This window comes from Rothia sp. P6271, from assembly GCF_048512995.1.
In the GTDB taxonomy this organism is placed as follows: domain Bacteria; phylum Actinomycetota; class Actinomycetes; order Actinomycetales; family Micrococcaceae; genus Rothia.
The window spans coordinates 1-57,671 of record NZ_JBLXXV010000002.1 but is presented as its reverse complement, the minus strand read 5'-3'; the positions used below and the strand labels follow the sequence as shown (position 1 = coordinate 57,671).

The 57,671-nt window shown below is 48.7% G+C and carries 51 protein-coding genes and 3 tRNA genes (1 of these 54 running past the window's edge); 5 read left to right on the top strand and 49 right to left on the bottom strand.

What is annotated here, in order from left to right:
• The 24 genes from ACN08X_RS02620 to smc form a co-directional block, all read right to left on the bottom strand.
• Nucleotides 1–307 carry the 5' portion of a DUF3145 family protein gene (locus tag ACN08X_RS02620; RefSeq protein ID WP_419105925.1) on the bottom strand. It extends 197 nt beyond the left edge of the window, so only the first 307 of its 504 coding nucleotides appear in the window; the start codon lies at nt 305–307; the stop codon falls past the left edge of the window.
• A 56-nt stretch (nt 308–363) separates the two neighbouring features.
• Nucleotides 364–1,353 (bottom strand): tyrosine recombinase XerC, encoded by a 990-nt coding sequence (locus tag ACN08X_RS02615; RefSeq protein WP_419107814.1) that lies wholly within the window; start codon nt 1,351–1,353, stop codon nt 364–366.
• Between the two features lie 41 nt (nt 1,354–1,394).
• A complete protein-coding gene (gene dprA, locus ACN08X_RS02610) occupies nt 1,395–2,603 on the bottom strand; it encodes a DNA-processing protein DprA (RefSeq protein WP_419107813.1) in 1,209 nt (402 codons plus the stop codon).
• A 28-nt stretch (nt 2,604–2,631) separates the two neighbouring features.
• On the bottom strand, nt 2,632–4,179 hold the full coding sequence (locus ACN08X_RS02605) for a YifB family Mg chelatase-like AAA ATPase (RefSeq protein ID WP_419101381.1): 1,548 nt from the start codon (nt 4,177–4,179) through the stop codon (nt 2,632–2,634).
• A complete protein-coding gene (locus tag ACN08X_RS02600) occupies nt 4,179–4,562 on the bottom strand; it encodes a YraN family protein (protein ID WP_419107812.1) in 384 nt (127 codons plus the stop codon). Before ACN08X_RS02600 ends, ACN08X_RS02605 begins: the two co-directional genes overlap by 1 nt.
• Before the next feature lie 189 nt (nt 4,563–4,751).
• Entirely contained in the window at nt 4,752–5,081 is a 330-nt protein-coding gene (locus tag ACN08X_RS02595) for a DUF2469 family protein (RefSeq protein WP_419101383.1), read from the bottom strand.
• On the bottom strand, nt 5,078–5,878 hold the full coding sequence (locus tag ACN08X_RS02590; RefSeq protein WP_419107811.1) for a ribonuclease HII: 801 nt from the start codon (nt 5,876–5,878) through the stop codon (nt 5,078–5,080). Before ACN08X_RS02590 ends, ACN08X_RS02595 begins: the two co-directional genes overlap by 4 nt.
• The gene (lepB, locus tag ACN08X_RS02585) at nt 5,875–6,642 is read right to left on the bottom strand and encodes a signal peptidase I (protein WP_419105932.1); all 768 of its coding nucleotides are present in this window, start codon (nt 6,640–6,642) and stop codon (nt 5,875–5,877) included. Before lepB (ACN08X_RS02585) ends, ACN08X_RS02590 begins: the two co-directional genes overlap by 4 nt.
• Nucleotides 6,643–6,755: 113 nt before the next feature.
• Nucleotides 6,756–7,346 (bottom strand): signal peptidase I, encoded by a 591-nt coding sequence (gene lepB, locus ACN08X_RS02580; RefSeq protein WP_419107926.1) that lies wholly within the window; start codon nt 7,344–7,346, stop codon nt 6,756–6,758.
• 85 nt (nt 7,347–7,431) lie between these two features.
• On the bottom strand, nt 7,432–7,785 hold the full coding sequence (rplS, locus tag ACN08X_RS02575) for a 50S ribosomal protein L19 (RefSeq protein ID WP_419101386.1): 354 nt from the start codon (nt 7,783–7,785) through the stop codon (nt 7,432–7,434).
• A 251-nt stretch (nt 7,786–8,036) separates the two neighbouring features.
• Nucleotides 8,037–8,795: a tRNA (guanosine(37)-N1)-methyltransferase TrmD gene (gene trmD, locus ACN08X_RS02570; RefSeq protein WP_419107810.1), complete on the bottom strand. Its 759-nt coding sequence runs from the start codon at nt 8,793–8,795 to the stop codon at nt 8,037–8,039.
• 1 nt (nt 8,796) lies between these two features.
• On the bottom strand, nt 8,797–9,378 hold the full coding sequence (gene rimM / locus ACN08X_RS02565) for a ribosome maturation factor RimM (protein ID WP_419101388.1): 582 nt from the start codon (nt 9,376–9,378) through the stop codon (nt 8,797–8,799).
• Nucleotides 9,379–9,545: 167 nt separating this feature from the next.
• Entirely contained in the window at nt 9,546–9,788 is a 243-nt protein-coding gene (locus ACN08X_RS02560; protein ID WP_419101389.1) for an RNA-binding protein, read from the bottom strand.
• A gap of 2 nt (nt 9,789–9,790) precedes the next feature.
• Nucleotides 9,791–10,207: a 30S ribosomal protein S16 gene (rpsP, locus tag ACN08X_RS02555; protein ID WP_419101390.1), complete on the bottom strand. Its 417-nt coding sequence runs from the start codon at nt 10,205–10,207 to the stop codon at nt 9,791–9,793.
• 208 nt (nt 10,208–10,415) lie between these two features.
• Complete coding sequence (locus ACN08X_RS02550; RefSeq protein WP_419101391.1) at nt 10,416–11,600, bottom strand: ABC transporter permease; 1,185 nt, start codon at nt 11,598–11,600, stop codon at nt 10,416–10,418.
• The gene (locus ACN08X_RS02545) at nt 11,597–12,523 is read right to left on the bottom strand and encodes an ABC transporter ATP-binding protein (RefSeq protein WP_419107809.1); all 927 of its coding nucleotides are present in this window, start codon (nt 12,521–12,523) and stop codon (nt 11,597–11,599) included. The genes ACN08X_RS02550 and ACN08X_RS02545 overlap by 4 nt, the downstream gene beginning before the upstream one ends.
• Before the next feature lie 135 nt (nt 12,524–12,658).
• Nucleotides 12,659–13,375: a response regulator gene (locus ACN08X_RS02540; RefSeq protein ID WP_419101393.1), complete on the bottom strand. Its 717-nt coding sequence runs from the start codon at nt 13,373–13,375 to the stop codon at nt 12,659–12,661.
• Nucleotides 13,372–14,733: a sensor histidine kinase gene (locus ACN08X_RS02535; protein ID WP_419107808.1), complete on the bottom strand. Its 1,362-nt coding sequence runs from the start codon at nt 14,731–14,733 to the stop codon at nt 13,372–13,374. Before ACN08X_RS02535 ends, ACN08X_RS02540 begins: the two co-directional genes overlap by 4 nt.
• The gene (locus ACN08X_RS02530) at nt 14,733–16,592 is read right to left on the bottom strand and encodes a hypothetical protein (protein WP_419107807.1); all 1,860 of its coding nucleotides are present in this window, start codon (nt 16,590–16,592) and stop codon (nt 14,733–14,735) included. The genes ACN08X_RS02535 and ACN08X_RS02530 overlap by 1 nt, the downstream gene beginning before the upstream one ends.
• Nucleotides 16,593–16,663: 71 nt before the next feature.
• Nucleotides 16,664–17,152 carry an NUDIX domain-containing protein gene (locus ACN08X_RS02525; protein ID WP_419107806.1) on the bottom strand — a complete coding sequence of 163 codons (489 nt, stop codon included), beginning with the start codon at nt 17,150–17,152 and terminating at the stop codon, nt 16,664–16,666.
• Between the two features lie 301 nt (nt 17,153–17,453).
• Complete coding sequence (gene ffh, locus ACN08X_RS02520; RefSeq protein ID WP_419101397.1) at nt 17,454–19,040, bottom strand: signal recognition particle protein; 1,587 nt, start codon at nt 19,038–19,040, stop codon at nt 17,454–17,456.
• A 200-nt stretch (nt 19,041–19,240) separates the two neighbouring features.
• A complete protein-coding gene (ftsY, locus tag ACN08X_RS02515) occupies nt 19,241–20,341 on the bottom strand; it encodes a signal recognition particle-docking protein FtsY (RefSeq protein ID WP_419107805.1) in 1,101 nt (366 codons plus the stop codon).
• 104 nt (nt 20,342–20,445) lie between these two features.
• Nucleotides 20,446–21,810 carry an MFS transporter gene (locus ACN08X_RS02510; protein ID WP_419107804.1) on the bottom strand — a complete coding sequence of 455 codons (1,365 nt, stop codon included), beginning with the start codon at nt 21,808–21,810 and terminating at the stop codon, nt 20,446–20,448.
• A gap of 70 nt (nt 21,811–21,880) precedes the next feature.
• On the bottom strand, nt 21,881–25,336 hold the full coding sequence (gene smc / locus ACN08X_RS02505; protein ID WP_419107803.1) for a chromosome segregation protein SMC: 3,456 nt from the start codon (nt 25,334–25,336) through the stop codon (nt 21,881–21,883).
• A 248-nt stretch (nt 25,337–25,584) separates the two neighbouring features.
• On the opposite strand from smc, the gene ACN08X_RS02500 reads away from it, so the two are divergent.
• From ACN08X_RS02500 to ACN08X_RS02490, 3 genes are all read left to right on the top strand, one after another.
• Entirely contained in the window at nt 25,585–26,616 is a 1,032-nt protein-coding gene (locus tag ACN08X_RS02500; RefSeq protein WP_419107802.1) for a 3-oxoacyl-ACP synthase III, read from the top strand.
• Between the two features lie 121 nt (nt 26,617–26,737).
• The gene (locus tag ACN08X_RS02495; protein WP_419107801.1) at nt 26,738–29,422 is read left to right on the top strand and encodes an alpha/beta fold hydrolase; all 2,685 of its coding nucleotides are present in this window, start codon (nt 26,738–26,740) and stop codon (nt 29,420–29,422) included.
• Nucleotides 29,416–30,486, top strand: a complete 1,071-nt coding sequence (locus ACN08X_RS02490; RefSeq protein WP_419107800.1) for an NAD-dependent epimerase/dehydratase family protein — start codon at nt 29,416–29,418, stop codon at nt 30,484–30,486. The genes ACN08X_RS02495 and ACN08X_RS02490 overlap by 7 nt, the downstream gene beginning before the upstream one ends.
• Before the next feature lie 37 nt (nt 30,487–30,523).
• On the opposite strand, the gene mutM is transcribed toward ACN08X_RS02490, so the two are convergent.
• The 10 genes from mutM to ACN08X_RS02440 all read right to left on the bottom strand — a co-directional run bounded on the left by mutM (nt 30,524) and on the right by ACN08X_RS02440 (nt 40,005).
• Nucleotides 30,524–31,504, bottom strand: a complete 981-nt coding sequence (mutM, locus tag ACN08X_RS02485) for a bifunctional DNA-formamidopyrimidine glycosylase/DNA-(apurinic or apyrimidinic site) lyase (RefSeq protein ID WP_419107799.1) — start codon at nt 31,502–31,504, stop codon at nt 30,524–30,526.
• The gene (gene rnc, locus ACN08X_RS02480; RefSeq protein ID WP_419101405.1) at nt 31,497–32,195 is read right to left on the bottom strand and encodes a ribonuclease III; all 699 of its coding nucleotides are present in this window, start codon (nt 32,193–32,195) and stop codon (nt 31,497–31,499) included. Before rnc ends, mutM begins: the two co-directional genes overlap by 8 nt.
• Before the next feature lie 7 nt (nt 32,196–32,202).
• Nucleotides 32,203–32,406 carry a 50S ribosomal protein L32 gene (gene rpmF, locus ACN08X_RS02475; protein ID WP_419101406.1) on the bottom strand — a complete coding sequence of 68 codons (204 nt, stop codon included), beginning with the start codon at nt 32,404–32,406 and terminating at the stop codon, nt 32,203–32,205.
• A gap of 37 nt (nt 32,407–32,443) precedes the next feature.
• A complete protein-coding gene (locus ACN08X_RS02470; RefSeq protein ID WP_419101407.1) occupies nt 32,444–32,923 on the bottom strand; it encodes a YceD family protein in 480 nt (159 codons plus the stop codon).
• A 183-nt stretch (nt 32,924–33,106) separates the two neighbouring features.
• The gene (gene coaD / locus ACN08X_RS02465; protein WP_419101408.1) at nt 33,107–33,592 is read right to left on the bottom strand and encodes a pantetheine-phosphate adenylyltransferase; all 486 of its coding nucleotides are present in this window, start codon (nt 33,590–33,592) and stop codon (nt 33,107–33,109) included.
• Between the two features lie 50 nt (nt 33,593–33,642).
• Complete coding sequence (gene rsmD, locus ACN08X_RS02460; protein WP_419107798.1) at nt 33,643–34,212, bottom strand: 16S rRNA (guanine(966)-N(2))-methyltransferase RsmD; 570 nt, start codon at nt 34,210–34,212, stop codon at nt 33,643–33,645.
• Nucleotides 34,213–34,277: 65 nt separating this feature from the next.
• Nucleotides 34,278–36,890 (bottom strand): ATP-dependent DNA helicase RecG, encoded by a 2,613-nt coding sequence (locus tag ACN08X_RS02455; protein WP_419107797.1) that lies wholly within the window; start codon nt 36,888–36,890, stop codon nt 34,278–34,280.
• Nucleotides 36,887–37,768: a DAK2 domain-containing protein gene (locus ACN08X_RS02450; RefSeq protein ID WP_419107796.1), complete on the bottom strand. Its 882-nt coding sequence runs from the start codon at nt 37,766–37,768 to the stop codon at nt 36,887–36,889. Before ACN08X_RS02450 ends, ACN08X_RS02455 begins: the two co-directional genes overlap by 4 nt.
• A 96-nt stretch (nt 37,769–37,864) precedes the next feature.
• Nucleotides 37,865–38,935: a thiamine-phosphate kinase gene (locus ACN08X_RS02445; protein WP_419107795.1), complete on the bottom strand. Its 1,071-nt coding sequence runs from the start codon at nt 38,933–38,935 to the stop codon at nt 37,865–37,867.
• Complete coding sequence (locus ACN08X_RS02440; RefSeq protein ID WP_419107794.1) at nt 38,932–40,005, bottom strand: hypothetical protein; 1,074 nt, start codon at nt 40,003–40,005, stop codon at nt 38,932–38,934. Before ACN08X_RS02440 ends, ACN08X_RS02445 begins: the two co-directional genes overlap by 4 nt.
• Nucleotides 40,006–40,125: 120 nt before the next feature.
• Between ACN08X_RS02440 and ACN08X_RS02435 the strand changes: the two genes are divergently transcribed.
• Complete coding sequence (locus ACN08X_RS02435; RefSeq protein ID WP_419107793.1) at nt 40,126–40,653, top strand: DUF3515 domain-containing protein; 528 nt, start codon at nt 40,126–40,128, stop codon at nt 40,651–40,653.
• 87 nt (nt 40,654–40,740) lie between these two features.
• Here the strand turns inward: ACN08X_RS02435 and ACN08X_RS02430 are convergent, their stop codons facing one another.
• From ACN08X_RS02430 to leuC, 6 genes are all read right to left on the bottom strand, one after another.
• The gene (locus ACN08X_RS02430; protein WP_419107792.1) at nt 40,741–41,889 is read right to left on the bottom strand and encodes a D-alanine--D-alanine ligase family protein; all 1,149 of its coding nucleotides are present in this window, start codon (nt 41,887–41,889) and stop codon (nt 40,741–40,743) included.
• 49 nt (nt 41,890–41,938) lie between these two features.
• Complete coding sequence (locus ACN08X_RS02425; protein ID WP_419107791.1) at nt 41,939–43,018, bottom strand: NAD(P)H-dependent glycerol-3-phosphate dehydrogenase; 1,080 nt, start codon at nt 43,016–43,018, stop codon at nt 41,939–41,941.
• Between the two features lie 7 nt (nt 43,019–43,025).
• Nucleotides 43,026–43,805: a lysophospholipid acyltransferase family protein gene (locus ACN08X_RS02420; protein WP_419105950.1), complete on the bottom strand. Its 780-nt coding sequence runs from the start codon at nt 43,803–43,805 to the stop codon at nt 43,026–43,028.
• Nucleotide 43,806: 1 nt separating this feature from the next.
• Entirely contained in the window at nt 43,807–45,129 is a 1,323-nt protein-coding gene (murA, locus tag ACN08X_RS02415) for a UDP-N-acetylglucosamine 1-carboxyvinyltransferase (RefSeq protein ID WP_419107790.1), read from the bottom strand.
• 316 nt (nt 45,130–45,445) lie between these two features.
• Nucleotides 45,446–46,033: a 3-isopropylmalate dehydratase small subunit gene (gene leuD, locus ACN08X_RS02410; RefSeq protein WP_419101419.1), complete on the bottom strand. Its 588-nt coding sequence runs from the start codon at nt 46,031–46,033 to the stop codon at nt 45,446–45,448.
• Nucleotides 46,034–46,083: 50 nt separating this feature from the next.
• Nucleotides 46,084–47,517 (bottom strand): 3-isopropylmalate dehydratase large subunit, encoded by a 1,434-nt coding sequence (gene leuC / locus ACN08X_RS02405; RefSeq protein ID WP_419107789.1) that lies wholly within the window; start codon nt 47,515–47,517, stop codon nt 46,084–46,086.
• A 205-nt stretch (nt 47,518–47,722) separates the two neighbouring features.
• Between leuC and ACN08X_RS02400 the strand changes: the two genes are divergently transcribed.
• Nucleotides 47,723–48,460 carry an IclR family transcriptional regulator gene (locus tag ACN08X_RS02400; RefSeq protein WP_419103718.1) on the top strand — a complete coding sequence of 246 codons (738 nt, stop codon included), beginning with the start codon at nt 47,723–47,725 and terminating at the stop codon, nt 48,458–48,460.
• A 120-nt stretch (nt 48,461–48,580) separates the two neighbouring features.
• Here ACN08X_RS02400 and ACN08X_RS02395 read toward each other — a convergent pair whose 3' ends face one another.
• From ACN08X_RS02395 to ACN08X_RS02355, 9 genes are all read right to left on the bottom strand, one after another.
• Nucleotides 48,581–49,243: a GNAT family N-acetyltransferase gene (locus ACN08X_RS02395; RefSeq protein WP_419107788.1), complete on the bottom strand. Its 663-nt coding sequence runs from the start codon at nt 49,241–49,243 to the stop codon at nt 48,581–48,583.
• Between the two features lie 19 nt (nt 49,244–49,262).
• Complete coding sequence (locus ACN08X_RS02390) at nt 49,263–50,954, bottom strand: dynamin family protein (protein ID WP_419107787.1); 1,692 nt, start codon at nt 50,952–50,954, stop codon at nt 49,263–49,265.
• A gap of 27 nt (nt 50,955–50,981) precedes the next feature.
• Nucleotides 50,982–52,739, bottom strand: a complete 1,758-nt coding sequence (locus ACN08X_RS02385; RefSeq protein ID WP_419107786.1) for a dynamin family protein — start codon at nt 52,737–52,739, stop codon at nt 50,982–50,984.
• Nucleotides 52,740–52,854: 115 nt separating this feature from the next.
• Nucleotides 52,855–52,927, bottom strand: a tRNA-Glu gene (locus ACN08X_RS02380).
• Nucleotides 52,928–53,087: 160 nt separating this feature from the next.
• Nucleotides 53,088–53,160 (bottom strand) — tRNA-Glu (locus ACN08X_RS02375).
• 35 nt (nt 53,161–53,195) lie between these two features.
• Nucleotides 53,196–53,267 (bottom strand) — tRNA-Gln (locus ACN08X_RS02370).
• Nucleotides 53,268–53,491: 224 nt separating this feature from the next.
• Nucleotides 53,492–55,009 carry a glutamate--tRNA ligase gene (gene gltX / locus ACN08X_RS02365; protein WP_419107785.1) on the bottom strand — a complete coding sequence of 506 codons (1,518 nt, stop codon included), beginning with the start codon at nt 55,007–55,009 and terminating at the stop codon, nt 53,492–53,494.
• Between the two features lie 64 nt (nt 55,010–55,073).
• Nucleotides 55,074–55,847, bottom strand: coding sequence for a fumarylacetoacetate hydrolase family protein (locus ACN08X_RS02360; RefSeq protein WP_419105958.1), 774 nt, complete (start codon nt 55,845–55,847; stop codon nt 55,074–55,076).
• A gap of 59 nt (nt 55,848–55,906) precedes the next feature.
• A partial coding sequence (locus ACN08X_RS02355; protein WP_419107784.1) for a pentapeptide repeat-containing protein occupies nt 55,907–57,671 on the bottom strand: 1,765 nt, incomplete at its 5' end.

Genomic DNA, 57,671 nt, shown 5'->3' with positions numbered 1-57,671 from the left:
CGGTAGGGGCATAGAACGTTCCAAGTTCAGGAGTGTACATCCACCAGCTTGGCAGTTCTTGTTCGTCACCGTAGAAGCTCACTTCAAACCAAATTTTTTTGAGTGGTATCAGAGCTGAGGTGATTTGCGCAGCTCGTTCTTCGGATCCGCTCCATTCCAAGGCGGCACAGTAATATTCAGGTTTTTGGGTTTGTTGTTCCCAGGTGATAGAAGATAAACCGTCGATAAGGTTTTCTAAAGACCATTTTAGGTGTGGTATAGCCGCAGCAGGTACTGCATGGATATAGAGTATTCCCCCACTTGTCATAGGACACTTCCCGTAGACGGCATTTCATTTGGTTACTAGTAGTAGAGTACCTCAGTTTATGAGCGCGGATGCGCTTTTTCATAGATTGCAGTGAGTCTTTCCATCGAGACATGCGTATAAATTTGTGTTGTGGCAAGAGAGCTATGGCCTAGAAGTTCTTGTACTGTGCGAATGTCAGCGCCAGCATCAACCATATGGGTTGCTGCACTATGGCGAAAGACGTGTGCACCACGAGCATTGGTGTTTTCTAAAAGAGCTAAAAGCTGGTTAATACATTCACGTAGTTGTCGAGGATTTGCGCGAGCACCTTGCGGCCCGATAAAAAGGGCTTCTTCGATGGGTGCTTTTGAATTTTTGAGCCATTGTGGACGCCCGTAACGTATCCATTGTTCGATGGCCTCTAGTGCGGGTTTCCCGAAGGGGACAATTCGTTCTTTGTTGCCTTTACCGATGACTCTTAGGGTGCGTTGTGTTCTATCGATACTCGAGAGGTTGATGCTGCATAGTTCGAAAATTCGCAGTCCGCTAGCGTAGAGGAGTTCAATAACAGCGCAGGTTCTTAGCGCGTGTGGGTCGTGTGGGTTTTGGGTAAGTCGTTCTTCCAGCTCTCTAAAGAGCGTTTGAAGGTGTTCTTTGGTGAGGACGGTAGGTAGTCGGTGTTCTTTTTTGGCGGTTGCTATTGCTAGCGTCGGGTTTTGGTGGATGTAGTTTTCTTCTTTAGCCCATGAGAAGAAAACTCTTAGGGTGGAGAGCCTTCGTGCGGTAGAGTTGCGGGACTGGCTGCGTTCGTGTTGGTGAGAGAGCCACGCACGTAGGAAGCTGAGGTCAACGTCGTTAATGTTGTGTAGGCGTTGTTCTTGGGCGTAGGTGAAGAATGCTTTGAGGTCGCTACGGTAGGAGTTGATGGTGTTTTCGGAACGAAATTTTTCGTAGCGTAAGTATCGTGTGAAGTTCTCGATCAGTTGTGAGAAGATTTGTTCTTCTAAATGTGTGGATGGTTCCAGGCGTAGGGTATCTTCCGTTTCTATGGGTTTGGTGTTCTCCATGTACGGTGTTTTCCTTTTCTGTTGGCTCTCTTCTGTTGATTCTACCGTTTCTTTTTATGCCAGAGATGATTGGTGTTTTCGACGAGTTGGTGGTGGCTAAGGTATCCGAGCGCACTCATAATATTTCGTGGGTTAGTTCCAATGAGCATACTAATTTTTTCGATGCTTATGCCTTGTTGTAATGGTAGTACGTCCCAGATGCGTTGGTGTAATTCTGTTAGTAGAGGTTCTTTTGCTAGGTGTTGTATGTTTTCGGTGTTTGATGTGGCGGAGAAATTTTCTAGGTGTAAGTCTTCGATAACTTCTTGGGCGCAGGTGATAGGTTGTGCGAGTCCCTCACGTAGTAGTTTGTGGCATCCTTGTGAGGTCGGACTAAAGATTGATCCGGGTACGGCTCGCAGTTCTCGGCCTAGTTCGAGGGCGTGGTGTGCGGTGTTTAGCGCGCCTGAACGCCAGCGTGCTTCGATGATGATGGTGAGTTCGCTGAGGGCAGCGATGATGCGGTTTCTTTGGAGAAACCGCCATCGTGTTGGTGGCGTTCCCAAAGATACTTCGCTCAGGAGTAGCCCTCGGTTAATGATGTGTTCGTGTAGTTGTTGATGTTGTTTCGGGTAGGGTCGGTCTACTCCGCAGGCCATCAGCGCAATGGTTGGCAGGTTACTGAGCGAAGCTTCTAACGCTTTGTTGTGTGCGATAGCGTCTATTCCTAAGGCTCCCCCAGAGATAATGGGTGTTTTTGTTGCTACGAGGTCTTGAACGATATGGTTAGTTGCGCTGTGCCCGTATTGGGTCGGTTCGCGGGAACCAACAACAGAGATGGCGGGTATATGCCGTAGTTCTTGTAGGCGTTTTCGTTCGCCTCGTCCCCATATAGCGTAGGGTCGTGAGCTGCCGAGGTCGTTGAGCGTTTCAGGCCAGTCCTCGTCTTCAGGTGTACAAATCCAGCTGTTGAGGCTTTGTGCTGAACGGTGTTCTTGTTCGGGGCTAAGAGTTTCGGCTCGTTGAGACCAGCGCTGAATTCTTTCTTGTAATGCTAGGTATGTTTCTTCGGAGCTTTTGTGGAGTGTTTCGCTCATCGATGAGTGGCTTTGGGACAGAGCTTTTTGCCATTCTTTAAACTTTAGTGGTGTTTTACGGCTGAGAATGCATGCGGTTTGAGGTGCTCCTAGAATCTCGATGGCGTGGTGAATATATGGGTCTTGTGGCTCTGCGATACGTAAAATTTGGGCGTAAGCGTGGTGATGTTCCATGGATATTTTTCTTGGTTGAGTGTTTTTCTTAGGTGGTGAAGGGTTCTTGGCTGAGGTGTCGGAAATATAGTGCGGTATCGATGTGCTCTGTTGTGGGACTGGTGGCTCCGTCGAGATCTGCTAAGGTCCATGCTGTTCTAAGGATTCGGTCGTATCCGCGAGCGCTGAGGTTTCCTTGATCCATGGCGTGGTTGAGTCCGGTAGTGAGTCGGGTGTCGAGTTTGAAAGTGTCGCGGAGCAGTTGTCCGTTCATGTCGGCGTTGGTGAGTAGCCCATAAGGTGATAGGCGTTCTTTTTGGAGGTTGCGTGCTTGCTGGACTCGTTGGGAGATAGTTGCACTATTTTCAGGTTTTTGGTGGTGTACTAGTTCCCGAGAGAGGATTTTAGGGATGGTGATGTGTATGTCGATGCGGTCAAGTAGTGGCCCAGAGAGTTTTCCGAAGTAATTTCTGCGTTCTTTAGAGGTGCATCTGCAGTCTAGACCTTGTCCAATGTTGTTTCCGCAAGGGCAAGGGTTTGCGGCGAGGATGAGTTGGAAACGTGCAGGGTAGGTTGCGGTTGCGGTTGCTCGGTGGAGGGTGATGTGTCCGGATTCTAGTGGTTGTCGAAGTGAGTCGAGTACCGTTCTTTTAAATTCTGGTGTTTCGTCAAGAAAGAGCACTCCCCTGTGTGCTTTAGAGATGCTTCCGGGGCGTGGTATTCCTGAGCCTCCGCCGAGTATGGATGCGGTGGAGGCGCTGTGGTGTGGGGCTTGGAAAGGTGGTGTTCGGATGAGTTCTTGGCAGGGTTTTTCTCCCATGTCTAAGGAGTGTATGGCGGTTACTTCCATAGCGCTGACATCATCTAGTGGCGGTAAAATGCTCGTTATCCGTTCAGCAAGCATTGTTTTGCCGGAGCCTGGCGGTCCTTTGAGCAGTAGGTGATGTCCACCTGCAGCTGCGATTTCTAAGGCAAGGCGGCCTTCTGTTTGTCCTGCGATATCTGCCATATCTGCGGTGAGTTGAGGTGTTGCGGTTGTGTTGTGGTGTTCTTTAGGTGGCGTTTGTGCCGATTCTTTGAGTGTTGTGGGGTCTGCCCCGAGGAAAGTAAGAACTTGGGCGAGGGAACGGCATGCTGTGATGTGAGCGCCGGGGATTAGCTGAGCTTCTTGGGCGTTTTCTTCGGGGACTACGATATGAGAGAATCCTGCTTCTATTGCGGCTTTAACAGATGGGAGTACCCCCGGTATCCTTCGTACGCTACCGTCGAGTCCGAGTTCCCCGAGGAATACGGTATTGGAGCTGCTACGTATTTTTTGGTCTGCGGTTAAGGCTGCTACTGCCATAGCTAGGTCGAAGGCTGATCCGCGTTTAGGTAAAGTTGCGGGGCTAAGATTTACTGTGATTTTTCGTTGGGCTAGTGACATCCCAGAGTTTTTGACGGCGGAGCGTATTCTGTCTTTAGCTTCGCTCAAAGAGGTGTCAGGTAAGCCTAAAAGGATGAAAGATGGTAGTGCTTGAGAGATATCAGCTTCAACTTCGATGATATGTCCGTTGATTCCTACTAATGCTACAGAATAGGTTTTTGCGTATGCCATTAGCTCACCTTTTTGAGGTGCTCAAAGGTGAAATGTTCTGGTGTGCCGGTAATAGCGATAGCGTCTAATTGGATATGTGTGAAGTCGTGTACGTCGTGTGTAGCGCACCAATAATAGGCTAGTTGTTTGAGCTTTTTTGTTTTGCCGTGGTGAATCGCGGTGAAGGGGTGTCCGTAGTTTTCTGTGCTGCGGGTTTTTACTTCGAGAAAGATAAGGTTTGCGTCGGTGTCGAGTAAAACAGCGTCGATTTCTCCACGTAGTTTAGGTTCTCCGGGGAGGGGCTGTGGTCGCCAGTTTTGTTCAAGGATGGTGTAGCCTTGGCTGGTGAGTATCTCAACGGCGAGATGCTCGCCCCATCTTCCAGTTTCGAGGTGCTGTGCCATAAAGAATCTGGTGTCCGTTCATTGCCAGTAACATTTTCTTGGTTACTAGCATGCGACAGTAGATACTTTTGGAGTATGGAGAAAAAGATTCTGGGGATAAAAGTGGACGTTGAGAAGAATAGAGGATGTTCTCCACAGTCATATGGTGGGTGGGTTTATTGTCCGCAGTTTTAAACCAGGTTCGAGGGACTATCCTTCACCAAATCCAGGAATTTGCGGAACAACAAGTTCGGCGTCGGCAAGACGCTCTTCAACATTCACATCTTTAAAAGAATAGACGTGTACGTTTTTGACAAAACGTGAAGCACGAAAGAAATCCCATACCCATACGTCGTTCATCATCACCTCAAAGTAGACGCTTCCCTGTTGTATATGTGGGGTAACTTCCACACTATTAGCTAGATAGAAACGCCGATCGGTCTCTACCACATAGCGGAAAAGTTCATAAACCTTCTGGTATTCCTCATATAAGGCCAGTTGTGCCTGAGTTTCGTATTTTTCAAGATCTTCTGCACTCATGATGTTTCTACCATTCGTTGAATATATGCGTCTTTGAGTTGTTGCGGTTCAAGACCCAAATTCCAGCTAAGCCGGTGATGGGCGCTTGCCCCATACATTGCTAATGCTTCGCGGTGAGCTTTTGAACCATACCCTTTGTTTTTCTCCCAACCATAGGAGGGATTCTCTGCCGCTAAATTTTCCATCAGACGGTCACGATGGACTTTAGCTACGACCGATGCAGCTGCAATACACGCGCAACGGTAGTCACCTTTTACAATCGTTGTGACCGGTATGTCCCACGGTTGGTGTCGAGGATATTTTGAAGAGGCTTGTTCTTTCCACGTCTCATGAGCAAGCTCTTGGTATAGTTTTTGCGCTTCATCTAATTCGCTCAGCAAATCGGGAGTATTCGGGCTGAACCAGTTATGAGAACCATCTAAGAGAATCCTCTCAGGAAAAGAGGTAATACGCTGGTCTAGAAGAGCTTGAGATAAAGCTCGTTGACCAGCTAAACGTAAGGCCAACGTCATACCCAGTGCATCAATCTCTTGAGCTGAAGAATATCCAAGACCAGTAGCACACCAATCTTTGATGAGAGGGACGAGAGCTTCTCTCCTTTTGGCGCTGAGCGCTTTGGAGTCGGTGAGCCCTTCTACCATATGTTGCTGTTGGGCGGTAAGAATTGAGACTCCAACACCTATAGGCCCAGCTAAAGAGCCTCTGCCGACTTCATCCATGCCTACGATGAGTTGAACACCTTGAGAGAAATATTCTTGTTCAATCTCGAGTGAGGCAGTATGCGAGATAGCGTTCACTTCTCTGAAGCTTTATTTCTGGGAACGTCTGCGAAGACATCATGCGCTCCACCAATAAATTGGAAACGGTTAAGCGGCCATGCACGTACAAAGACTTTACCTTCAACATCGCTATCACTAATAAATTCGTGCCCGTCTTCGATATGGTATCGAGAATCGGCTGAATTATTACGGTGGTCTCCTAACACAAAATAGGAGTTTTCAGGGACGATTACGTCAAAAGGAATCTCAGAGGGCTTCGCACCTGGGTAGAGGTATGTTTCGTCAATAGCTACACCGTTGACCATGATTCGGCCGTTTGCAGAACAACAGACAACGTGGTCTCCTCCAACACCAATGACACGTTTAACAAGGTACTTATCAGAGCTGTCGGGGAGGATACCGACGAAGGCTAGAGCAGAAGCGACGGGGTTAGAACGGTGAGGAGAAGAATCAATCCAACCTTGAGTATCTTTAAAGACGATAATGTCTCCACGTTCAGCTTGGCTAAACATTGAACCAGCAACATTAACAAAGACACGATCGTTAACTTCGAGGGTGTTTTCCATCGAACCAGAAGGAATGTAGAACCCACGAATAACGAAGGTTTTGAGGATGAACGCAATGACCAACGCATAGAGTATGACGATACCAAATTCTTTAACTTGCCCAAGGAATCCGGTCTGCTCTGCAGGCGGGACGTCTTGATGTAAGAACGTTGCGTCTACAACATCCTCTGCGGTGTTTAGTGTTTGAGGTTCTTCATGTTCTGGAGACTGAGACATACCGTTCTTTCTGCCTTCTATAAGATTATTAAAATTAAGGATACGGGAAAACACTTGAGCAATAGGCCCATATTGAGAAGGATATTTACTGAAAATCCGCTGTATATATTGGGTTAATGAGTTGCTATGTGTTCAAGAGCTCCAAAATGTTGTAGGGGAAGAATACGGTAAATGGGTTTACCGATAATTTTTTCTTCACGAATCATCCCCCCGCCCGGTGCAGCTAACAAAGCACGAGAATCTTCTGATACTGAACGGTGATCTCCCATCACCCAGATACGCCCTGGCGGCACAATAACATCAAAGTTGACGGTGGAAGGGTCATCTCCGGGAAAAAGATAGGGTTCTTCAAGTTCTTGACCGTTAAGCAACAAAGTACCCGTATCTGAACAACAAGTTATTCTATCTCCGGCAACGCCGATAACACGTTTAACATAAATCGTTTGAGAACTTTTCAGCCCCACCCATTGCCCTAAAGTTCCTAGCGGGTCATGTAGCCAGGGGTTGGTACTTCGATAGGGGTCAAAAGAGCCTGTTCCGTCAAAGACAACAAGGTCTCCTCGTTGTGCTTGGGTATCTAATCTGCTGACAAGGATACGGTCACCGGTATTTAGTGTTGGTTCCATCGACGCTGAAGGTATATAAAAAACATCAACGAGGAAGCTCCTTATCAGGATGACGCACAGAAGAGCTAACGAAAAAATAACAGCGAACAGGCGCCTCCACCCGTAGCGGATGGGGCGCCTGTTCGTTGGTTGTGACCTTAAAATGTGGTCCATCCGTGAAAGATTACGCGGTCTTCTCGCGCTTTTCGCGGATACGTGCAGCTTTACCGTGGCGATCACGCATGTAGTAGAGCTTTGCACGGCGAACGTCACCGCGGGTAACAACCTCAATTTTGTCAATAACCGGGGAGTGTACTGGGAAGGTACGCTCAACACCAACACCGAAGGATACTTTACGGACGGTGAAGGTTTCGCGAACGCCAGCACCCTGACGGCCTACAACGAATCCCTTGAAAACCTGAACACGAGAACGGTTACCTTCAACGATGTTAACGTGAACGTTGAGGGTATCGCCAGGACCGAATTCGGGGATGTCGTTACGAAGTGACTTGTTGTCAATGAAGTCAAGAGTCTGCATTGAGTTCTCCATGAGCTACCAGCCGTAGGTCTAATAGTCTCGTGATACTTCTGCCTACTATCTCTATGTGGCAGAATTCCAAAATACGTAGACCCCGCTGGGTGGTGTCTACGGTTCATTTTGTTATGGTCGCTCATCCCCCTACGGCAGGGGCGTACCCAAAATGAACACAAGAAATAATTATGACATAAATACGGCTCTGCGACCAGAACTTTAGAGGATTAACATATCAAGAGCTCATAAAAGATTTTTTAGTTTTGCTCTCGTAACTCTTGGAGTAAGGATAAATCCTGTGTATCTAATTGTTCTTCGGACAACGACTCAATCATGTCATATCGGCGGGTAAATGTCCGTCGAAGCTGTTCATCACGACGCCATCGGGCGATAGCAGCATGGTTGCCAGATAATAAGATGTCTGGAATATGATGCCCACGCCATTGAGACGGTTTCGTGTAGACGGGGTATTCTAACAATCCTCCCGTATGTGATTCTTCTTCTAAGGATTGGGGGTTTCCCATCGCGCCAGGAAGTAAACGCGTAATCGCTTCAATCATCGTAAGGACGGCAACTTCTCCCCCGTAAAGAACGTAGTCTCCTAACGATACAGGCATCACCTCAAAAGAGATTTCTGCCCATTCAAAGACTCTCTCGTCGATACCCTCATATCGAGCTGGCGCGAAGACAAGGTGTTCGCGTTCTGAAAGTTCTTCAGCTAAACGCTGGTTAAAAACTACTCCAGCTGGGGAGGGCACTAACAGCAGAGGACGTTCTTGAGAAGTTTTTGTCGTCAAAACTTCTTCTAGGGCTAAAGCCCACGGTTCTGCTTTCATCACCATTCCTGCGCCACCACCATAGGGGGTGTCATCTACCGTTTTATGACGGTCAAACGCATAGTCGCGAAGGTGATGAATGCGGATATCGACAATTCCTTGTTCTTGAGCTTTACCTAGCAGCGATAGCCGTAGAGGTTCAAGATATTCAGGGAAAATAGTGACAACATCATAGCGCATTCTATTGTTCCTCTGATTCTTCGCTACCTAGAGTTAAAAGCCCCTCTGGCGGGTCAATGAGGACGAAGCCTTCTTGTGTATCTACTTCAGGAACAATTTGTTCCACAAAAGGAATCATGGCTTCTTCCCCATGATGCAAACGAACTAAGAGTAAATCTTGAGCAGGCATTGTTTGTAATCCAATAACTGTACCGATTCCTTCACCTTCGGGAAGTTCTCCTTCGGGAACATCATGGTACAAATAGACCGGAAGATCTACTAAATCGTGTTCGTAGTATCCTTCAGAAGACTCTGCTTCAGAAGCGTCGAACGTCAATCGTGTGTTTCGTAGAGTTTCAGCCTGGTTACGTGATGTGACTTCTTCAAACCGAACCACCAGAATTTTTTTGTTCCATCGGCTGTGAGCTACGGTTAAAACACCGTTGGGGGCAATAGCACCAACGGGAGTTTCAGGCTGATAATTTTCAATGTTTAGCTGTTCTCCGCAGGCAAAACGTTCTTGAGGAGAATCAGTAAAAAGTTCGACGGTCACTTCTCCACGAATACCGTGTGGTTTACCGATACGCGCAACTAAAATCTGCATGAGGTTCTCCTCGCATTATCTTTCAATAGCAGTAAAAATATTAGGTGTTAGTTCTTCTGTGGGTTCTAGTTTATCGTGTTTGGGTAATAACGGGATAAGGCAAAGGAGTCCCAAGCCTGATTCAGGCTTGGGACTCCCCCGATAAACATGCTTTGTTTATAAAATTTTTAGCGTTGGCGATCAGTATCGACGACGTCTACACGAATGTGGTCGCCGTCGTTGATTGCGTCAATAACGGTGCGAATATTATTCGCGGTGCGTCCTTGACGCCCAATCACACGACCTAAATCTTCAGGGTTAACCCGAACTTCTAGGAAGTCACCACGACGACCGCTACGAGAACGAACTTGAACGTCGTCGGGGTTGCTGACTATTCCTCGAACGAGGTGCTCAAGGGCATCGGCCAACATAATTACTCAGCTGCTTCCTCAGTAGCTTCTTCAGCTACCTGAGCTTCTTCTTCCTTAGCTTCAGCCTTAGGGGTGATAGCTTCAGGAAGAATAACGGAGCCCTTTTCAGGGACAACGAACTCAGGCTTAGCTTCTACAGGCTTTACAGCAGATTCTGCTTTTTCACCCTTGAATGCTGCCAAGTCACCGGTGAGTTTGAGCAATGCGCGTACCTGCTCGGTTGGCTGTGCGCCAACAGATAGCCAGTACTGAGCACGCTCAGAGTCAATCTGGATAAGGGAAGGGGTCTCGGTCGGATGGTATAGACCGATTTCTTCAATCGCACGACCGTCACGTTTAGTGCGTGAGTCCATAACGACAACACGGTAACGAGGATCGCGGATTTTACCCATACGCTTCAGACGAATTTTAACAGCCACTGTAGTGGACTCTCCTGTTTCTTTGTTTCAGGCGAAATCGTATTTCTGCTCCGGTGGGGCCGGCCATCCATACAATCTCTAAAATGAACACAATATGATGCGGTGAGAGGCCCGCACCTATCGGGTACCTGTGCAAGTATGCCAGAGCTGTGAACGTTAATCCAGAACTTCGCAGGTATTTTCACGATGTTATTGATAAAGTCACAGACTATTTCTGTTCTTTTTTCAAAAGAACTTGCTTCCACGTAGCGGCACTACCCGAACGCATCACCTGATGACGATAAATCTTGGCACCCCATAAGGTCATGCCCCACGTCGCTATCAGAGCAAATACCAGAGACAGCACTGGTTCCCAGAAAAAGACATCTTCTCGCAACATCCTCATGGGCATTGCAATAGAAGACGCAATAGGAATATATGAGACAACGGTTAGGACAGCCCCCGAAGAGTAAATACCAGCAAAAAACGCAGCCATCAGAACAATGGTCAAAGGGGAAGCTAAGGAACCGATATCTTCAACGCGTGAAGACATGGCACCAACAGCAGCCCAGATAGTTGCAACTGCCGCAAAACCAACCACATAGAACACCGCGAACCAACCGGCAGACGGAAGAATCCACGCATATTCTTGGGCAAGGTTAAAGACATTCAGACCCGTTAGAGCAACAACTCCGTAGAGCAGCATTTGCCCAATTGCGAGAATCACGTTACCAAGAACTTTTCCTGCCAAAAGTTGAGAAATCGGAATAGCGGTAGCAATAATCTCAACAATACGATTTTGTTTTTCCTCAACCACGCTCATAGCAATCAGCTGACCAAAAATGAGCGATGACATGTAGAAAATCAGGGCAAAAATAACACCAACCAACAAGGCAATACCACGATTATCAGAGTCCTTAAGCATGGAGACTTTCAGCGATGTCCCCTGCTGCAACTCTTGCCAAGAGACACCGGCTTGAGCAGCATTCTGTTCTATTTGTTGCGTGAAGATAGTATCTTCAAGAACACGTGTCAACGTATTCTGTGAAGAATCCTTATAAACCAATTCCCAGCCCTGTTCGGAAGAGAGTTCTTTAAGGTATGCATCTACATCATCTTCTTCTAGCGCATGCTGAGCTGACTGTTCAGAGTCAAATAGCTGAACGTCTAAAGAATCATCAGGGTCTTGGTCCTGAAGAATTTTCGTAGAACTTTCCACTAAATGTTGAGCTTTTTGGTTAGTCACAGCAACGGTATAGTGAGTATTTTTCTGCCCTAACCATATGTTAAACCCCATGCTGAGGACAATAATTACGACAGAAAAAAGCGTGCTGAAGATAAAAGTTTTATCTCGAAGCTTTGTGTTGATTTCACGTACCATGACGATACGCCAAGGTGCAGGTGCTTGATTCATTGTGCTGTCACTCCTCGATAGATATCTCCTAATGTTGGTAGTACGCGCGAGAACTCCGTCATCCCCTGATCAACGGCATAGCGAAGCAGTTCAGGTCGAACCTGTTCGATAGGGTGTACGAATTCTAAAAGCGCCTGAGTTCCTTGGAAGTCAAGCACACGTATCCCCTCATAGCTTCGAAGCCAGCCCAAATCTGTTGTTGACTGCATCCTAAAGTGTTGAGGCGACTCCTCACGAAGTTGCTGAGCATTCCCCGCCGCACAAATAATGCCTTGGTGCAAAATCACAACTTCTTCACATAACCGGTCGATCAAATCCAACTGATGTGATGAGAACATCACAGGAACACCAGAGCGAGCAATCTTGTATAACAGTTGAACCATGTTCTCAATACCTTGGGGGTCAAGACCAGAAAACGGCTCATCGAGAATTAAAGCCTTCGGTCGATGCAAAATAGATGCAATAATCTGAACGCGCTGTTGATTACCTAAAGACAAAGATTCTAATTTGCTGTTCAGGTGTTCACCTAAACCCATGAACTCAAGGTAATCGGTAGCTTCACTTTTTGCGGTACTAACATCCATTCCATGCAACTGCCCCAAATACACTAGCTGAGACAGAAGAGGCTGTTTAGGGTATAGGCCTCGTTCTTCTGGCATGTAACCAAACGTTTTACGATGTTGGCTGGTAATCTTCTCACCGCAATACAGAATTTCACCCTGACAAGGCTCTAAAAGCCCCATGATGATACGCATTGTTGTTGTTTTACCAGAGCCATTTGCTCCCAAGAACCCCGTAAGAACACCAGCATTAACGGTGAAGTTAATGTCCTCTAGAATTTTTTTCTCTCCAAAGCTTTTACTTACATGAGAAATTTCAAGAGAACCATGAGGCGGTTTATGAGTGTCTACATGTTCGACCATAGTGACCCTTTCGTTGTGTCACCCCTACCGGTGGTCAGGGATGGCACCGTTATTATTACTCACTACGAGTCTAAAAAATTTCAGAAAAGCAGAACTCCCCCATAGGACTGATTTCTAGAAGGTTTCCCCCTCATATCAGTGAACAAGACCTGTACGATACGCAAAAATTACCGCGTTCACTCGGTCTCGAGAATGAGTTTTTGCCAAAACATTAGATACGTGAGTTTTCACGGTAGATGAACCTAAAAACATCTGCTCCGCAATTTCGGCGTTGGTGAGGCCTTTCGCCAAGTAGCTAAGAGTCTCCCGTTCACGAGCGGTCAAAGACTCCACACGCAGACGATCTTCGGCAGAACATCCTGATACGTTTGAGGAGGCACCAGAACTCATAGCTGAAGAAGTATTCAATGATGAAAAGTCAGAGGCGACAGTAATCTTTTGAATAACAGGTAAAGTCACCTCCGGGCTGAGCAAAGCTAAACCTCCATGCACTTGTTCAATGGCTTCTACAAGTTTTTCGGCAGTGCAAGTTTTCAACAAAAAACCACTCGCGCCAGCGTTAAGCGCACCAAAAAGATAATCATCACGGTCAAAGGTGGTCAGCACCAGAACCTTTGACTCCGTCTGTTGAACAATCTGTAATGTCGCGTTAATGCCATCAAGAACAGGCATCTGCACATCCATTAACACGACGTCAGGCTTGAGTTGAAGGCACAAATCTACAGCTTCTTGGCCGTTATGGGCCTCTCCTACGACGTGGATGTTCTCTTCGACAGAAAGAATCATCGAGAACCCGTTACGGACAAGGTCTTGATCATCGGCTAAAAGCACGCGAATAGTCTCTGCACTCATGTATTTTCACTATGTCTTTCTGGTATACGAATATAAACGAACCACCCTTGAGCATTCGCGCGGTGTCCGTAAGTTGCTGAACCTCCTAAAGCCTCAGCGCGCTCTTTAATACCGCATAAACCGTAGTTTGAGGAAGACTTATCTGCAGGTTTCTTCTGAGAGCAACCATCATCAATGACTTCTATTTCAATCCATACTCGCTGGTTGACCTCTACAGAACGAAGAATCACGTGCACCGTACGTGCCAAAGAGTGACGACGCACATTATTCAAAGATTCTTGAATCATCCGATAAATAGAATTCTGCGTCCCCTGCGGGATTTTTGCCAAAAACTTTTCTTCATGTTCAGATTTCAGATACTCTACCTGAAACCCAGAAGCTTCTACTTCAATAAAAAGTTGTTGTAGTTGTTCTAAGGTCGGTTCACTATAGCTGATATTTCCCTGAGCTTTTGACGGCTCTCTATCCTGACGTAGAAGACGTACGATAGAGCGCATCTCTGTAATAGCTGTACTCGCGCTTTGTTCAACGTTTTGTAACGCGTCAACAGCTTTATCGGGGTAACGGTTGAGAAGACGCCGAGCAGCACCAGACTGGACAGAAATAACAGAGATATGGTGACCTACCGAGTCATGAAGTTCGCGTGCTACACGTAAACGTTCGCGCACCACCCTATCTTGTGCAATCTGTTCACTTTGTTGTTCTAGCTCATGACGCTGATTTTCTAATATCTCACTTTGGTAGGCTCGAATCCACGAGATACGGCCCAATGCGATACCTGAGCCAAAATACATCCCATTATTTATGCATAAGGTCAGCAACGTGGCAAGTGAACTATCGATAGGCCCGTTCTGCGCCAACTCGTTGACGTTAAAAAGTGCAACACCGTGAAGAGTCCACGCAATAATAATCCACACAATCGTCAAAAAAATCACGATGTAAACAGACATCCAAACAAGTTTTCGGTCTTGTCCCCAAGCAATCACCGTATACAGCAAAAATAAGTACGTCACTTGAAAAATTAACGTGAAATATATCGGTGGTGAAACCGTTAACGACGGTGGAACAAAGAATATCAACGTTGCAACAGCAAAGGCCGTCAAAGGGTAGCGTCGTCGAACGGTCAAGGGTAGCACCATCAGCTGAGCCAAGATATAAGACCACAAAATTTCTTGATGGTCATCACCAAAAAGACCTAAGCTCTGGTAGCTGGCCGAAGAGATTAAGGCCAATAATGAAGCAACCAGAGACAACCAAAGGTCGTAGCGAAAAGACTGTTCAGAAGGAACAGGACGTTGCCAGTCAGGATCAATATCAACGCTCTTTCGCAGGTATTGAGCGATACCATGATGCTCCATCAGCCCTCCGAAAACCGTGAACGCAAAGAACGAAATAACCTTTTAACATGCTTCTTTGCACCTTGATGTTGCTGTTGTTTTTTCTCCTGTTGCTGTTTCTCTACCTCAAGGGCATATTCTCGCAGTTCTTCAAGAACAGATTTCTGAGGTTTAAAAGGTTCAGCAGTTGGCTCTAGCTTCTCCTGTTCTATTTTTTTCTGGTGAAGGTATTTCTGCCCCCAAAGAAACTCTGCGGTTCCCATTCCAGCACATGCCAAAGAAGCTAATGCTTTCAGAGGTGAAGAAACACCAGAACTTTTATCACGATAAGCTAGAACTCCTAGAACCGCTGAAATGCTCAAGGTCAGGGCAGCATCTGCCCGCAATATCCAAGGGTTCTTCTGAAGAATCTCAAACGCATCTTCTTCTATATTTTCTTCAGGTTCTGAAGAAGAGGAAGGCTCAGCAAGTGAGCTTTGAACCAGCAGAGAAAGAGACTCAACTATTTTTTGGGTTTCGACCTCGTTCATCGGTTCAGTGGTAACAAAAATTGCTCGTTGAAGGTCATCTTTTAGAGGTTCTATCTCTTGTTGATGTTCGTGAGCTCTGAAAAATGTTGCATCACATATTTCACGGAAGAATTCTTGTAGCTCCGCAGGCGCACACAAAAGTTGTATCACGGATTCGGCGCTTAGTAAGGACCCATAATCTTGTAAATATAGGTGAAGCCGGTGCATAAAGTTCTCATCGACGTTATACGCCCACATGAATTGTTCAAGTTGTTCTAAGATACGCTGTTTTTGAAAAGGTTCAGGAAGAATACCAGAAAGCTGTTGCATCATTTCTGAAAGGAACGTACCTTTTGCGTATAAGGATTCAGGCAGATGAGGGTTAATATTTTTTGATGCCCCCCAGAAAAAATCGATAAGATACCCTTCATGTACGTCAAACAACGGAAGTGGTCTTCTCAAACCATCACGAAGTTTCTCCATCCACGTATCCCATAGGGGGTTGTGCCAGTCATGGTTCTTTTCGTGTGCTGGGATAAAACAGGCTATATGTACGCCGTGAGCAGATGACGTCACCATAATAGCTGGTTGTTGTAGCTGGTATAGCAGTTGTGCAATCAGAAGAGATTTTCCCCAAACAATAGACCAACCAGATTCGCAGTCTTTAACGTCGAGCTGTTCTGTTGCTGACATACGATGTATCTGTTCACGAAGAACATCGGCGCAGACAGGGAAAGTAGCAGCCGTTCCCACCGCAAAAGTGTTAATTTCTAGGCTCTCCCCTAGTGAAGTCAGCTCAATAGAATAGTCTCGCTCCCTCGGTAAAATAATGCTCATCATATCCGCGTCAATACGTTCTTGTATCTGTTGAGCATAATTTTCAAGAGTTCTCCCAAGCGAGAAGGATCCATCTTTTTCGGGTGTAACAACACGAAGGCCTTCAACAGTCTCAGAACTATCAGGTACGCAAAGAACATGAGCAACTACAGCAGTCATCGTTCTTTCATACACAATGATTTCTGGAGTATCGCTCAGAATATCAGTGAAACTTTGATCAAGCTGATCGTCGGCGTAGAAGAGTTCTTCATCATCTTCGTCTTCTGCCGTATCCTGTTCGAGCGGCTGTTCACTCTCATGTGATGACAGTTGCTCCGCGTCAGGAATTTTCACATCATCACATTTCAATGAAAAAAGTTCAGTGAGCTGTTCATCAGTGATTCCGGCGTCAAGAGGACCATCTTGATCAAGACCGTATTCTGTTTCGTAGTCAGGCACTGCGCAGTAGCTAAAATGGATTTCTGCCCAAATAACGTTATCTTGTTCCCAAGACACGTTTCCTTCTGAATCTTTAGGAAAAATATTCGACGTCATCACGTTCTTTCTACGCACATTTATAATCGGTAACAGCACCTTCTCACAAGAATACCGTGAGAAAACACCTTCTATGAATCTTCAGAACTCAGTTCAATCATCTGGCCGGTCTCCAAAGCCTCATAACAGGTGCGAAGACGATCCGCTAAAGAGTGTTTAAAATATTGTGCAGCATCGTCTAAAGCTACCCAACGATACCCTAAAAGCTCTTCTGATTGCACGTTGATAGGAGTATCAGAGTCAATGACACCACCATCATAGAAATAATATGAAGAATCACCCCACACACCCATTTGCAGCCCATGAAAAATGACGAGTAAACGCCCAGGGGTAAGGTCTAACCCGACTTCTTCGAGCACCTCACGAAAACAGCCTCGTTGTGGTGCCTCACCTGTTTCGACGGTCCCACCAGGAAGAGCCCACCCGTCACGGTAATTAGGTTGTACCGCGAGAAACTCATTCTTTGCATTCCGGATTAACGCCCCCGCAGCCATACGTCGTGTCGGTAAAGTCGCAATAAATTGGATGAGTTCTTCTTCAGAAAGATAAGTATCAGCCATCATTGTCTCCTGACCCTTTAGCCTTAAGAACCCTCACGTAGGTTCTTAACGGTATCTATGTCTTAGGCACAACACTACAGGCATTACCGCTCAGCTCTCTTATTTTGGCATAAGAATAACAGGTCTTATTTTTCTTGTGTAACCGTGGAGCAACAGTACGTCAACGACAAGAGCGTGTTGAGCTTTTGATAGCCAAAAACAAAGAAGTCTTTAGTGTTTTTGACATCCGTCATGATGCCACAAAACACTAAAGACTTCCGTATGAGTCACGTAACCGTAGCTCACATATAGTCAAGAAACTTTATTTATCTGAACCTAAAAACTTCTCAAAACCTTTAGGAAGGTTCAGCTCTGAGGCGTCGAAGTCTTGCCCAGTGTTTCCAAAGGCAGAACCAGCAGGCGCACTCTGTTTCTTCTGAGCTGCAGCTAATTGCTGTTCGCGCTTTGCGGGATTACCAGAACGCGCTTTCTTCGCGTTCTTGCCTTTCTTCTTATTGGCTTTACGCGCCGCACCAGCGGCAGCTGCCATCCCCGGCATTTGCATACCGCCGGGCAAACCAGCCATATTGCCAGAGGCAAGTTTCTTCATCATCTTTTGAGCCTGAGCAAAACGTTCCATCAGCTGATTCACTTCAGAAACAGTAACACCAGCACCACGAGCGATACGAGCCCGTCGTGAACCGTTAATAATTTTGGGAGCAACGCGTTCATGCGGTGTCATCGAACGGACGATTGCCTCGACTCGGTCAATTTCACGTTCGTCAAAGGCCTCAAGCTGCTGACGAATCTGAGCGGCTCCAGGCATCATCATCAGCAGTTTTTTCATGGAACCCATTTTGCGAATCTGCTGCATTTGCGCTAAGAAGTCTTCAAACGTGAAGTCCTCTTGGTCAGCAAATTTTTGGGCCATACGGTCGGCTTCAGCTTTATCCCAATTAGCTTCTGCTTGTTCAATGAGAGTGAGCACATCACCCATATCCAAGATGCGAGAAGCCATACGGTCAGGATGGAACTGTTCAAACTCGTCGAGGTTCTCACCTGTAGAAGCAAACATAATCGGTTTGCCCGTCACCGATGCAACAGAAAGCGCTGCACCACCGCGTGCGTCACCATCAAGTTTTGAGAGGACAACACCGGTAAAATCGACACCTTCGTTAAAGGCAAGTGCAGTATTGACAGCGTCTTGACCAATCATCGCGTCAATTACGAAAAGAACTTCATCCGGTTCAATCGCGTTACGGATGTCTCGTGCCTGTTGCATCAATTCGGCGTCGACACCGAGACGACCTGCAGTATCGACAATGACCACGTCATGCAACTTTGCGCGGGCCTCTGCCACACCATCACGAGCAACTTGTACAGGGTCGCCAGTGGGCACATCAAATTCAGAAGTGACGCCGGGATGTGGAGCATAAACGGGTACTCCGGCACGTTCACCAACAACTTTTAGCTGGTTCACTGCGTTAGGACGCTGAAGGTCAGAAGCCACCAGCATCGGCGTGTGTCCTTGGCTCTTGAGCCAGTGCGAGAGTTTTCCAGAAAGGGTGGTTTTACCAGCACCTTGAAGACCGGCAAGCATAATGATGGTAGGCCCAGACTTCGCCATATTGATTCGACGAGTCTGACCACCCAAGATGTTGACAAGTTCTTCATTAACAATTTTGACAATTTGTTGGCTGGGGTTAAGCGCTTCAGAGACTTCTTGCCCCAAAGCACGTTCTTTAACGTGAGCGGTGAACTCTCGTACCACCGGCACTGCAACGTCAGCGTCCAAGAGCGCACGACGGATTTCCCGTACGGTAGCGTCAATATCGGCTTCGGAGAGGCGACCTTTGCCGCGGAGGTTTTTGAAGGTTGCTGTCAACCGGTCAGAGAGTGAATTGAACACGAGTCGTGAACCACTTTCGCTATTTGGGTAGATCGAGGAGAACCTCGTAATTTTTCTGAATCAACTTCTAAGGATAACGCACTTAAAGAAGATGTGCCCTCTCATCATTCATATTCTGGTGAAGAACTTACGCTAAATAGCAAAGAATCTTCACTACCTCATACGGTAGTGAAGATTCTTTGTCTCAGATAAACCGAGTTTTAATCTAAGAGTGCGTTGACAAATTCTTGCGCATCGAAGGGGGCAAGATCGTCGGGGCCTTCGCCCAATCCAACAAGTTTGACAGGGACGCCAAGCTCTTCTTGAATAGCGACCACGATGCCACCTTTAGCGGAGCCATCTAATTTAGTCAGTACGATGCCGGTAATATCAACAACGTCGGAGAAGACTTTTGCTTGCATCATACCGTTCTGTCCGGTTGTTGCATCAATAACGAGTAGAACCTCTGTTACGGGTGCTTCTTTCTCAACAACTCGCTTGATTTTGCCGAGTTGATCCATCAGTCCGGCTTTATTTTGTAGACGTCCAGCCGTATCAATCATCACGGTATCTACGCCACGAGAAACACCCTCACGAATCGCTTCATAAGCTACTGAGGCGGGGTCAGCACCGTCTTTTTCAGAACGTATCGTTTCGACGCCGACTCTATCGCCCCACGTTTGTAGCTGGTCGGCAGCCGCTGCACGGAAGGTATCGGCAGCACCCAATAAGAGTTTTTTCTCTTCAGCGACCATCACACGAGAAAGCTTTCCGACAGTGGTCGTTTTGCCAACGCCGTTGACACCCACCACAAGAACTACACCAGGTTTACCGTTCTCTCCCGTGGTGCGTAGAGAACGGTCAGTATCAACACCAACAATCTTTAGCAGTTCTTCGTTGAGCATCTGCTTGACCTGTGCGGGGTTTTCGGTGCCTTCGATGCGTACACGTTGTTGTAGATTTTCTACTAACCGCCCAGATGCATCAGCTCCTAGGTCTGCAAGAAGTAAAGTTTCTTCTACTTCGTCCCACACGTCTTGATCAATTTTGTCTCGTGAGAGAAGAGAAAGAAGCCCTTTTCCAAGGAGATTGTTTGAGCGAGCCAGACGGGCACGTAACCGCACGAGACGGCCAGCAACTGGTGCTGGACGGTCGATAGTAGGTTGCCTGTCAGCGTCTGCAGGTTCACGGTCGTTCGCGTCTCGGGTGGAGTCGTAGCCTTCTGGTGGAGCTTTTGGCCCACGCAGTAACACCGCCAAAACACCGACGAGGACGAGAACACCAAGGACTATGTACAAGATAAGAGTCAAGGTATCGTTCACTCTTCTAGCTTCTCATACGTGCCCCACTCATCGGAAAACTTCACCATAAGTTTTCATAAAAATATTGGGGTCAGTGCACTCCCCTTGAGGGCATCTCACATATTTTATCGGCCGGTATACCCTTTTTCAGCAAGGTCTTTCGGGAACCGTGGAGAGCGCCAAGGTAACCACCCGAGCATCATCACCAACAGCAGTGCACCGGACACCCCAAAAGCCCAGTTATAGCCCCAGTGGTCGGCAATCCACCCAGCCAGTAACGGACCAATAATTTGTCCAAGGTCAGCAAACATCTGGTAGGTGGCAAGAACGGTACCACCGGAACGTTCGTTTCCTACGATATCGGCAATAGCAGCTTGCAGGGATGGCCCTAATACGCCAGTTCCAACGCCTGTTGTAATAGAGAAAATAATAAAGAGCATGGGTGAACCAGAAACGCCCACCAAAATAGTAGAAACACCGGCAAGAAGTAGACCATAGAAAATGAGGTTTCGGCGGCCATGCTTATCAGAAAAACGCCCCGAAATGTTTTGGGTAATAGCGTTACCGCCGGCGTAGAAGGCCATCGCTAAACCTGCTAAAACAATCCCACCGTTATTTGGGTCGTAGTTTTCACCGTGATGATAGCTCGCTAAAAGGGCTACGGCAGCAAGAGGCATTAACGCCACACGTAAGCCCAAAGCTGCCCATCCAATAGCAAAGTTTGTGCCTAGACCGGCACGGAAGTTTGTAAACTTCCACGCATTTTTAAGCGATAGTTCAGGTTGTGTTTTAGGCGGAATGGAACCAGCATATTGAGCTTCTTTGAGGTAGAAGAACACCAGAATACATGCAATCAGCAATGCTACCGCGTAAATCACGAAAGGTAGACGCATCCCTAACCCCACCATGAGGGAGCCTACCACTGGCCCTAAAATATTGCCAAGAAGGAAGGCTGTTGCGTAGTACCCAGAAATTTTTCCACGCAAATGCGCAGGAGAATAACGCACTAATAGTCCCATAGCAGAGACGGTAAACATCACAGAGCCGATACCGCCTAATGCACGAAAAGCCATCAGGACAGGATAATTCCATGAGATGGCAACGCCGAGAGAGCCTAAGGCAACAATGATCAACCCTGCCATATAGATGGGGCGTTCACCCCAGCGAGCAACAAGTTTTCCAGAAGCCGGAGCAAATAGTAAACGGGTGGCAGCGAACATGCTCACCACAGCAGAAGCGGCTTGTACACCCACATTAAAACTTGCAGCGTATCGAGGAAGAACGGGAGCGATGAGCCCAAAACCTAACGCAATCACAAAAGCAGCAAGAATAAGAACTTTCAAAGGCCCCGGGATGGGAGTTTTTGAACGTTTCTGGGAAGTGCCAGTTTCAGAAAGATTCTGATATTGTCGAGCTGCTGTCGGGTGTGCCGCCGTAATAGGGATAGCGCCGGTATCAAGATGATTATTGCGTTGATAGGAATCAGACATGGTTCTTTATCTTACTCTCCTCAAAAGTGTTTAGGGTGATGTGATAGTGATAAGACAACAGGTCTTCTCTCTAGGATTCTAAAGCATCACGAATAGATTGGGCGTCTTGGCTGATGACGTTGCTAACCCCCTGAAACATCGTAATGCCGTAGAGAGTCTGGGCGATTTCCATGGTGCGAGGTTTATGCGTAATAATCAGCAGCTGACTCGTCTGACCTAGACGTTCAAAGACTGGTAGGACACGTGAGAGGTTACGGTCGTCTAAAGCAGCTTCGACTTCATCAAGTACATAAAACGGTGCAGGTCTAGCCTCAAAAATTGCAGTCACTAACGCTAAAGATGCTAACGCACGTTCCCCGCCAGAGAGCAAAGAGAGCCTTTGTACTTTTTTGTCTGCAGGTCGCGCATGAATTTCAATTCCGCAATTGAGTAAATCTTCGTCATCAGTTAGCGCTAAGGTACCTTCTCCGCCGGGGAAAAGTTCTGCAAAGATTCGTTCAAAGGCGTCTTTAGTCTGCTCAAATGCCTCAACAAAAGCAGTTTTCATATGGCGGTTTAACTCTGCCATCAGCGAGCGCATTGAGGCTCTGGATTTCTTCAGATCAGTGATTTGGGTGTGCAGGTATTGTTGGCGTTCGTCTAGGGCTTGGTATTCTTCTAAGGCTAGAGGGTTGACGGTTCCTAGTGCTTTGAGTCGTTGTTGTTCTTGGTGCAGGTTTTTTTCGAGTTCGGCACGGTGGGGTGTGTTGTTCTGGAGGTAGTTTTGGTGGGTTTCGAGGAGTTCTTCAATGGTGCAGCCGAGTTCTTCGTTAAGACGTTGGTTGAGGTTTTCGTAGCGGATACTGCTCTGAGCTTTTTTGAGGCTGAGTTTTTGTAAGGTGTTGGTCAGTGTTTGATGTTGGTGTGTGATGTCTGCTAGTTCGTCTTCGATGTTCTGGCAGGTGTGGTTGAGGGTGCTGAATTCTTCGCTGAGGGCACGGTAGTGCTGCTGTTGTTGAGAGTGTTCTTGGGTGAGTGTTTCTAGGAGTTTTTGGGCGCATTGTGCCACAGTGTTAGCGCGTTGTTGTTGGAGTAGGCGTTGTTGTTCGTGTTGTTGTTCTTGTGCGGTGTGTTCTTGAAGTGTGTTGAGGTGGGTTTCTAGTTCTTGAAGTTTTTCTTGGTTTAGCTGTAGGTATTGTTGGGTGTGTGTGAGTGAGTTTTGGGCGATAGTGCGTTGGTGTGAGAGGTGCTCTAGTTCTTCTTTAAGGGTGTTATGTTCTTGGAGCTGTTGTGGGTTTTCAGGGGGTTGTTGTTTTTGTAGGGTGGTGATGGTTTGGTTGAGGTGTTCTAGTAGTTGTGCGTGTTCTTGTTCTTCGGCGCGGTATCGTGCGAGTTTTTTCTGTTGGTATTGGTGTTGTTCTTGTTCGTGGCGGTGTTGTGTGGTGAGTTGGGCGTGTTCTGTTTCTAAACGGTGGATAGTTTTTTGTATTTTTCCGATGTGACGTGCTGTTTCGTGTTCTTGTTCTTTGATTTGAGCAAGTTTTTGGGTGTGGTGGTCGTGTTGTTTTTGGGCTTCTTGTTCTAGCGTTTCTGCGTGGGTGAGTTCTTGGGTGAGTGCGCTAATCTGTGCCGCTATTTCGAGGTGGTTATCTTCGGGTTCTGCGGTGTTGTAGCTGTAGTTGGTGTAGCGTCGTCCCTGCGAATCGTAGATGACGATGTGTGGATGTTGTTCTAGAAGATGGTGTTGGTCTTCTGTGAATTCTGGGGTGAAGTAGATGTGGGTTAGGGCTTGTTGAAGTATTTGTTGTGCGTTGGGGTGTTCTGTGCTGACACAGTGTATTGCTGGGGTAAGCCCGTTAATGTTTTCGGTGTGAGTTGTTAGGGTGTTGTGTGGGGCGAAGAGTGTGTTGTGGGAGGTGTTGTAGGTAGGTTTTTCGTAGAGGTAGCTTTGCGCATATTTTCCTAGTGCGTGCGCTATGGCTCGTTCTTTTCCTTGCTGAATCTGAATGAGACGGTGAAGAGGGTTGCCGGTGTGTTCTGGGGTGTTCTCTTCAGGTGTTTGAAGGAGCTGTTTAAGGCTTGTAATGCTTGCTTGTAGGGTGTGTACGGTGATGGCTCGTTGTGTGCAGATGTTTCTACTGTGTTCGCTCTTGCGGGCGTATTCTTCGTGTTTTAGGCGTAGCTGTTGCTGTTGTTGTTCTTCGTGTTGCAGAGTTTTTGTGTGCTCTTGCAGGGTGTGGGTGAGCTGGTCAAGATTCTGGGCGTAGTTTTGGTGTTGTGTTTGAGCGTTTTTAAGTTCTTCTCGGTAGCGTTGGTGTTCAGCGCGGATTCTTTCATATTTGGCGCGTAGGCTGGCTCGTTCGGTAATGCTGTGGGTTAGGCGTTCTTGATGTTCTTTGCGGCGGTGTTGCTGTTGTTGTATCTGTTCTTGGCAGCGTTCTATTTTTTGGTGTTGTTGCTCGTATCGTAGGGTGAGGTCTTGCAGAGTGCGGGTCAGGTCTTCGCATTGTTGGCGGAGTTGTTGTTCTTCTGCTTTTTCTTGGATGATGGAATCTTCGGTACGGCGAAGATGCTGTTGGTAGCTTTCAAGAGAGTTATTTTTTTCGGTGAGGCGGGTTCTCTCCTGTGCTAGTGCTCTAAGAGATTGTGTTGCTGCCATGATTTTTTCGAGTTCTTGAAGGTTCTCGTGCTGTTCTTGACGGCGTTGGTCAAGTTGTGTTTGCAGAGCGTGGTGTTGTGTTTTCTTGTTGTGGCAGGTATTGAGAGTCTCGGTAAGTTTTCGGTGTTGGATCTGTGTTTTTTGGTAGAGGTCTTCGTCTTGGGTGTGTTCTTGGTGTTGTGTGAGTGCTTCGTGTGCAAGAAGTTTTTCGCGTAGTTCTCGTATCTGTGCTTGGATTTCGTAAGCGGTGCGGGCGTTTGTGGCTTGTTCGCCGAGTGGTTTGAGTTGGTTGGTGAGTTCTTTGTTGAGGTCTTCGAGACGGTTGAGGTCGGCTTTCATCGCGTGGAGTTTACGTTCTGTTTTTTCTGCTCGACGACGGTAAGTGAGGATTCCGGCGGCTTGTTCGATGAGGGCTCGTCGTTCGGTAGCTGAAGATTGGAGGACTTTGTCAATGTGTCCTTGCCCGATGATGGAGTGTTCTCCTTTAGCGATGGACGCCGTGTTAAAAAGTTCTTGAACGTCGCTTAGTCGTACGGTAGTACCGTTAATTTCGTATTCTGAGCCGCCTCCGCGAAAGAGGGTTCGTGATATTTCGACGGTGCTATGAGGTAAAGGGAGTTCGTGCTCTGAATTGTCGAGAACGAGAGTGACTTTCGCTCGTCCTAGTGGACTTTTGTGGGAGGTTCCGGCAAAAATGACGTCTTGCATGGCTGATCCACGGAGGTTTTTGCTGCCTTGTTCTCCTAACACCCATAGGAGTGCGTCTACGACGTTGGATTTACCTGAGCCGTTAGGTCCGATGATGGCGTTGATACCGTCGTTAAAGTCAAAGACCGTGGTTGAGGCGAAGGATTTGAATCCACGTAAGGTCATAGAGATGAGGCGCACAGGATTCCTTTCTCCAAGGTGCTATAGGTTGGTGGTAGCCAAAAAATTTGATTCTTTACTAGCACATATAGTGTGAGATTATCCCTTGAGCTAAATATGTACTAGAGGTGTTTTTGGCACCTAGAATGTTCATAGGTTGCCATCAAGGGTTTCCTCTCCCCTGGTGTTTGTGTTGGGTTTATGAGATGTTCTCTCAATAGATAAGTCTAAGACATACACCCCGAACGTGGACGAAAGCAAGTATCGCATTGACCGCTAACTCTGATATCCGTCATTCTGATGTGGCGTTATTATCCATTGAACATGAAATCCCTTCTGAGGTTGTCACATCAACCTATTTTGATGAAAAACTCGCTCAAACATATCAAAGGCTGAGGCTTCCTAAAGGTCTGTTAGAGCGTTTAGCAGGCATTTCTGAACGTCGTTCATGGGGTGCGCAGATGACCTTTGAAGATGGTGCCGTATCTGCGGCGCAAAAGGCGTTAGATGCTGCCGGTATTTCTGGCGATCGTATTGGTTTGATGATTAATGCTTCTGTCACTCGAAGTCATTTTGAACCAGCCGTTGCTGTGGGCATTCATGATCGTTTAGGGCTTCCGGCACACACCTTAGAGTTCGATATGACCAATGCGTGTTTAGGGTTTGTTAACGCGATGACAGTTGCCGCTACCATGATTGATGCTCATGCTATTGATTATGCGTTGGTAGTTGCGGGGGAAGATCCTTCACCGTGGCATGAGACGGCATTACGTATCCTCGACAAGCCTGAAACCACACGTGATGATGTGTTAGCACAATTTGCGACGTTAACTCTTGGTTCGGGGGCGGCGGCAGCTGTTTTAGGTCGCCATAGTTTACACCCGCAAGGGCATCGGCTGGTAGGTTCTGTCTCGCGTGCAGGTACGGAGCATCGTCATCTTTGCGTCGGTGGAAATGCCGCTGAAGGGATGAACACCGATGCTGCAGGCCTGTTGAAACATGGTTTAGAGTTGGTTGCTCAGACATGGGAAGAGGCTCATCATCGAGGGTGGGATTGGACTGATATGGATTCTTATGTGACACATCAGATTTCTAATGCTCACACGAACGCCATTATTGAAGCTGTTGGTATTGATTCGGAAAAGATCCCGATGACTTTCCCCTATTGGGGTAATGTTGCGGCGGCGGCTTTGCCCATGACATTAGCGCAAGAAGCCCCAACATATCGTGTTGGGGATCGTATTTTATGTATGGGGGTTGGTTCTGGTTTGAATACGTCGCTGATGGAGATTCTCTGGTAGTTCTGCCCTGTTCTTGTATCTCAAAAAAAGAATAATAGTTTTCTATCCTTCTCCTCCGTGAGAAGGTTCCTCTTTCCCTACATAGCTGGGGTGAAGAAACTCCATGAAAGGTTCCGTTGCAGTGACTCATTCCCTTTTTTCTTCTGCCGCACAATGGCCCGGTGTTGACCCTCAATGGTTGCATCGTCTTGAAGTGTGTTCTACGAGCGCTGTAGATGCTGGGCAGCGTCGTTCGTGGAGTTATCTGGATAATCTTCCAACGTTGGAGAAGAATTCTTTGGAGCCGGTGGGCACGATTCTTGCCGTCCATGGAAACCCGACGTGGTCATATATTTGGAGAAATATTCTTCAAGCGGGTGCTCACCCTGAGAATAGGTGGCGTGTTATTGCCGTTGACCAGCTAGATATGGGGTATTCAGAGCGTACCGGCACGGTGCGCCGTCTTGAAGATCGAGTGCAGGACTTATCAGATTTTACGAAAACAATCGGATTAGATGATAGTACACAACCGGTAGTGACTCTTGCCCATGACTGGGGCGGGTTAGTCTCTTTGGGATGGGCTTTAGAACACCAAAATATTTTGAGCGGAATCTTATTAACAAATACTGCAGTCTTTCATGCTGAAGGTTCAGCTATTCCAGCACCATTACAGGTTGCCCTTGCCCCTGGGGTACACCGTTGGGGTACACAAAAAAGTACCGCATTCTTAGATGTGACCTTATCTTTGGTGGGGCAAAACCGATTATCTCAACAGGTTCGTGCCGCGTATCGTTCGCCTTATACGTCGTCGAATCTTCGTGAAGGTATCCGCAATTTTGTTGCTGATATACCCGCAACGCCTCAGAGCCCTTCCTATGCAATGATGCAGAACATTGCAGAGGGCATCCGTCACCTTCAAGTGCCAGCTTTTTTTCAGTGGGGTGTTCAAGACCCTGTCTTTACCCGTCGCTATTTAGCAGACTTGATGCGCAGAATGCCGCATGCAGATGTTCATTGTTATGAGAATTCTTCACATTTAGTGATGGAAGACCAAGATGTTGCTACCCCATTTTTTGAATGGCTTCATGAACATTTCATGCAAGAACACACATTACGTCAGCAGCATGTTCAGCGTCGTGCAAAGAACGTTCATAGTAAGAGTTTCGTTCCCATGGGTGCACAACTTGAACAACGGCGTGAAGAAAAGACGCTAGCTGTTGTCGATATGCATCCCAAAGATTCTACGCGCATAGCACGCCACTATACGTGGGCAGAACTTGCTCAAAACGTAGAACGTGTTGCTAATGGGCTTGAAGAATTAGGTGTTCGACCTCAATCACGAGTGAATTTGATGATTCCCCCCGGCGCACTACTGACAACATGTATGTATGCGTGTCTAAAAATTGGGGCTATCGTTGTTGTTGCTGATACTGGTCTTGGAGCCAAAGGCCTGACTCGAGCGCTGAAGGGGGCAAGACCAGATTATCTGATTGGTATCCCTCAAGCATTAGCAGCAGCAAAGGCTTTCGGCTGGCCAGGGTCCAGAATATCGGCGGAGCCACTCACCGGTGTGATGAAAAAAGTTCTTGGTGTTAGAGCGACTCTGACAGATTTTACCGATACTAGTGTTCGGCCTCGCCCCATTCGAGATGCTCAAGAGCATGCAGCAGTGCTATACACTTCGGGTTCAACAGGGCCAGCTAAGGGAGTGCTCTACACTCAACAACAGCTAAGTGCGATGCGAGATGCCATTATGAGCACCTATCATCTGCACCAAAATACGGGACTTGTTGCAGGATTCGCACCCTTTGCCTTATTAGGACCAGCCCTTGGCGTAACAAGTGTTACCCCCACAATGGATGTGACCCAACCTAAAACTCTTACCGCCTCAGCATTAGCTCACGCGGTAGAAGCAATTTCCGCACAAACGGTGTTTCTCTCCCCTGCCGCACTCATGAATGTGGTCAGAACCTCCGCAGCATTAGGAGAGCAAGAAAAACATGCTTTAGCTCAGGTACGCACCGTACTTTCTGCAGGTGCCCCATTGAGCACCTCGCTCTTAGAAGCTGTTCATGCGATTCTTCCGCACGCAAGCATCCACACTCCCTATGGTATGACAGAGGCTCTACCCATCACAGATATATCCTATGAACAGATACAAGACGCAGCCGCTGACGCTGCATCTAAAAATGTTTTAGGTGCAGGAAATGGTGTCTGTGTTGGAACGCCGATAGCAGGTGCGCAAGTGAGTATCGCACCCTTAGACAAAAACGGTGTGGCGGGGGTAGAACATCATCAGACGCCCGGTGTGACCGGTGAGATTCTGGTGCGTGCACCTCACGTCAAAGACCGTTATGACAGGCTGTGGGTCACAGAGCACCAATCAATAGCCACACCGGGCTGGCATCATACTGGAGATGTGGGGCATTTAGATGAGCACGGCAGACTATGGGTTGAAGGAAGACTCTCACATATTATTTTGGGTGCTCAAGGAATATACACCCCTGTAGCGGCTGAGCATACCGCCGAAAAAATTATGGGCGTACGACGTGCAGCGGTCGTCCCTGTTGGCCCTGCCGGTTGTGCTCAAGCTGTTGCGGTGGTTGAAACAGACCCACAGACCCGTAAAAATGGTCTTGCCAGTGTAAAGCTGACACAAAAAATTCGTAACCAAGTGTTTGAGGAAACCGGAATTAGCCTCTGCGCGGTACTTGCCGTGAAAGAGCACCCAACCGATATCCGTCATAATTCAAAAATTGACCGTACGTTACTGGCACAGTGGGCAGAGAAAGTTCTCTCTGGAGAGAAAGCGAAAGTATCGTGGTAAAAACACCGGTTTCTTTACGTCCCTTACCACACATTGCACCGATTCGAGAGCGACAAGAACGGGTCCTTGTGACCGGCGCTTCAGGGTTGTTAGGTCGAGAAGTTGCCCTCGACTTTTTACGACGCGGATATCAAGTGCGTCTTGTTCAACGCCGCGATGCACAACTTCAGAAGATATTACCACCGGCTTTAGCTCAAAACCTTTCCCAGATACGCGCCGACTTAGGTGACAAGAACCGTTTAGAAGAAGCTGTTGACGGTTGTGATGGGGTCGTTCATCTAGCTGCTAAAGTATCTTTCGCTGGAAGCTGGGAAGAGTTTTATCAGACGAACGTTCAAGGCACACAGAACCTTCTTCAAGCCGCGACACATCACTCAATCACCCGTTTTTTGTATATTTCTTCGCCCTCCGTAGCTCATACTGGGGTGTCTTTTATGGGTGCAGATAATACTGCTGCAGCACCCGAACACACTAGAGGATATTATGCGCGTTCAAAAGCTATTGCCGAACACCTCGTACTCGCAGAAAATAGTGAACGCTCCCACACGGCAGCGCTACGACCGCATATTGTGTGGGGCCCATCCGATACACAACTTGTTGAACGTGTCTTAGAACGAGCTGCAGCAGGAAGGCTTCCCCTGCTGAACGACGGTACAGCACTCATTGACACCACCTATATTGACAATGCGGTAGACGCTATCGTAACCGGATATGAACGGTTAGAGACTATTCAGGGACAAGCACTCGTGATTACTAACGGACAGCCGCGACCGGTGGCAGAAATAATCCACCACATGTGCACGGCCGTGGGTATTGAACCACCCAAACGCTCTGTACCAGCAACATTAGCCCGCGCCCTCGGTAGCGTCATCGAGAAAGTATGGGAAAAATACCCTGGAGAAGACGAACCACCCATGACACGTTTCTTAGCAGAACAGTTATCAACTGCTCATTGGTTTGACCAACGACAAACCCAAGAACTCCTCGATTGGGCGCCCAAAGTATCGTTAGAAGAAGGATACGAACGGTTAGCGCAGTTCTATCAAGACCGATACCGACACTAAAAAGTGCCCTGAAGCGTATCTGCTTCAGGGCACTTCTCTACGATGAAGTTTTCTTTTGACGCGGGGCACGTTGGCATCTCGGGCAACGATAACAGCTCCGTTTCATCATCACCTCACGAATGATGGTACTCTCTACCCCATTTTCTTGGCACCGGTAGCACAGCTGCCCTTCACGCCCATAAGCGTTCAAAGAACGATCAAAATACCCAGATTCCCCGTTAACGTTGACATAGAGGGCGTCAAAGCTTGTTCCTCCAGCTTCTAAAGCCTGTGAGAAGACCTCTTGTATTGAGTGAACGAGTTCTCGGGTCTTTGCCATGCTCATAGTTTTCGCTGGTTTCGCGTAGTGAAGACGCGCTCGCCATAGCGCTTCGTCAGCGTAAATATTGCCGACTCCTGAAATAGTTGATTGGTCCAGTAGTAGACGTTTGATGGCGCTGGATGTTTTGAGCATTTTCTGTCGAAACTCGTCAATATCAAAATTCGTATCTAAAGGATCTCGTGCAATATGGTTCAGACTTTGCGGAATATACGGTAACGATAATGTGCTTGCGCTAGATGCGGATACAGGGTGTTGTCGTATATCCGATACGGGAATAAGCGTATCAAGGTACATTCCACCAAAAATTCTTTGATCCACAAAACGTAGCTGTTCAGCAGCAGGTTCTGCTGTGGAGTGATGGTCTTGATTCCCTAGAGTTACCGTGATTTTGAGGTGTTTTTCTGGCGGGAACTTTGAGGTTTTAAAAAGGATTTGACCGCTCATACCTAGGTGTATGACAAGAGCTGTTTCAAGACGGGTACCATCAGCGTTTTCGAGGATGATCCAGAGGTATTTTCCGCGTCGTACGACGTCAATAATTGTCGTATCTTTGAGGGTGTGTGCAAACTCTTCAGGCGTATTCTCGCTACGGCGGATAGAGCGGGTATCGTGAACGTTCACACCTGTAATACGTTTGCCCAGCGCGTGTGTGAGCATTCCACGGCGTACGACTTCAACTTCAGGTAGTTCAGGCATCCTGATGGTGTGATTGTAGTTCTTTACACGTTTTTTGGGCTGCTAAACGTTCTGATTCTTTTTTGGAGCTTGCAACACCTTGATGATAAGTGGTGTTAGCGATATGAACGGTAGCAGTGTATTCGGGGGCGTGTTCAGGCCCTGAGACGGATACTTCGTAGCGGATGTCCCCGAGTTTTTGGGATTGCACGATTTCTTGAAGTTCGGTTTTCCAGTCTCGTCCGGCGTCAAGGATTTCTTGATCATCGAGCATAGGTGCGATGAGTTCGAGGACGAGGTCACGGGCACGGTCACGTCCGAGGGTGATATAACACATTCCGAAGATAGCTTCGAGGGTGTCGGCGAGAATGGAATCTTTATCTGCTCCGCCAGTTTTTTCTTCGCCTTTTCCTAACCAGAGGTAAGCGCCGAGGTTCAGGGTTCGTGCAACTTTTGCTAGTGCCCATGATGAGACAACAACATGGTGTCGGCGTACGAGTTCCCCTTCAGGCTCGTTGGGGAAACGACGATAAACGTCTTCGGCAATAGCCAGTGAAAGGACGGAGTCGCCGAGGAACTCTAGTCTTTCGTTGTGGGGTGTTCCGGGATTCTCAAAGGAGTAGGAACGGTGTACGAGTGCTTGCTGAAACGTCTCGGTATCAATATTGAGACCGAGACGTTTCAACAATTCTGATGAATCAGAGTTATTCATACTAACTTTACGCGTCAGCTACCTTGCGACCCTTGTACTCGTAGAACAAGGCGTTACCTGCAGAGTCAGTAACTAGCTTTGCCTGGTGAGGCAAAGAATAGGTTACGCGACCGTTTTCAACGGTCTTAACCAGCTGAGGTACGGACGCCTTCCACTGGGAACGGCGTGCGCGGGTGTTAGCACGGGACATTTTCCGCTTGGGAACAGCCACAGCTATCTCTCTTCTCTAGAAAATACGGTTATTAAGTTTATTTATCCTCGTTGAATATGCCGGTTAAAGCACTCCAGCGCGGATCAAGCACCTCATGGTGATGCCCCGGCTCTTCTTCCAGGCGGATTCCGCATTCGGAACACAATCCCTGACAAGAGTCCTTACAAAGGGGCTGGAACGGCAGCTGTAAAATGACTGCGTCCCGTAGAGCCGGTTCAAGGTCGATATAATCGTCCTCTACCGTGTACTGCTCATCTTCTTCGTCTTCTGGGCCACCAGCGGGTGCCTTCTCAAAGACGAAGAGCTCTTGAATATCTGCTGACACGGTTTCAGAAACCGGATCAAGGCATAAACTGCAGTCACCGCTCATGTCGGCGGTTGCAGTGCCACTAACCAGAATACCATCTACAACGGATTCTAGCCGGAGATTGAGTTCAATGTCCGAACCTTCTTCCGCTCCGATCAGAGCATTGCCAAAATCCTTTGGCGCTGGTATCACTTTATCGAGGGTTTCCATGGTCCCAGGTTGATGACTCAGGTTCCGAACAGAAACCTTCAGGGGCGATGAATCTTTTCGTGAAATGACGAACTCCCTTATGATAAGTTTTGACCAACTACAAACTCTAGTTGCAGTTCGGCTACATAGCAACTATTCCAGCTTCACGTATTCTATTCAAGCACCGTTAATGTGCTGTTAAGCTCACTTTTCGCGTGATATTTTCTGTGTTAAAGCACGTTGCACAGGCACAGGCACAAAAGAATCAAGCTGTCCCCCATAACGGGCAACATCACGAACGAGCGTCGACGACAGCTGAGAATACCGCGAATCCGAGACCAAAAAACTTGTCTCCACACCACTAAGATGCCGATTCATCACAGCCATCTGCGATTCATACTGCCAATCTAAAGAGTTACGGACACCTTTAACGATTAAATGCGCGCCACGAGACTTCGCGTAATCAGCAAGTAACATAGATGGCATCAACTCCACGCTCACGCCGTCCAAAAAACCAAAAGTCTCTTGAACGAGTGCAACACGCTCCTCATCACTAAAAAGATAGGTCTTCGCCGAGTTACGAGCAACAGCAACAATCACGTTGCCATAGAGTTTGGCGGCACGAGTAATCACATCGACATGCCCATTATGAATAGGGTCGTAAGAACCAGGACAAATAACTAGCTGCATACCCTATAGCCTAACAGTGGAAGCACCCATAAATAGTATCCAGAAACTCTCTACGACACTAACTGCACATAGTACAGGATAGTCTCACCATATTTTTTCTGACGGAACTGTTCCAAACCAGAAGGAATTTCTACCGGCTCCATACGAGAAGAACGCTCCAGAACCACCACAGCGTCATCATTCAAATGTTCTTTTATGAGGATTAACAGCGTGTGCACCTGCTCATTAGGCATATCATAAGGAGGATCCACAAAGACAACATCCCACGGCTCCCCCTGATAACGCTCCAAAAAACGTTGGGCATCCGATGTATAAATCATGGTGGACGCAGCAGAACTCAACCCTTGAGAAACCCGCGCCACATTCTCACGAATCGTCGCAACAGCCGTTGATGACGAATCCACAAAATCAACATGACGAGCACCACGACTTAGAGATTCGCACCCTAAAGCACCGGAACCGCCAAAGACATCAAGCACACGCCCCTGCGATAACACCTCGTACCCCTCCAAACGAGAGAATAAAGACTCTTTCACACGGTCTGTTGTCGGACGTGTCTTATTCCCTGGCACATGAGACAAGGGCAAACTACCGCATTGACCGGCAATAATTCTACTCATGTTCTGACGTCCTCCGTTCGTGACCATATATGCACATATCAACCATCATATAAAATCCCGTTCCATCATCCTCGTGAGAGGAATTGTTCATGTTCAGCACCCACAAAACGTTCAATCCATCTCGCCACATCAGGATGTTTACCTAACGTGGGGTCTTCTTCAATGAGAAGACGAGCATCTTCACGGGCCTTTTCAATAATGTCGGCATCATCAATCGCTCTTAACAATTTAAGGGTGCTCTTTTTGCCCGATTGGGCAGCACCAAGAATATCTCCCTCACGGCGCTGACGTAAATCAATCCTTGAAAGCTCAAACCCATCTGTTGTAGAAGCTACCGCGTCTAAACGATCTCGTGAAGGGCTCCCCTGCTCTTGCTCCGTGACCAAAAGACACGTTCCCGGAAGCTGCCCACGCCCAATACGACCGCGAAGCTGATGCAAACCAGAAATACCAAAACGATCCGCATCTAGAATCATCATAAGCGTTGCGTTCGGGACGTTAACACCAACTTCAACAACAGTAGTACACACTAAAAGCTGAATATCACCTTCGCTAAAGCTCTGCATCACGTGAGCTTTTGTCTGAGTATCCAAACGCCCATGAAGCATATCGATACGCACACCAGAAAGCACCGGCATATGAGAAAGTCTCTCGAGAACTTCTATCGCCGAATGAAGCTTCTTCTGAGAACTACCCTGATCTGTCGAGAAAAGATGTTCGGCCTCAGAAGACACCTCATCTTCTGAGATATCCTCACCAACTTTAGGAACAACGACATACACCTGATGCCCCGCATCGATTTCTTCGCGAGCGCGTTCCCAAAGACGGTGCTCCCAGTGTGGGTGTTCTGCTAGAGGAACAACAATACTTTTAATTTTTTGGCGACCTGCTGGTAGTTGGTCGAGTACAGAAATATCGAGGTCGCCAAAAACTGTCATAGCGACGGTACGCGGAATGGGTGTTGCTGTCATGACTAAACGGTGCGGCAGTTCTCCGTCTGCGTTGCGTAAGCTATCACGTTGTTCAACGCCGAAACGGTGTTGTTCGTCAACGACAGCTAAACCGAGGCGCGCAAAGTTCACGTCAGAACTTAGTAGCGCGTGAGTGCCGATGACGATATCGGCTGCACCAGATGCGATATCAAGAAGAACCTGTTTTTTCTCCGAAGCGGGCATGGACGCTTTGAGCAGACGCACGTGAACAGGTGGTTCATCATCGTTGTGGCTGGTGAGCGGGCGTAGGATTTCGCACACCGATTGGTAATGTTGTTCGGCAAGGACTTCGGTGGGGGCAAGCATTGCGGCTTGTCCGCCGGAGTCTATGACTTGAAGCATGGCTCGTAGCGCCACAACGGTTTTTCCGGAGCCGACGTCGCCTTGTAATAGGCGATTCATGGGGGTGCGTTGGCTGAGGTCTTGACGTATTTCTTCTCCTACATTTTTTTGTCCGTCTGTTAGTTGGTAGGGCAAGAGTTCGAGAAGACGTTGTGCGTACCCGTTTTTGAGGTATGGCCACGAGTCGGTGGTGTGTTCTGCGCGTTGAGCGCGGATACGAGCCAGCGCGCTTTGGAGGATGAAAGCTTCTCGATAGCGTAAGGAATGTTGAGCTTGTTTCCAGGTGTCGTCACTATCGGGGGTATGTAGAGCACGGTACGTCCATGCCAGTGTCGGTATTTTTCGTTTGTGTCGTGTTTCTGGTGGGAGTGGGTCTTCTAGTTCAGATAATGGCGCGTGGTCAAGGAGTTCTGCGATAGCGGCGCTGATTCTATCGGTTGGAAATTTAGCGTTTGCGCGGTAGACGGGAATGGGTGCGTGTGCTTGAGTGTAGGCGTGTGATGAGACGTTGTCTCCGGTAGCACGATGATATTCGCCGATCACAGCATAGTGGGGGTTAGTGAGGGTCAGTTCTCCTTTGTAGGCACCTACTTTTCCAGAGAAGAGGACATGATCTCCTGTTTGCATGTCTCGTGCTGCAGACCACGCGTTGAAGAAGGTGAGGGTCATACGGTGGGCGTTACTGGGGTGAGCGTATCCGTGTAGTTGGTGTGCCGGTGAGGGTAACGTACCGTAGCTGTCAGAGTATCCGCTGGCAGAACCTGTGAGTAGCGGATGGCTGGGTTTTTGGGTTCGGTAACTGTAGACGGTGCCAAGGGGCGCTTCGTCGTTATGGTCTTCTTCGTCAGAGAGTTGGTCACTAATAATAATTTCGGTGATAGAACCTCGACGAGAACGCATGGATCGGGTACGGACGTCGACCACTTGTGCCATGAGTGTGACGTCTTGTTCGTATTCTAGTTCTGAGAAGGGCGTGAGTTTGCCTCGTGGGAGGTATTTTTTGGGGTGGTAGTTGAGCAGTTCTTCAACGGTGTGTACGCCAAGATGTTTTGATAATTGCGCGGCAAGAGTTTTTCCGAGGTAGACGCTAAGTTTTGTGTTCTCGAGGCGTGCTTCTTGGTGGTATTTTTGGTGAATTTTCTGGGTGAGTTCTTGATGTTCGGTGGCGGTTTGAGCCGTATTTTGGGGTGTTCGACGAGTCTTAGGTGTTTTTTTCGCCGGTTTTTTGGTGCTTTTCTTGGGTGTTGTAGCCGATGTTTGTGAACGTTTTGGTGTTGATGAGGTTGTTTTCTGTGTTTCTGCAACAGCGTCGAAAAGTGTTTGGTCTTTGGGTGTTTTGGTCATAGTGCTAGGATTTCGAGGTTCTCAACGGTGCCGTATTGTTCGAGAAGTTCTTTCACTTGTTGTGGGTCTTTCACGTGAATGTGGATACGCCAATGAGGGATGTCCGCTGTTTGATCAATCATAGCGACAGCTAGACTCTGACCAGATACTTCTAATTGTGAACGCAAAAACATCATTTTTTCTAGAGGTAACGCTATTTCGCAAAGGAGTTCGCGCAGTTCATCAGGCGGTATATCCGGCTCACCGAGTAGTTCGGCAGGTATTTGAAACAGGTCGTTCGTCGTTGTCTCGTCGATGCTTTTTCCGTTTAACACGCTACTGAGCGCGTTGATGACCAAGAACAGTCCGACTGCCCCAGCATCTGCACTACCGTGTACATGGCGGGTTGAGGCAGCGCTCTGATAGGCGCATTCGGCGAGGAAGAACATGTGTTCTTCAGTATGCGAGGTTGTAATAGGTGCCCGCGCAATATCCGACATGACCGTGAGCATAGTTGCTTCGGCAGGTTCTATCATGGTGGCATGGGCGTGTTCTTGAGCGATAAATAATCCAAGGTGCAACGCTTCGGGGGTGAGTTCTCCGTCGTTTCCTAGTGAGCGGGTCAGAGCGTTGAACCATGCTGAGAGTAATGTTCCGGAGTTGCCGCGGCTTGTCCGTAAGGTTTCTTGTGCTGCGTCAGTGGGGTCGCATCCGTTGTGTAGATGTTCGCAAAGAGTACGGCAGGTAGCTAGTAGGTTAGAACCAGTATCGCTATCAGGGACGGGGAAGAAATTAATGTCGTTGAGTTGTTGGCAGTATTTGCTCAATATTTGTGTAGATTCTTGACACCATTGAGGCCACACAGATATGACGTTGAGAGTGTTCTTCATCGCGCTCATTGACTCTTCCTCATGTGTGGATGGTGCGTTATCTAAGAGACATTATAGAAACGTATCAGGCAGAACCATAATCTTTATTTCGCATAAGGTGCAAGGTTATGAGAAGTGATCCCACCCGTATTCTGTTGCATGTTCGTGATTAATAAAAAGTTGTGGCGTGGAGGTGGCAATAGTGCATGTGCCAACGGCTCTAAAACCTTGAGGGAGCTTTTCTGACGATGAAAAAGTTGCCAGCATAGAGTGGTTTTCTCCCCCATATAGAACCCATTGTTTCGCCAGATGCTCGGGGGTGTACGTTGCGTATTTTTGAGTATGTTGGCAGAGCCACTGGGCGGCGGGGAGAAGCTTCTTCAGGTCTTTTTCTAGAAGGTGAAGAGAGAAATCCATCGAGACTTTTGACGCTTTTGCGATACGTTGCCCGTCACGTATAAGCCCATCTGAAATGTCCATCATCGAATGAGCAGTTTCTGCAGATAACCCAAGTGTTAGAGGCGTGCTGGGACGTTTTTGGGTATATACAAGGTCTAATAATTCAGGGTTATTAACCCCTAAAAATTCGGGACTATCAAGGAGGGCAAGCCCCGCCGCGGCAGTGCCAAGTTCACCGGCAACGGCGATAACGTCGGCAGGACGTGCGTTATTACGTCGTACCGGTTCGCCTAGACACCGTCCTACCGCGGTGACGGTAATAGATATTTCTGTTGATGCGCCAAGGTCTCCCCCAGAGATTGTGCATTCTTGAGCTTCGTTATGGGATAAGGCATCGACAACTCCGTGTGCGCAGTCTTGTAGCCATTGGCAAGGTGTCTGTGGTGGAAGGCTAAGACTTATCAATAGCGTTTGAGGTACTGCACGCATGGCCACAATATCTGCAATGTTTTGGGTGACGAGTTTCCAGCCGACATCGTATCCGCTACTTTGGTGGCCACTCACCCATTGGGTGCGAAAGTCTTGATTCTCTGTTTGAGTATCAATACTCATCACGGTTAGCCCCTGGTTAAAAGAGAAGATGGCGCTGTCATCTCCTGCACCAAGGATACAGGGGTTCGGTTTGTGAACCTTTTCGAGTCTTTGTGCAACACGTTGATTGTGTTCTTCAAAGATGGGTAAGAACATTTCTAAGAGTTGTTCTTCGTTAAAGTCTTTGACGTGCGAGGTAAGGTTCATAGGTCTTTAGGTGTTGATTCGCGCATAAATTGACGGATGACGTAGAAGATTCCGCCAAGTCCGAAGAGGGAAAACAGGATGGTAGGAGTGTATCCTTCGATGATGGCTTTACCGCGGGTACGTGCACTTGAAGCAGTCACCGTATTTGAGCTGTGTTCTGCAGATTCAGTGCCGAATACGCCTAAACGTTGAGCGTTCTTTTCAGTATGAGCAGTTTTATGACTGTTATTGAGGTAGTCTTCCACCCATTCTGCAGTATTAGGTTGAGCGTTTTTTCGGTCATTATTGGCGAAGTTGGGTGAGTTGTTTCCCGTAGAGTTTGTCTCTGCGAAAGAGGATGGCTCTAGTGGTGTTCCTAAGCTATTGAGCTGTTCTTGCATAGAGAAGGTTCTATCTTGAGTAGCTTCTTCAGCTAGCTCGTTTTGAGGTGTGTTGTTAGGAAGTTCGGGTGTAACGGTCTCGTATTGGTGAAGTTGCTGATAAGTTTCTTCACGGTCAGCTGTGGTATTTCCTTCTTGCCCAGTTGCAGGTGAGTTTTCACGTTCAGGTGTTGTTGGTGCTGGTAATGGGGCAGCTGTCGGTTCTGATGTTTGAGGTGGCGCAGGAGTAGTGTTGGCGCCAGCGCCAATTCCCTCATCAGGCTTTTTGGGTGTTGGCTCTTGAGATGGGGTGGGTTCTGTTGGTTCACTAGGTTGAGTTGTTTCAGGTGTTGGTGTTTGAGGTGCACTAGGCTCTGATGAGGCGGAAGGTGTAGGTGCTGGTGATGAGGAGGGACTGGGGGAAGGAAGGATGCCTCCTCCCTCAGCGGGGGCAGATGGTGTTGTTGTAGGCTCAGAATTTATGGGTGGTGTAGGTTCTTCTCGGTCCGCTGGCACGGTAGGTTCTGCCGTTGGTGTTTGCGGCGTGGTAGGAGGATTGAGCGGAGTCGATGGTAGCGCCGTTGGAGAGGCTATTGATTCATGAGTAGGAGGTAAAGCGTCTTGGGCATCTGCCGGAAATGTCATAAAGGATGTAGCCAACGCGCATAGAGCGCTTGCGGTAACAGCAAGAATACTGTGTTGTTTAGACATGTGAACCTCCTTCACTCTCTTGATAAGTTCTCAAGCTTTTACCCACACTATCAGGTGCCTGGGAGGGTACGCGAGTAGTGTGAAGAGGTATTTTCTTGAGCACAACGATAGAATGAGAACGTGAGTATCTTGAAGAAAACCTCTGTTCGTATCACCTCTGCACTCTGCCTAGCGACTATGCCGCTCAGCGGATGTGGTGCTGGTGCGGTGTACCTGACCCCTGCAGAAGATGCAGCCAACCCACGTTGTGCCTATGCGATGGTGGCGATGCCTCAAGAACTTAGTGGTTTTTCTCAACGTGAGACTACCGCTCAAGCGACAACAGCGTGGGGCGATCCCAGTGTTGTTGTCCTCAAATGTGGTGTGAGCGTACAAGAGCCGGTGTCAGATCCTTGTGTATCTGTCAATGGCGTAGATTGGATTCTTAAACCTTCAAAAGAACAAGAACAGGCTCAGCAGTCGGTTCAGCAGCCAACAGGAATGTGGGATGCTACAACTTTTGGACGTTCTCCAGCCATACGTATCACTTTTGACGCCGACAAAATTTCTTCCTCGACGTTATTAGTTCACCTTAGTTCTGCGGTGAAACAGCTCCCCCAGACTAAGGTGTGCACGAACCTTAGTGACGAGCTCCGTTTAGATTCTTAAACATCATCAGGAGTTTGGCGAACTTTTTTGTGTTCGCCAAACTCCTGATAAGTAGCGTATTAGCCGTTATCGTGGCGCGCTTTATTTTTAGCGTAGACCGAGTTCGCGTTCAAGCGCCAACTTGATGAGACGATCAATAACTTCTGTGTATTTGAGTCCGCTTGCTTCCCACATTTTCGAATACATGCTTATATCTGTAAAGCCCGGCATAGTATTAAGCTCATTGATAATAATTTTTCCTTCTGGAGTATAGAAGAAATCAACACGTGCAAGACCCTCACAGTCTAAAGCAAGAAAAGCTTTAACTGCTAAATCCTGAATACACTCTCGTGCAGGTTCCAGTAAATCTGCGGGACAATTGATATTAGCTGTTTTACGAACGTATTTTGTTTCGTAATCATAAAAACCTTTTTCTGCATCGATTTCTCCCGGCAAAGAAGCTTTCGGCAGTTCTGAGAGAGTACCATCGATAACGGCACATTCAATTTCACGCCCGTCAATACCTGCTTCAATAATAATTTTGGGGTCGTATTTTCGTGCTTCGGCAATAGCGGCGTCTAGGTCTGCTTCACGTTCAACTTTGCTAATTCCGTAGGAGGAACCAGCACGCGCTGGTTTAACAAACATTGGATATCCAAGTTTGTTGATCTCTTGTCGAGTCTGTTCGGGGTGCATCTCCCACTGACGGGGCGTTACCACCATATAAGGCCCAACATTGAATCCAGCAGATTCAAACACAACTTTCATGAAGTGCTTATCCATACCAACAGCGGAAGAAGTGACCCCAGACCCGACATATCGAAGATGCGCCATTTCAAGTAAACCTTGTACCATTCCGTCTTCGCCAAAGGGTCCGTGCAGGACGGGGAATACGACGTCGATACTAGGTCCTAGACGAAGTTCTGTGGAACCTTCTGAGCATAGACGAAGTTTTGAGTCGCCTTTACCGAGGGGAAGGAAAACTTGTTCTTGTGAACCGCGGAAGTACGCTTTGACTTCTTCACCTGTTCGAGCTGTTTCTTCTTCAGCTTCGTTCACGAGCTTGTTGATTTCTTCAGGAGAGCTTAAATACCAGCGGCCTTCTTCGGTGATGCCGATAACGACGATATTATAAAGTTCAGGATTCAAACCGTTAAGAATACCGCGGGCTGAAACAAGAGAAATCGAATGCTCGTGAGACTCCCCGCCAGCGAGTAGTGCAACAGTTATCTTCGACGAATTATTGATAGAGGACATAGATCTTCTCAAAATCTTTCGTAGGGTACAAATCTACACGATTCTACCATTAGATATGGTTCTCGTGTTTGAGGGTTCTGCCAAGAAGTCGTGGGGCGAGAGTTTCAACGGTCAGGGTTCCGTTCAATACTGCCACGACAGCTTCACAGATAGGCATTTCAACGTGGTGTTGATGGGCAAGTTCGACGACGGCTGCAGCCGACTTGATAGATTCTGCAGTTTGTGTCATTACTTCATTGAGTTGTTCTGGTCGTACTCCCTCAGCCAGTAGTCGCCCGGCGGTGTGGTTTCGTGAGAGAGAAGAGGAACAGGTTGCGATGAGGTCGCCCATACCGGCTAGTCCGCTCAATGTTTGGGGGTCTGCGCCGAGTGCTACTGCTAAGCGGGTAGTCTCGGCAAGGCCACGGGTCATCACTGATGCTTTGGAGTTATCTCCGTAGTCTTTTCCTTCGCAGATTCCCACGCATAAGGCGATAATGTTTTTGACAATTCCGCCTATTTCTACACCAATAATATCGGTTCCTGTGTAGGGGCGAAAATATGAGCAGTTGCATAGTTCAGCCAGTAGAGCTGCAGTAGTTTCGTGGTGTGCGGCGATAACAGAAGCTGTCGGTTGTTCTGCAACAATTTCTCGGGCGAGGTTGGGGCCTGAGAGCACAGCTACGCGTTCGATGGCGTGCGGGTCTCCAGCTTCTTCAAGAACTTGAACAATCACTTCGGACATTCTTAGCCCAGTGTTTTGTTCTAACCCTTTAGCAAGTGATATCAGAATCGCATGTGGAGGAATGTGTGTGATGAAGTTTTTGAGCTGTTCACGCAATGATTGTGCTGGTATTGCTAGCACAATGATGTCTGCGCCGGCTAAGGCTTCCAAGATGTTGGAGGTGTACTCTAGGTTCTCCGGCAACACGAGATGTGGAAAGTATGCGGTGTTCATCCGTGTAGCACGGCATTGTTCCATACGTTCGGGGTTTCGTCCCCAGAGGATGGTTTGTATTCCGCTGTTCTTTTCGCGTGCGGTGTCTGCGGTGATTTTAGCAAAAGCAGTGCCCCAGCTACCGGCGCCAAGAACAGCAATTTTGCGGATGTTGTTGGTGTTTTGGGCTGTGGTAGCTGGGGCAACGCTCATGGTTCTCCTAATGTTTTTCTCCGGGTAGTTCGCGCCGTCTGGTGATGGGGTTCCAGCGCCCTTCTGGCTCTTTTTCACCTCGGATGTCTTCTAATAGTGCGGTAATGGCTGAGACCATACGCTCTGTGGCAGTGGTGAGGTCTTCTCTAGTGGGTGCCGCTGCTGGGCTGCTTCCTTGAAGGTCAGAGAAGTCGATAGGGTCACCGATTTTAACCTGCACTTTTTTACGAGGGAAAGGGCGGAACTTACCTGTTGGGGATAGAAATTCTTGGTCTCCCCAGTGGGCGATGGGGTAGACAGGAACTCCTGTTGCGAAGGCGAGTCGTGCGGCGCCGGTTCGTGCTGCAATCATCCACCCTTGGGGGTCTTCGGAGAGAGTTCCTTCAGGGTAGATAACCACGGCTCCCCCAGATTCGAGCACGTTTTGCGCGGTCTCTAATGATTTACGCGCGTCGATGGATCCTCGTGCCACGGGGATGTGAGCAAGTTTGCGAAGAATCCAGCCGATGACGGGTGCTCTAAAGAGTGATTCTTTTGCGAGGAATCTGGGTAAAGTTCCGGTGAGGAACACAGGGTAGGCAATCGTAATGGGGTCTACTTCTGAAAGGTGGTTAGAGACGACGAGGTATCCGCGGTCTCGTGGGAGTTTTTCAATTCCCTCGATTTTCAGTCCCATTAAGCAGTGGTAGAGCACTCGTGCACTGTGTCCTAGTACGCGGTATAGTGCGTCACCAGAAGGAGTGGGTTTAAGTCCTGTCAATGCTTGCCGTGGCTGTGAACCTGTCATGTTAGTCGATAACCTCAAATTTTGCGCCAAGGGCTGTGAGCTTGTCACCAAAGTGTTCGTAACCGCGGGAGATAACAGATACTCCGGTGACGTTTGAGGTGCCTTCTGCAGCAAGTGCAGCGATAACGTGAGAGAAGCCACCGCGGAGGTCTGGGACGTTGATGTCTGCACCGTGAAGTTTTGATTTTCCGGTGATGATTGCGGAGTGGCGGAAGTTCTTATTTCCGAAACGGCATTCGGTAGGGCCAAGGCAGTCGCGGTGAACTTGTACGGTTGCGCCCATCTTGATGAGTGCGTCGGTGAAGCCGAAACGGTTTTCGTAGACGGTTTCGTGAAGAACAGAGACACCTTGCGCTTGGGTCATCGCGACGACGAGGGGCTGTTGCCAGTCTGTCATGAAGCCGGGGTGAACGTTAGTTTCCAGAACAAGCGGGTTAAGCTCAGTACCGGGGTGATAGAAACGGATACCGTCGGTGCGGATGTCGAGACCGCCACCCATTTTACGGAAGACGTTGAGGTAGGTGCTCATGTCTTTTTGGTTTGCACCACGTACGAAGATGTCTCCACCGGTTGCAAGAGCTGCAGATGCCCATGATGCTGCTTCGTTACGGTCTGGTAGTGCATCGTGCGTGTAGCCTTCGAGGCGGTCGGTGCCTTCAATGATAATTTGGCGGTCTGTTTCGACGGTGATGACCGCGCCCATTTTCTGTAAGACGGCAATAAGATCCATGATTTCAGGCTCAACAGCAGCGTTTTTAAGCTCCGTTTTACCTTGTGCGAGGACTGCAGTGAGCAGAACTTGCTCGGTGGTACCTACAGATGGGTAGCTGAGTTCAATGGTGTTACCTTTGAGGCCGTCTTTAGGCGCTTTAATCGAAATGCCGTTTTCTTGCTTATCGATTTTTGCGCCGAAGTCTTGAAGCACTTTGAAGTGAAAGTCTACGGGGCGGTCACCGATACGGCAGCCACCGAGGTCTGGGATGAAGGCTTCGCCGAGGGTGTGTAGTAGTGGTCCGCAGAGCAGGATGGGGATGCGGGAGTCTCCTGCGTGTGCGTGGATGTCTGCGTTTTCGGCGCGGGAGACGTTGCTTGGGTCGAGTGTTAGTTCACCGGTTTCGCGGTTGTGTTCGACGGTGACGCCGTGTAGTTCTACGAGGTCGGTAACGACCTTGACGTCTTTGATTTCTGGAACATTGCGCAATAGAGAAGGTGAGCTGCCTAAGAGAGCAGCAACCATTGCTTTAGGTACGAGGTTTTTAGCTCCGCGTACTTTCACTTCACCTACTAGTGGGGTTCCACCTTCAATTCGCAGTGCGCTGATCATATGCTTCCAATCGTATAAGTAAGAACCGGATGTTCTTTATGTGCGAGCGATCCGGCATAGCTTGGTGCTGTGCCTATGTTTTTGGACTCTCGTGTGAAGAGTCGTCCACATAAAACTACAGTGAACTTTACTTAACAATAAGTCATGAGTGCCCTGTCTTTGTGTTTAGTTTGAGTGTTCAATATCAAAAAGCCGTTCTCATGACATTTTTTCACGGGTTTTTAGGGGTTTTGGGTGCTATTCGGTACACTGTGAACTTTATCAAGAGGGTAAAGGTTGTCCCCTTTTATGTTGGCACAAAATGGTGTTACCTATTTTATTGGGTTTTAGGTAGCCATGCTGGACGGTTTTTTTCGTATTCGGTGATGGCGTCCTCGTGTTGGAGTGTGAGCCCGATATCGTCGAGTCCTTCCATGAGACGCCAACGGACGTAGTCGTCGATGTGGAAAGGTACGGTCAGTGCCCCGCAAGTAATGGTTTTAGTTTCGAGGTCTACGGTAATTTCTGTACCGGGTTCGTTATCGAGGGTTTTCCAGATAAGTTCAACGTCATCTTGACGTACTTGGGCGGCGACCAGTCCTTGTTTTCCGGAGTTTCCGCGGAAGATGTCGGCAAAGCGTGCGGAGATAACGACTTTGAACCCATAGTCTTTGAGTGCCCATACGGCGTGTTCACGGGAAGAACCAGTGCCAAAGTCGGGGCCTGCAACTAGTACGCTGCCGTGTTTGTAGGGTTCTTGGTTGAGGATGAAGTTTTCGTCTTTGCGCCAGTTGGCAAAGAGTGCGTCGTCGAATCCTGTTTTGGTGACGCGTTTGAGGTAGACGGCGGGGATGATTTGGTCGGTGTCTACGTTGGAAGCGTGTAGTGGTACTCCGATTCCGGTGTGTTTGATGATGGGTTCCATCGGTGTTGTGTTCCTTGTGCGTTGGGCGGCTTAGTTGTGTGGTGTTGGGCTTAGAGGTCGCTGGGGCAGCTGAGTGTGCCGCGGATGGCGGTGGCTGCTGCGACTAATGGTGAGACGAGGTGGGTGCGTCCACCTTTGCCTTGGCGTCCTTCAAAGTTTCGGTTGGAGGTGGAGGCGCAGCGCTCCCCTGGTGCGAGTTGGTCGGGGTTCATGCCGAGGCACATGGAGCATCCGGCAAAACGCCAGTCTGCACCGAAGTCTTGGAAGATTTTGTCGAGGCCTTCGGCTTCTGCTTGTGCACGTACTTTTTGGGAACCGGGGACGACCATCATACGCACACCGGGGGCAATTTTTTGTCCGTTAATGATGTCTGCTGCGGCGCGTAGGTCTTCGATGCGGGAGTTGGTGCAGGAGCCGAGGAATACGACGTCTACGGGGATGTCTTTCATGGGGGTGCCTGCGGTGAGTCCCATATATTCGAGGGCTTTCGCTGCGGCTACTTTGTCGTTTTCTTCTGCGAAGTCTTCGGGATGTGGCACGTTGTGTGATAATGGTACGCCTTGTCCGGGGTTGGTTCCCCAGGTGACGAAGGGTTCTAGTTCGTCTGCGTTAATGAAGATTTCTCGGTCAAAAACGGCTCCTTCGTCGGTGGGTAGGGTTTTCCAGTAGGCGAGCGCTTCTTCCCAGTTTTTTCCGGTGGGGGCGTGTTCGCGTCCTTTGACGTATTTGAAGGTGGTTTCGTCGGGGGCGACCATTCCGGCGCGTGCTCCGGCTTCGATGGACATGTTGCACATGGTCATGCGTCCTTCCATCGAGAGTGAGCGGATGGCGGAGCCGCGGTATTCGAGGACGTAGCCTTGTCCTCCGCCGGTGCCGATTTCGGCGATGACGGCGAGGATGATGTCTTTGGCGGTGACTCCTGGTTTGAGGGTGCCTTCGACGTTGATGGCCATGGTTTTGAAGGGTGCTAGTGGCAGTGTTTGTGTTGCCATGACGTGTTCGACTTCTGAGGTTCCGATGCCGAAGGCGAGTGCGCCGAATGCTCCGTGGGTGGAGGTGTGGGAGTCTCCGCAGACGATGGTCATTCCGGGCATGGTGAGTCCGAGTTGGGGGCCGACGACGTGGACGATGCCTTGTTCGATGTCTCCGAGTGAGTGGATGCGTACGCCGAATTCTTGGGCGTTTTTGCGGAGTGTTTCGATTTGGGTGCGTGAGGTGAGGTCGGCGATGGTGGTGAAGATGTTTTCGGTGGGTGTGTTGTGGTCTTCGGTGGCGATGGTGAGGTCGAGTCTCCGTAGGGGGCGTTGTTCGAGTCGTAGGCCTTCGAATGCTTGGGGTGAGGTGACTTCGTGGACGAGGTGGAGGTCGATGTAGAGTAGGTCTGGTTTTCCGTTGTCTCCGGTGACGACGGTGTGGGCTTGCCATACTTTTTCGGCGAGGGTGCGGGGTGTGTGTATGTGGGCGTCTGGGGTGCTTTCTTTCATGGTTTTTCCTTGTGCTGTGGTGATGTTGTTTATATTTTGTCGAGAAAGAGTGGAACTTTCCATAAAATGAACTTGCATATCACATATTGAGAATGTAATAATTTTACCTACACATGCATAAATATCTATCATGGTGCTGATTATGTAACCTCTACCTATGAAGCACCTATCAAGCGTCCCCCACGCTACACACTTGGAGGAATCCATGACCAACGACAAACCAGAACTCAAAACATCCTCAGGGGTAGGAGTTCTCGACAAGGCAGCAGCCATCCTTAACCGACTCGAGTCTGGCCCTGCATCCCTCTCCCAACTCGTTGAAGCAACCGCGCTCGCTCGCCCTACCGCACACCGCCTAGCAGTAGCACTCGTCCACCACCGGCTCGTCTCACGAGACTCCCAAGGACGATTCGCCCTCGGCCCACGTATTGGCGAGCTCTCCTCCGCCTCCGGCGAAGACCGCCTCATTAGTGCTGCCGGCCCTATCCTCAACAACCTCAGAAACGTTACCGGCGAAAGTTCTCAGGTGTACCGCCGTCAAGGAGACTGGCGTGTATGCGTCGCCTCAGCAGAACGCCCCATCGGACTACGCGACACCATCCCCGTAGGAACACAACTTTCCATGAAGGCAGGCTCCGCCGCACAAATACTCACCGCATGGGAAGAGCACTCTCGACTTCTTGAAGGCCTACGCAACGCACGCTTTACAGCCACCATGTTAGCGGCAGTTCGTAGACGTGGCTGGGCACAATCCGTAGGAGAAAGAGAACGCGGCACAGCCTCAGTTTCGGCACCTGTACACGGACCAACCGGCAAAGTCATCGCCGCTATCTCTATCTCTGGCCCTATTGAACGTCTCACCCGTCAGCCGGGGCGACTCCACGCAGAAGTTGTCTGCCAAGCCGCAGCACAACTAACCGACGCGCTACGCAACGCCTCCTAAAACACTACGAGACAAAAAACTACGGCACCCCCAAGGGTGTATCTTCCAAGAAACTTTCACAAAGGAAAATACACGCCAACAGGGGTGCCGTAGCGTTATCAAAAAAGTTTTAGCACGCCTCTACATATTCGACGAGGTCTCAGGTTGTAGATTCAACTCATAGCCACGCACCTCATGGATACGGTAGCTAAGCCGCTCTAACTCTTCACGCGCTTCACAAGGGGCCTCAAAGTTCAGCGAACGAATATGCGGAAGATACTTCCACGAATCTTCAATACCAGGTAGCAAGTCACTCATCTGTCCCTTGCTTATAAGACCCCGCGCAAACACATTCAAATGCGCGGTAAATTGTTCAAATCCTTGAGCACGATACCAAGAGTTCGCGGGAACATCGTCTTGAGTCCACGCTTGAATGCGAAAAACGCCGGCAGCACGTAAACGTTCACACGCGAACTCAAACATTTTCGTGGCAACACCCATCTGACGGTATTCTGGCAAAACACCAAGATGCCACATCACACCGCCACGCTCCCCCTCGGTGCTACACACTTGCCCAGCGACTTCTTCATACTCAATATCTAAAAATCCCACAATGTGTTCACCACGAGTGGCAACCACACAGACGGCAGGGTTTTCGTAGAGTTCACGGTAGCGGTGTACGTCGTCAAAATAACTGCAATCTAAAAAGGAGAGGAGACGACAACGCACCCAAGAAAGCTCATCACGCTCTTCATATAAGCGGATAGAAAGCTCCTTCGGTAACGTTATCTCTTGTTCAGGCACGACGGCTCCTCAATATTTTTTAGCGTTGCCCCTGCTCTAAAGATTCACAGAACAAGGCATGTCTGCTGACCTCCGAACGTACAGGATCAACAATGTACTCTTCAGAGACATGGGCAATGTTACCAGCAATCTGACGAGACACTTTTCGCGCATAGAACTTCTGCCCTATCCACGAGAAGAAACGCCCCAATAACCCAACGCACAAACCCAAACCAATACCGGTCAACACCAATAATGTGGGGAGCGGGAACGGGACCCCTTCCACATAGGGTGGGGCTGGTAAGCGTAGCTGAAAATATCCGGCACACGCTAAAACGGTAAGCCACAGCAGACCAGCAACCGCGCTAAAGAGCGCGAGCCACTGCACCATGTTCAGCAGATGCCACCACCACTGTTTTTTCTGAGCCTGATAGTCGGTGGTAGCAATACACCGTTCAAGCGCTTGAGGAAGTTCTTCTTGACGGGAGCGAGCCGCTTCACGAATACTATGACTCCACGGCTGCCCAACCCCTTCCGAGACACCATCTGCAAAACGGCGAATCCCCGAACTCATCACTGACTTTTGCGTCTCATTCATCGGTGGCAACGATGAACGGGTGAGTGTTTTCTCTTCACCAGCACGATGTAAGTTGAGTCGTTTGAGAGGGTCTGGTTTGAATTTGAGCATCCAACGGGTTGCAATCCAACCGGTATGTGCGCTTGCGTGCAGTCGATAAGATTTTTCAGCAACTTTCACAACAGCGGGTGCACCACTAGCTTCGTAGAGCGCATGATCTAGCAGACGCACGCCGGTGCCGGTCACACCGTCGGGGTATCCTCCGCCGTCGTATTCACCAAGTTTTTGGTGGACGGCGTCGAGGTCTGCGTCGATACGTTCTAGAGCCGCTGATTTTTCGGCGGCAACTCGACCAAGCGCCCCGCGTAACGATTCGATACCATAACCGGTTCGTGCCGAGACTGCCAGGGGTTTACTCAAGAGTGAACGACTCAGCCCGTCTTCTGCAAGTAGACGTTCGAGAGAGTCGAGAACAGCTGGTATTTCTTCAGCATGTAACTTATCGGACTGATTCATCACAGCCATCATGACCGCACCGTGTTCTGCCATGGGTGCAATGAACTCGTGGTGAATGACGGCGTCAGCATATTTTTGTGGATCAAAAACCCAGACGAGCACGTCCACGCACCCTGCCATACGTTCCACGATACGGCGGTTCGCTTTTTCGACGGAGTCAAAGTCTGGTAGGTCAAGGAGGATGAGCCCGCCGGAGCGTTTTTCGGTGGCGCTTTTACCGATGGCAGAGCGCACTTTATTCCACAGCCCGTGCGATAGCGGAATATCGGCTTGGTTGAGTGCTTGCACAGCGTGTTCGGGGTGGGTGTCCATCACAACGCGGTGTTCTACTTCTAGCCAGTTCAGTAGTTGTTCACTGCCTTCTTCACCCCAGATAGCTGCTTGCGCGGTGGAGGTGGTGGGTCGTCGTGCTGCACTACGGGCAATATCTTCACCAATGACGGCGTTGAAAAGGGATGACTTTCCCGAACCTGTTGCCCCAAAGAACCCAATGACGGTGTGTTCTGAGGAGAGTTCTCGGCGGCGTTTAGTGCGGTCGAGAACGTCTTGGGCATAGGTGAGCGTTTCGGGTGCGACGCGTCCGGTGCCTTGTTCTACAGCATGGTTGAGTGCGTCAACTCTAGCGGAGAGTGTGGTCATGTGGTTTTCTCGCGTTGCGGGCATCGTTTAGCGTCCCCTTTTGAGTTGTTGAGCAACCTGCGCAACAGTGTGTGCGGCTTCTTGCACTTCGTCGGTGGGTGCTCCGAGGTGGTTCTCATCAATTTTTTGAATGAAGGTGGTGGCGTGTTCTGAGAAGATTTTTTGGATACGTAGTTCGAGGTTTTTACGTGCCCCTTGAGCCATACGTCGTACGGCGTCTTCTCCGAAGACTGCTTCGAGGAGTTTAGTGCCAACCACACCAGAACCGCCGGCAATACCGGCTTCAATTCCGGTCAGCCCGCCTGTCATAGAGAAGACAGCAACCATGAGAATAACGGCTGCGGCGTTGATTCCAAGGGAGAGGAAGCGTGCGCGTTGTCGTTTGCCTGCGCCTTCTTCTGTCATCATTTTCATGATGTCTTGTTGCCATTGGCGGATTTCTTCGGCAACAGTTGCAGGGAGGTCTTCAGGGAGTTTTCCGAGGTCTTCTCCGGCAAGGAGTGCTCGCCCTGCGCGTTCTTCGTTCCAGCGGCGTTGCACGTTTTCTGCCGCTTGTGCGCTCTGTTCTACGATCACTGAGTGTAAGCCGACTTCGAGTGCTTGTTCAACTACGATGGCTTGGCTGGGTTTTCCTCTGAAGAACCCTGAGACTCTGTCGCGCAGTCGTCCGATACTGGTTTCGATGTTGCGGAAGAATTCTCCGGTGCCAACGAAGTCTTGCCAGCGTGAGAGTACTTCTCCGCGTAGGAGCGCGCCGTCTTGTGTTGATTCGATAACGTTTTTGACGGCTTGAATATAGGAGTCTTCAACGGCGTAGGTGAGTCGTTGAGCGGTGTCGTGTTGTTGTTCTTGGGCGTGTGCGAGGGCTTCGATACGGGTGGCGGCTGTTCGTATCGCTCCTTCGAGGGTTTGTTGTGCGATGCGGGTGCGTTCTTCGGAGTTTGCGCCGAGTTCGCTGAGCCAGTAAATCAGTGGGGTGATGCTCATGCGTGAGAGCATGCCCTGTTCGTCGCGCTCTTGTTCGTTGACGGTTAGTAGGTGTGCTGGGGTGATTCCGGCACGTTGTAGCATGTGGCGGAGGTCTTCTTCAATTTCTTGTTCTGCGCCTTCTGGTACACGGTTGAGTACGACGGCGATGGTGATGTCGCGTGCGGCGGCTTCGGTGAGTAGTTCCCAGGGTACGGCGTCGGCGTAGCGGTTTGCGGTGGTGACGAAGAGCCAGAGGTCTGCGGCGGAGAGTAGTTGTTTTGCGAGTCGGCGGTTGTCTTCGCTGACGGAGTCTACGTCGGGTGCGTCGATGAGGGCGATACCGGCGGGTATGTTCTGTGTTTGGACGGTGTAGATTTGGTCGGTGAGTGTTGGGTCTGCTCCGACGAGTTTTCCGTCGTGGGTTTGGATGCGTTCGAGGTGTGGCAGGATGCGTTCTGGGGTGAGTGCTGGTGCGTCTTCTTCGCGGTGGATGAGGACGGGTTGGCGTGTGGTGGGGCGTATTGCGCCGGAGCGTGTGATGGCCTGCCCAAGGAGGGTGTTAACTAGTGTTGATTTGCCGGCACCTGTGGAGCCGCCTACGACGACGGTTAGTGGTGCGTCGAGTGTGGCGAGGCGTGGTAGTACGTAGTCGTCGAGTTGGGTGCGTGTTTTTTTCAGTAGTGCACGGTGTTCGTCGATTTCGGTGGTTTCTAGTGGCAGCGTGATGTTTTCGAGTGTGTCTCGTGCTCGGCGCATGGCGTCGAGTTCTGCTGTGATGTTTGGTGCGGTGCGAGGTGTTGTGTTTGTTTTTTCCACAGCTTTATCTTACCGGCTGTTGGGTGTTCTGCTGTGGTTCTTGGGTGGAGGTTTTTTGTTTGTTAAAACATATAAGAAAAACCCTCCAACCATAGGGCTGGAGGGTTTTAGTATGTGACCCCAACCGGATTTGAACCGGTGTTGCCGCCGTGAGAGGGCGGAGTACTAGGCCGCTATACGATGGGGCCGTATGGTCTGTGACCTACCTGTGTAGTCTACTAGGTGTTTTGTGTTTGCTACAACTCAAACCATCATGAACTGCGTCACAGGGTGATAGCTGTTTTGAAGAGTGCTGTTTTGGGGGTATAGAAAAACCCTCCAATGAGAACATTGGAGGGTTTTAGCCTGTGACCCCAACCGGATTTGAACCGGTGTTGCCGCCGTGAGAGGGCGGAGTACTAGGCCGCTATACGATGGGGCCGAAAATATTTTCTTCCGTAAGGAGAGAAAATATCGCTGGGATACCAGGACTCGAACCTAGAATGACGGTACCAGAAACCGTAGTGTTGCCAATTACACCATATCCCATTATGTGCTACTCAGATGAACTCATCTTCGCAACGAGTAATAACTCTATACGAGTTTTTCTACTCACGCAAATTAAAGAACATAGACATGTGTCACATTTTAGTGTTGAAGGGGGTGCACCCTTTTCATAGCAGGAGCGCCCTCATACCGGCATTGGCATGAGGGCGCATTCCCCTATTGCCCGCACATATTCGGTGCACCGTGCAATAGGTGCGGTTGCGTTTTTATGCGCTGAGGTCTGTGTGCAAAGCGCGCAAACGATTCAACGAAGATTCTTTACCAAGAATCACCATTGACTCAAATAATGGTGGGCTAACACGCGCACCCGAAATGGCGGTACGTAACGGGCCGAACGCCAAACGAGGCTTAATCTCAAGGCCCTCAACGATGGCTTCACGAAGCACTTGCTGAATGTTCTCTGCCGTAAAATCTTCGAGAGGTTCGAGCACATCTAGCGCAGCCTGCAACACGGTGGGGGCAGACTCTTTGAGCTGTTTACGAGCGTCCTCAGCAATAGTGACCTGCTCATCAGCAATGAACAAGAACCCGAGCATACCGGGTGCTTCGCCGAGCAGTTGCATGCGCTCTTGAACCAGTGGTGCAGCTTCGGTCAAAATGTTCTGCTGTTCTGCTGAAAGCTCTGCAAACGTTTCGACAGGTAGCACTCCCCCAGCGTGTAGATATGGGACGAGTCGGTGGCAGAAGTCTTCGGCATCGAGACGGCGAATATGCGTACCGTTAATGGACTCAGCTTTTTTCACGTCAAAACGTGCCGGGTTAGCGAGAACATCTTTAACGTCGAAGTGTTCTACGAGCTGATCAATAGTGAAAATGTCTTCATCGTGTGAGAGTGACCAGCCGAGCAGGGCGAGATAGTTGAGCAGGCCTTCTTTGATGAAGCCGCTATCGCGTAGCAAGAACAGGTTTGATTCTGGGTCTCGTTTAGAGAGTTTCTTATTGCCTTGACCCATCACGTATGGAAGGTGCCCAAATTCAGGGATAAACTGTGCCACACCAACCTGCACGAGCGCACGATAAAGCGCAATCTGACGCGGTGTGGAAGAAAGCAAGTCTTCGCCACGAAGCACGTGGGTGATACCCATGAGAGCGTCATCAACAGGGTTAACGAGGGTGTAAAGCGGTTTGCCGTTGGCGCGAACCACCACATAGTCGGGTACGGTGCCGGCTTTGAAGGTGATTTCGCCACGTACGAGGTCGTTGAAGGTGATGTCTTCATCGGGCATACGCAAACGCAGAACGGGCTGGCGTCCTTCAGCACGGTATTGTTCTTTTTGTTCTTCGGTGAGGTTGCGGTCGAAGTTGTCGTACCCAAGTTTTGGGTCTTCTCCGCGGGCACGGCGACGTTCTTCTACTTCTGCTGGGGTGGAGAAATCTTCGTAGACGTATCCGCCGTCTACGAGTTTTTTGATGACGTCTTGGTAGAGTTCTCCACGTTCTGACTGACGGTAGGGTGCGTGCGGGCCACCGACACCAACGCCTTCGTCCCATTCGATTCCGAGCCAGTGCAAGGATTCGAGTACTTGGTTGAAGGATTCTTCGGAGTCGCGTGCGGCGTCGGTGTCTTCGATACGGAAGATGAGTTTACCGTCGGTGTGGCGTGCGTACGCCCAGTTGAATAATGCGGTGCGTACCATGCCGACGTGGGGTGTGCCTGTTGGTGAGGGGCAGAATCGTACGCGGGTTTCGGCGGGGTTGTTGAGTTTGACGGTCATATCTGTCATGGGGTGTTTTTACAGTTCTTTCTTAGTCGATACAAGATGGTGAATATACCGCGAACAGTGCGTGTTAGCGGCGAACGATGTTAATCAGTGAGCCGATACCTTCGACTTCAATCTCAATTTCGTTTCCTTCGTGCAAGGTGCCGACTCCTTCGGGTGTTCCGCTGAGGATGACGTCGCCGGGTAGGAGCGTGAACATTTCGGATGCTGCGCAGACGAGTTCGGTGGCTGAGAAAATCATGTCTGCGGTGGTGCCGTCTTGTTTGAGGTCTCCGTCAATCCACGTTTTGATGGAGAGTGCGTCTGGGTCGAGGTCGGTTTCGATCCATGGGCCGAGTGGGCAGGAGCCGTCGAATCCTTTGGCGCGTACCCATTGTAGGTCGGTTTGTTGTACGTCGCGTGCGGTGAGGTCGTTAGCGACGGTGTACCCGAAGATGACGTCACGTACACGTTCTGGGGTGACAGATTTGGCGATACGTCCGATGATGATGGCAAGTTCTCCTTCGTAGGAGACGTCTTCGGACCATTCTGGCAAAGTGATGGGGTCTGAAGGGCCTATGACGGAGGTATTGGGTTTGAGGAAGAATTGTGGGCTAGTGGGGGTGTTGTTGCCGAGTTCGGTGGCGTGGTCGTGCCAGTTTCGGGCGGCGCCGATGATTTTGGAACGCGGAATGATGGGTGAGAGTAGGCGAACGTCTTGAAGCGGGTAGCTGGTGTTAGAGCGTTCGATTCCGCGGTAGAACGGGTCTCCGAGGAGTTCGGTGATGGTTTCTTCTCCTTCGGCGCCTTCTACGACGCCGAAGTGTAGTTGGTCTTCTTTGGTGTATCGAGCAATGCGCATAGTTTATAGGCTACCGCGTTTGAGGCGCGTGCGCATAGTGCTACGAGTTTTGAGGAGGATTATTCTTCTATATCTTTTTGAATTTTTAGGGCTTCTTGGATTATCTTGTCAAGAAGATCATCAGATTTAGGGATATTAAAATGTTGAATCCGAATCCTCTTTCTAGAGATGCATTCTAGATTTTTAGCTTCTGAAAGTTGCATAGGCTCCAGATACTGAGAAGTTCCACCAAGCTTTGCACCATTAAGATCTGCGTTTTTGAGATTTGCCCCTTTAAGGTTGGCATCTTCAAGATTAGCATTTGTAAGGTCTGCACCGGAAAGATCTGCACGCATAAGATTTGCCCCTGGCAGGTATGCTCCTCGCAGTACTGCACCACTTAATTTTGCCCCTTCTAAATCCGCATCAACCATTGCGGCGTTCTCGAGATTAGCACCCATCATTTTCGCGTCCTGCAAATCAGCATCATTTAAATTTGTTCGACGCATTTCTGCACATACTAGATTTGCTTCTTGAAGCTCAGCATACGCAAGATTTGTATAAGAAAGTTTTGCGTTTTCTAGGTTTGCACCCCAAAGATTAGTCTCTGATAAATTCATGTTTTGGAGTTCCATGCCAGGAAGTTCCATGCGGCACAAGGATGAACCTTTGAAATCAGACTGAAAAAATTTTGACCCTGGAGGGAAGAAGCAGTTTGAAAAATCCAGTCCGCTAAGATTGACATACCTTAAATCAAAGGTTCCGTGGTCAATATTCTTGCTGTCAGACTTCTTTGGAAAAATATCATTAATCACAGAGTTTAATGCCCTTACTTCAGTAAGGGGCCTCCAGTAAACCTCATTATTTTTAGAAGTTTTATAAGTATCGTCTTTCGCAGGGGGATTAGAGGAGTTGCTCTCGATAGGGGGCTTAGAAGAACCAGGCTCATTTGCAGGGGGATTAGAGGAGTTGCTCTCGATAGGGGGCTTAGAAGAACCAGACTCATTCGCAGAGGGATCAGATGAGTTGCCCTGGCTAGAGGACTTAGAAGAACCAGACTCAGAAGGATTATAAAAATCCTCTTCAACAGAGACTGTGCCAAAAATAAGTTTTAGTATGTTATTTTGTTGTACATTTATTTGACTCTCAATATTTTTGGAATTTCTTCCTAGCAATCCCCAATCTTTATATAATCCAGCAAGTTGAAAATAACTTGAGGCCTTCCCTTCATTATTATCATTAGCGTAACGAATATTTAATATATTGGAGAGTCTTTCATTAAGATCTCGGATTGTCTCAACGTCTTTATTCTCTCTATGAATACGGTATGTAAATATGAGAGTAACAAGAGCTCCTACGCCGGCAAAGAAGGTCCCTGCAGCAGTAATCATTTGCCCTCTCAGGTGCGACCATTCAGCGAAATGAGAAGATATAGCAATAATCAAAACGCACAGAAAAAGACATCCATATATAGAATGAATAGCAACAGATACTAAAGATCCATCATTACTCCTACTTCTATTATATAGATTATAAGCAATCTTATTAACAACACCTTGAGTAATTGAAAATATTAACACATAGGCGATAAATGCGGAAAGTGCGGAAATTTTGACAAGGTCGAGAAAGTGACCAGTTGTAGAAATGTCAAAAAAACGGAAATCTTTATCATTTCCTAGAATACAGAAAAGTGAAAGTCCAAGGAGTACTACAGGAATACTCCCCCATAAAATCCGAGGAATTTTCCACCTAAGCAATTTATTGCGCATCCAGTTAATTGCATTATTTATCCAGTTAATTAAATGTTTAAGCAAAGGCTTAATGCCCAACTCTATAAAATAATTT

Coding starts and splice junctions, on each gene's coding strand:
- ACN08X_RS02615 (WP_419107814.1), bottom strand. CDS start 1,353: ATGGAGAACACCAAACCCATAGAAACGGAAGATACCCTACGCCTGGAA.
- dprA (WP_419107813.1), bottom strand. CDS start 2,603: ATGGAACATCACCACGCTTACGCCCAAATTTTACGTATCGCAGAGCCA.
- ACN08X_RS02605 (WP_419101381.1), bottom strand. CDS start 4,179: ATGGCATACGCAAAAACCTATTCTGTAGCATTAGTAGGAATCAACGGA.
- ACN08X_RS02600 (WP_419107812.1), bottom strand. CDS start 4,562: ATGGCACAGCACCTCGAAACTGGAAGATGGGGCGAGCATCTCGCCGTT.
- ACN08X_RS02595 (WP_419101383.1), bottom strand. CDS start 5,081: ATGAGTGCAGAAGATCTTGAAAAATACGAAACTCAGGCACAACTGGCC.
- lepB (WP_419105932.1), bottom strand. CDS start 6,642: ATGTCTCAGTCTCCAGAACATGAAGAACCTCAAACACTAAACACCGCA.
- rplS (WP_419101386.1), bottom strand. CDS start 7,785: ATGCAGACTCTTGACTTCATTGACAACAAGTCACTTCGTAACGACATC.
- trmD (WP_419107810.1), bottom strand. CDS start 8,795: ATGCGCTATGATGTTGTCACTATTTTCCCTGAATATCTTGAACCTCTA.
- rimM (WP_419101388.1), bottom strand. CDS start 9,378: ATGCAGATTTTAGTTGCGCGTATCGGTAAACCACACGGTATTCGTGGA.
- ACN08X_RS02560 (WP_419101389.1), bottom strand. CDS start 9,788: ATGTTGGCCGATGCCCTTGAGCACCTCGTTCGAGGAATAGTCAGCAAC.
- ACN08X_RS02550 (WP_419101391.1), bottom strand. CDS start 11,600: ATGAATCAAGCACCTGCACCTTGGCGTATCGTCATGGTACGTGAAATC.
- ACN08X_RS02545 (WP_419107809.1), bottom strand. CDS start 12,523: ATGGTCGAACATGTAGACACTCATAAACCGCCTCATGGTTCTCTTGAA.
- ACN08X_RS02540 (WP_419101393.1), bottom strand. CDS start 13,375: ATGAGTGCAGAGACTATTCGCGTGCTTTTAGCCGATGATCAAGACCTT.
- ACN08X_RS02535 (WP_419107808.1), bottom strand. CDS start 14,733: ATGGAGCATCATGGTATCGCTCAATACCTGCGAAAGAGCGTTGATATT.
- ACN08X_RS02530 (WP_419107807.1), bottom strand. CDS start 16,592: ATGACGTCGAATATTTTTCCTAAAGATTCAGAAGGAAACGTGTCTTGG.
- ACN08X_RS02525 (WP_419107806.1), bottom strand. CDS start 17,152: ATGGCTGATACTTATCTTTCTGAAGAAGAACTCATCCAATTTATTGCG.
- ACN08X_RS02510 (WP_419107804.1), bottom strand. CDS start 21,810: ATGTCTGATTCCTATCAACGCAATAATCATCTTGATACCGGCGCTATC.
- mutM (WP_419107799.1), bottom strand. CDS start 31,504: ATGCCTGAACTACCTGAAGTTGAAGTCGTACGCCGTGGAATGCTCACA.
- rnc (WP_419101405.1), bottom strand. CDS start 32,195: ATGAATAACTCTGATTCATCAGAATTGTTGAAACGTCTCGGTCTCAAT.
- ACN08X_RS02470 (WP_419101407.1), bottom strand. CDS start 32,923: ATGGAAACCCTCGATAAAGTGATACCAGCGCCAAAGGATTTTGGCAAT.
- coaD (WP_419101408.1), bottom strand. CDS start 33,592: ATGCAGCTAGTTATTTGTCCTGGTTCTTACGACCCTATTCATAATGGG.
- rsmD (WP_419107798.1), bottom strand. CDS start 34,212: ATGAGTAGAATTATTGCCGGTCAATGCGGTAGTTTGCCCTTGTCTCAT.
- ACN08X_RS02455 (WP_419107797.1), bottom strand. CDS start 36,890: ATGACCAAAACACCCAAAGACCAAACACTTTTCGACGCTGTTGCAGAA.
- ACN08X_RS02450 (WP_419107796.1), bottom strand. CDS start 37,768: ATGAGCGCGATGAAGAACACTCTCAACGTCATATCTGTGTGGCCTCAA.
- ACN08X_RS02445 (WP_419107795.1), bottom strand. CDS start 38,935: ATGAACCTTACCTCGCACGTCAAAGACTTTAACGAAGAACAACTCTTA.
- ACN08X_RS02440 (WP_419107794.1), bottom strand. CDS start 40,005: ATGTCTAAACAACACAGTATTCTTGCTGTTACCGCAAGCGCTCTATGC.
- ACN08X_RS02430 (WP_419107792.1), bottom strand. CDS start 41,889: ATGTCCTCTATCAATAATTCGTCGAAGATAACTGTTGCACTACTCGCT.
- ACN08X_RS02425 (WP_419107791.1), bottom strand. CDS start 43,018: ATGAGCGTTGCCCCAGCTACCACAGCCCAAAACACCAACAACATCCGC.
- ACN08X_RS02420 (WP_419105950.1), bottom strand. CDS start 43,805: ATGACAGGTTCACAGCCACGGCAAGCATTGACAGGACTTAAACCCACT.
- murA (WP_419107790.1), bottom strand. CDS start 45,129: ATGATCAGCGCACTGCGAATTGAAGGTGGAACCCCACTAGTAGGTGAA.
- leuD (WP_419101419.1), bottom strand. CDS start 46,033: ATGGAACCCATCATCAAACACACCGGAATCGGAGTACCACTACACGCT.
- leuC (WP_419107789.1), bottom strand. CDS start 47,517: ATGAAAGAAAGCACCCCAGACGCCCACATACACACACCCCGCACCCTC.
- ACN08X_RS02400 (WP_419103718.1), top strand. CDS start 47,723: ATGACCAACGACAAACCAGAACTCAAAACATCCTCAGGGGTAGGAGTT.
- ACN08X_RS02390 (WP_419107787.1), bottom strand. CDS start 50,954: ATGACCACACTCTCCGCTAGAGTTGACGCACTCAACCATGCTGTAGAA.
- gltX (WP_419107785.1), bottom strand. CDS start 55,009: ATGACAGATATGACCGTCAAACTCAACAACCCCGCCGAAACCCGCGTA.
- ACN08X_RS02360 (WP_419105958.1), bottom strand. CDS start 55,847: ATGCGCATTGCTCGATACACCAAAGAAGACCAACTACACTTCGGCGTC.